The organism is Streptomyces sp. NPDC059649, from assembly GCF_042734445.1.
GTDB lineage: Bacteria > Actinomycetota > Actinomycetes > Streptomycetales > Streptomycetaceae > Streptomyces.
The window spans coordinates 525,198-582,868 of record NZ_JBHWDV010000001.1; the positions used below are offsets into that span (position 1 = coordinate 525,198).

At 69.0% G+C, this 57,671-nt stretch carries 44 protein-coding genes and 7 pseudogenes (2 of these 51 cut by a window edge); 33 read left to right on the forward strand and 18 right to left on the reverse strand.

Annotation, left to right across the window (positions count from 1 at the left end; genetic code table 11):
- Window positions 1–2,516, forward strand: the 3' portion of a protein-coding gene (locus tag ACFV1J_RS02285; RefSeq protein ID WP_385855292.1) for a BTAD domain-containing putative transcriptional regulator. It extends 406 nt beyond the left edge of the window; the window shows 2,516 of its 2,922 coding nt (coding positions 407–2,922); its start codon lies off the left edge, out of view; its stop codon occupies window positions 2,514–2,516.
- A 21-nt stretch (window positions 2,517–2,537) separates the two neighbouring features.
- Here ACFV1J_RS02285 and ACFV1J_RS02290 read toward each other — a convergent pair whose 3' ends face one another.
- On the reverse strand, window positions 2,538–2,684 hold the full coding sequence (locus ACFV1J_RS02290; RefSeq protein WP_385855293.1) for a hypothetical protein: 147 nt from the start codon (window positions 2,682–2,684) through the stop codon (window positions 2,538–2,540).
- A 420-nt stretch (window positions 2,685–3,104) separates the two neighbouring features.
- On the opposite strand from ACFV1J_RS02290, the gene ACFV1J_RS02295 reads away from it, so the two are divergent.
- The 10 genes from ACFV1J_RS02295 to ACFV1J_RS02340 all read left to right on the forward strand — a co-directional run bounded on the left by ACFV1J_RS02295 (window position 3,105) and on the right by ACFV1J_RS02340 (window position 12,938).
- Window positions 3,105–3,887, forward strand: a complete 783-nt coding sequence (locus ACFV1J_RS02295; RefSeq protein WP_385855294.1) for a class I SAM-dependent methyltransferase — start codon at window positions 3,105–3,107, stop codon at window positions 3,885–3,887.
- 13 nt (window positions 3,888–3,900) lie between these two features.
- The gene (locus ACFV1J_RS02300) at window positions 3,901–4,614 is read left to right on the forward strand and encodes a 7-carboxy-7-deazaguanine synthase QueE (RefSeq protein WP_385855295.1); all 714 of its coding nucleotides are present in this window, start codon (window positions 3,901–3,903) and stop codon (window positions 4,612–4,614) included.
- Window positions 4,615–4,652: 38 nt separating this feature from the next.
- Window positions 4,653–5,015, forward strand: a complete 363-nt coding sequence (locus ACFV1J_RS02305; RefSeq protein ID WP_385855433.1) for a 6-pyruvoyl tetrahydropterin synthase family protein — start codon at window positions 4,653–4,655, stop codon at window positions 5,013–5,015.
- A gap of 37 nt (window positions 5,016–5,052) precedes the next feature.
- On the forward strand, window positions 5,053–5,643 hold the full coding sequence (gene folE / locus ACFV1J_RS02310) for a GTP cyclohydrolase I (protein WP_385855296.1): 591 nt from the start codon (window positions 5,053–5,055) through the stop codon (window positions 5,641–5,643).
- A 145-nt stretch (window positions 5,644–5,788) separates the two neighbouring features.
- Window positions 5,789–6,769, forward strand: a complete 981-nt coding sequence (locus ACFV1J_RS02315) for an aspartyl/asparaginyl beta-hydroxylase domain-containing protein (protein ID WP_385855297.1) — start codon at window positions 5,789–5,791, stop codon at window positions 6,767–6,769.
- A 102-nt stretch (window positions 6,770–6,871) separates the two neighbouring features.
- Entirely contained in the window at window positions 6,872–7,561 is a 690-nt protein-coding gene (gene queC / locus ACFV1J_RS02320) for a 7-cyano-7-deazaguanine synthase QueC (protein WP_385855298.1), read from the forward strand.
- Window positions 7,558–8,583, forward strand: coding sequence for an isopenicillin N synthase family dioxygenase (locus ACFV1J_RS02325; protein WP_385855299.1), 1,026 nt, complete (start codon window positions 7,558–7,560; stop codon window positions 8,581–8,583). Before queC ends, ACFV1J_RS02325 begins: the two co-directional genes overlap by 4 nt.
- A gap of 111 nt (window positions 8,584–8,694) precedes the next feature.
- Window positions 8,695–10,527: a BTAD domain-containing putative transcriptional regulator gene (locus tag ACFV1J_RS02330; protein ID WP_385855300.1), complete on the forward strand. Its 1,833-nt coding sequence runs from the start codon at window positions 8,695–8,697 to the stop codon at window positions 10,525–10,527.
- 192 nt (window positions 10,528–10,719) lie between these two features.
- On the forward strand, window positions 10,720–11,988 hold the full coding sequence (locus ACFV1J_RS02335; RefSeq protein WP_385855301.1) for an ATP-grasp domain-containing protein: 1,269 nt from the start codon (window positions 10,720–10,722) through the stop codon (window positions 11,986–11,988).
- A 203-nt stretch (window positions 11,989–12,191) separates the two neighbouring features.
- Window positions 12,192–12,938, forward strand: coding sequence for a 2OG-Fe dioxygenase family protein (locus ACFV1J_RS02340; protein WP_385855302.1), 747 nt, complete (start codon window positions 12,192–12,194; stop codon window positions 12,936–12,938).
- A 230-nt stretch (window positions 12,939–13,168) separates the two neighbouring features.
- Here the strand turns inward: ACFV1J_RS02340 and ACFV1J_RS02345 are convergent, their stop codons facing one another.
- On the reverse strand, window positions 13,169–14,317 hold the full coding sequence (locus tag ACFV1J_RS02345) for a GNAT family N-acetyltransferase (protein WP_385855303.1): 1,149 nt from the start codon (window positions 14,315–14,317) through the stop codon (window positions 13,169–13,171).
- A 391-nt stretch (window positions 14,318–14,708) separates the two neighbouring features.
- Here ACFV1J_RS02345 and ACFV1J_RS02350 point away from each other — a divergent pair, with 391 nt between their 5' ends.
- Entirely contained in the window at window positions 14,709–16,112 is a 1,404-nt protein-coding gene (locus tag ACFV1J_RS02350) for a hypothetical protein (protein WP_385855304.1), read from the forward strand.
- Window positions 16,113–16,121: 9 nt separating this feature from the next.
- A complete protein-coding gene (locus ACFV1J_RS02355) occupies window positions 16,122–17,501 on the forward strand; it encodes an MFS transporter (protein ID WP_385855305.1) in 1,380 nt (459 codons plus the stop codon).
- Between the two features lie 464 nt (window positions 17,502–17,965).
- Here ACFV1J_RS02355 and ACFV1J_RS02360 read toward each other — a convergent pair whose 3' ends face one another.
- From ACFV1J_RS02360 to wecB, 10 genes and pseudogenes are all read right to left on the reverse strand, one after another.
- A complete protein-coding gene (locus tag ACFV1J_RS02360) occupies window positions 17,966–22,900 on the reverse strand; it encodes an amino acid adenylation domain-containing protein (RefSeq protein ID WP_385855306.1) in 4,935 nt (1,644 codons plus the stop codon).
- A gap of 13 nt (window positions 22,901–22,913) precedes the next feature.
- Complete coding sequence (locus ACFV1J_RS02365; RefSeq protein ID WP_385855307.1) at window positions 22,914–23,651, reverse strand: thioesterase II family protein; 738 nt, start codon at window positions 23,649–23,651, stop codon at window positions 22,914–22,916.
- Window positions 23,648–23,857, reverse strand: a complete 210-nt coding sequence (locus tag ACFV1J_RS02370) for an MbtH family protein (protein ID WP_385855308.1) — start codon at window positions 23,855–23,857, stop codon at window positions 23,648–23,650. Before ACFV1J_RS02370 ends, ACFV1J_RS02365 begins: the two co-directional genes overlap by 4 nt.
- 3 nt (window positions 23,858–23,860) lie before the next feature.
- Window positions 23,861–24,856 (reverse strand): 2,3-diaminopropionate biosynthesis protein SbnB, encoded by a 996-nt coding sequence (sbnB, locus tag ACFV1J_RS02375; RefSeq protein WP_385855434.1) that lies wholly within the window; start codon window positions 24,854–24,856, stop codon window positions 23,861–23,863.
- Between the two features lie 38 nt (window positions 24,857–24,894).
- Entirely contained in the window at window positions 24,895–25,911 is a 1,017-nt protein-coding gene (gene sbnA / locus ACFV1J_RS02380; RefSeq protein WP_385855309.1) for a 2,3-diaminopropionate biosynthesis protein SbnA, read from the reverse strand.
- Between the two features lie 45 nt (window positions 25,912–25,956).
- Window positions 25,957–27,455 (reverse strand): annotated as a pseudogene (locus ACFV1J_RS02385) (MFS transporter).
- 652 nt (window positions 27,456–28,107) lie between these two features.
- Window positions 28,108–28,298, reverse strand: a pseudogene (locus ACFV1J_RS02390) (IS5/IS1182 family transposase); the annotation flags it as partial.
- A gap of 111 nt (window positions 28,299–28,409) precedes the next feature.
- Window positions 28,410–28,478 (reverse strand): annotated as a pseudogene (locus tag ACFV1J_RS02395) (hypothetical protein); the annotation flags it as partial.
- Window positions 28,460–29,398: an alpha/beta fold hydrolase gene (locus ACFV1J_RS02400; RefSeq protein WP_385855310.1), complete on the reverse strand. Its 939-nt coding sequence runs from the start codon at window positions 29,396–29,398 to the stop codon at window positions 28,460–28,462. The pseudogene ACFV1J_RS02395 and the gene ACFV1J_RS02400, both read right to left, overlap by 19 nt.
- Window positions 29,399–29,534: 136 nt before the next feature.
- Window positions 29,535–30,677, reverse strand: coding sequence for a non-hydrolyzing UDP-N-acetylglucosamine 2-epimerase (wecB, locus tag ACFV1J_RS02405; protein ID WP_385855311.1), 1,143 nt, complete (start codon window positions 30,675–30,677; stop codon window positions 29,535–29,537).
- A gap of 1,419 nt (window positions 30,678–32,096) precedes the next feature.
- Between wecB and ACFV1J_RS02410 the strand changes: the two genes are divergently transcribed.
- A complete protein-coding gene (locus ACFV1J_RS02410) occupies window positions 32,097–34,400 on the forward strand; it encodes an ATP-binding protein (RefSeq protein WP_385855312.1) in 2,304 nt (767 codons plus the stop codon).
- Window positions 34,401–34,721: 321 nt separating this feature from the next.
- Here the strand turns inward: ACFV1J_RS02410 and ACFV1J_RS02415 are convergent.
- Window positions 34,722–34,816, reverse strand: a pseudogene (locus ACFV1J_RS02415) (IS5/IS1182 family transposase); the annotation flags it as partial.
- Between the two features lie 194 nt (window positions 34,817–35,010).
- On the opposite strand from ACFV1J_RS02415, the gene ACFV1J_RS02420 reads away from it, so the two are divergent.
- Complete coding sequence (locus tag ACFV1J_RS02420) at window positions 35,011–36,246, forward strand: serine hydrolase domain-containing protein (protein ID WP_385855313.1); 1,236 nt, start codon at window positions 35,011–35,013, stop codon at window positions 36,244–36,246.
- A 691-nt stretch (window positions 36,247–36,937) separates the two neighbouring features.
- Window positions 36,938–37,417: a VOC family protein gene (locus tag ACFV1J_RS02425; protein ID WP_385855314.1), complete on the forward strand. Its 480-nt coding sequence runs from the start codon at window positions 36,938–36,940 to the stop codon at window positions 37,415–37,417.
- A 181-nt stretch (window positions 37,418–37,598) separates the two neighbouring features.
- Here ACFV1J_RS02425 and ACFV1J_RS02430 read toward each other — a convergent pair whose 3' ends face one another.
- Complete coding sequence (locus ACFV1J_RS02430) at window positions 37,599–38,534, reverse strand: DUF5996 family protein (protein WP_385855435.1); 936 nt, start codon at window positions 38,532–38,534, stop codon at window positions 37,599–37,601.
- A 318-nt stretch (window positions 38,535–38,852) separates the two neighbouring features.
- On the opposite strand from ACFV1J_RS02430, the gene ACFV1J_RS02435 reads away from it, so the two are divergent.
- Together ACFV1J_RS02435 and ACFV1J_RS02440 are read left to right on the forward strand one after the other, a co-directional pair.
- Window positions 38,853–39,620 (forward strand): AAA family ATPase, encoded by a 768-nt coding sequence (locus tag ACFV1J_RS02435; protein WP_385855315.1) that lies wholly within the window; start codon window positions 38,853–38,855, stop codon window positions 39,618–39,620.
- The gene (locus ACFV1J_RS02440; protein ID WP_385855316.1) at window positions 39,617–39,907 is read left to right on the forward strand and encodes a hypothetical protein; all 291 of its coding nucleotides are present in this window, start codon (window positions 39,617–39,619) and stop codon (window positions 39,905–39,907) included. Before ACFV1J_RS02435 ends, ACFV1J_RS02440 begins: the two co-directional genes overlap by 4 nt.
- A gap of 214 nt (window positions 39,908–40,121) precedes the next feature.
- Here ACFV1J_RS02440 and ACFV1J_RS02445 read toward each other — a convergent pair whose 3' ends face one another.
- Entirely contained in the window at window positions 40,122–40,880 is a 759-nt protein-coding gene (locus ACFV1J_RS02445; RefSeq protein WP_385855317.1) for an SDR family oxidoreductase, read from the reverse strand.
- 203 nt (window positions 40,881–41,083) lie between these two features.
- On the reverse strand, window positions 41,084–42,142 hold the full coding sequence (locus ACFV1J_RS02450; RefSeq protein ID WP_385855318.1) for a zinc-dependent alcohol dehydrogenase family protein: 1,059 nt from the start codon (window positions 42,140–42,142) through the stop codon (window positions 41,084–41,086).
- Window positions 42,143–42,592: 450 nt separating this feature from the next.
- Between ACFV1J_RS02450 and ACFV1J_RS02455 the strand changes: the two are divergent.
- From ACFV1J_RS02455 to ACFV1J_RS02475, 5 genes and pseudogenes are all read left to right on the forward strand, one after another.
- A pseudogene (locus ACFV1J_RS02455) lies at window positions 42,593–43,194 on the forward strand (anion permease); the annotation flags it as partial.
- 103 nt (window positions 43,195–43,297) lie between these two features.
- Window positions 43,298–43,480, forward strand: a complete 183-nt coding sequence (locus ACFV1J_RS02460; RefSeq protein WP_385855319.1) for a hypothetical protein — start codon at window positions 43,298–43,300, stop codon at window positions 43,478–43,480.
- 109 nt (window positions 43,481–43,589) lie between these two features.
- Window positions 43,590–43,682 (forward strand): annotated as a pseudogene (locus ACFV1J_RS02465) (IS5/IS1182 family transposase); the annotation flags it as partial.
- A 286-nt stretch (window positions 43,683–43,968) separates the two neighbouring features.
- Window positions 43,969–46,260 carry an ATP-binding protein gene (locus ACFV1J_RS02470; RefSeq protein ID WP_385855320.1) on the forward strand — a complete coding sequence of 764 codons (2,292 nt, stop codon included), beginning with the start codon at window positions 43,969–43,971 and terminating at the stop codon, window positions 46,258–46,260.
- 22 nt (window positions 46,261–46,282) lie between these two features.
- Window positions 46,283–46,486 carry a hypothetical protein gene (locus ACFV1J_RS02475; RefSeq protein WP_385855321.1) on the forward strand — a complete coding sequence of 68 codons (204 nt, stop codon included), beginning with the start codon at window positions 46,283–46,285 and terminating at the stop codon, window positions 46,484–46,486.
- 173 nt (window positions 46,487–46,659) lie between these two features.
- On the opposite strand, the gene ACFV1J_RS02480 is transcribed toward ACFV1J_RS02475, so the two are convergent.
- Window positions 46,660–47,235, reverse strand: a complete 576-nt coding sequence (locus tag ACFV1J_RS02480) for a CGNR zinc finger domain-containing protein (RefSeq protein WP_385855322.1) — start codon at window positions 47,233–47,235, stop codon at window positions 46,660–46,662.
- A gap of 112 nt (window positions 47,236–47,347) precedes the next feature.
- Between ACFV1J_RS02480 and ACFV1J_RS02485 the strand changes: the two genes are divergently transcribed.
- Window positions 47,348–48,520, forward strand: a complete 1,173-nt coding sequence (locus ACFV1J_RS02485; protein ID WP_385855323.1) for an epoxide hydrolase — start codon at window positions 47,348–47,350, stop codon at window positions 48,518–48,520.
- Window positions 48,521–48,645: 125 nt separating this feature from the next.
- Here the strand turns inward: ACFV1J_RS02485 and ACFV1J_RS02490 are convergent, their stop codons facing one another.
- Window positions 48,646–50,040, reverse strand: a complete 1,395-nt coding sequence (locus tag ACFV1J_RS02490; protein WP_385855324.1) for a Mucin-2 — start codon at window positions 50,038–50,040, stop codon at window positions 48,646–48,648.
- A 115-nt stretch (window positions 50,041–50,155) separates the two neighbouring features.
- Between ACFV1J_RS02490 and ACFV1J_RS02495 the strand changes: the two are divergent.
- From ACFV1J_RS02495 to ACFV1J_RS02535, 9 genes and pseudogenes are all read left to right on the forward strand, one after another.
- A pseudogene (locus ACFV1J_RS02495) lies at window positions 50,156–50,859 on the forward strand (IS5 family transposase); the annotation flags it as partial.
- A 129-nt stretch (window positions 50,860–50,988) separates the two neighbouring features.
- Complete coding sequence (locus ACFV1J_RS02500; RefSeq protein ID WP_385855325.1) at window positions 50,989–51,801, forward strand: phytanoyl-CoA dioxygenase family protein; 813 nt, start codon at window positions 50,989–50,991, stop codon at window positions 51,799–51,801.
- A 556-nt stretch (window positions 51,802–52,357) separates the two neighbouring features.
- A complete protein-coding gene (locus ACFV1J_RS02505) occupies window positions 52,358–53,377 on the forward strand; it encodes an ArsR/SmtB family transcription factor (protein WP_385855326.1) in 1,020 nt (339 codons plus the stop codon).
- Between the two features lie 699 nt (window positions 53,378–54,076).
- The gene (locus ACFV1J_RS02510; RefSeq protein WP_385855327.1) at window positions 54,077–54,592 is read left to right on the forward strand and encodes a hypothetical protein; all 516 of its coding nucleotides are present in this window, start codon (window positions 54,077–54,079) and stop codon (window positions 54,590–54,592) included.
- A gap of 253 nt (window positions 54,593–54,845) precedes the next feature.
- The gene (locus tag ACFV1J_RS02515; RefSeq protein WP_385855328.1) at window positions 54,846–55,256 is read left to right on the forward strand and encodes a hypothetical protein; all 411 of its coding nucleotides are present in this window, start codon (window positions 54,846–54,848) and stop codon (window positions 55,254–55,256) included.
- 364 nt (window positions 55,257–55,620) lie between these two features.
- Window positions 55,621–56,013, forward strand: coding sequence for a hypothetical protein (locus ACFV1J_RS02520; RefSeq protein ID WP_385855329.1), 393 nt, complete (start codon window positions 55,621–55,623; stop codon window positions 56,011–56,013).
- Between the two features lie 168 nt (window positions 56,014–56,181).
- Entirely contained in the window at window positions 56,182–56,565 is a 384-nt protein-coding gene (locus tag ACFV1J_RS02525; protein ID WP_385855330.1) for a hypothetical protein, read from the forward strand.
- Complete coding sequence (locus ACFV1J_RS02530; RefSeq protein ID WP_385855331.1) at window positions 56,562–57,299, forward strand: VOC family protein; 738 nt, start codon at window positions 56,562–56,564, stop codon at window positions 57,297–57,299. Before ACFV1J_RS02525 ends, ACFV1J_RS02530 begins: the two co-directional genes overlap by 4 nt.
- 257 nt (window positions 57,300–57,556) lie before the next feature.
- Window positions 57,557–57,671, forward strand: partial view of a hypothetical protein gene (locus ACFV1J_RS02535; RefSeq protein ID WP_385855332.1) — the 5' end (the start) only. The gene runs 467 nt beyond the window's last position; the window shows 115 of its 582 coding nt (coding positions 1–115); its start codon is at window positions 57,557–57,559; its stop codon lies beyond the right edge, outside the window.

Genomic DNA, 57,671 nt, shown 5'->3' on the forward strand with positions numbered 1-57,671 from the left:
TGGAAACGCTGCGCTCGGCGATCGGCCTGTGGCGGGGGCGGTGCCTGGCCGGGGTACCCAGCGAAGTCCTGGCCGGTACGGCAGCGCAGTGGGACGAGAGGCGCCTGGAAGCCGTGGAGACCTGCATGCGGCTGTTGCTGGAGCTGGGCCGTCACGAGCACCTGGTCGGCGAGCTGATGCAACTTGTCGCCAGCCATCCGCTGCGTGAGCGGCTGCGCGGGCACCTCATGGTGGCGTTGTACCGTTCGGGCCGGCAGGCGGAGGCGCTGGAGGCCTACCACCAGGGTCGCGCGATTCTCACCGAAGAACTGGGCCTGGACCCAGGAAGGGAACTACGTGAGCTGGCGCAAGCAATCCTGACCGACGACGCCGACCTGGCACTGGCCGAACCTGCCGAACCGGCCGAACCGGGTTCTCTCGCGGTGTCGCCGCTCTCCGAGGCGGTGCAAGAGCGCAGTGCCGATCCCGACCCGGTCGTCACCCCCAGGCAACTTCCCGCCGACATCGGCGACCTCGTGGCCGACGACGCGATCGTTTCAGCGGTCTGCGAGGCCGTCACCGAGGGGCGGGAAAAGGGGCAACTGAACGTGGTTCAGGTGCTTGGCGGACCTGGTGTCGGCAAGAGCACGTTGGCCAGGCACGTGGCGCACCGACTCGCCACCGAGTACTTCCCGGACGGACAGCTCTACTGCGACCTCCGAGGGCCGGGCGGACAACCGGTGGACCCCGCCCAGGCGTTGGGGCGGTTCCTCCGGGCGCTGGGCGTACCGGGCCAGGCCATACCCGATGCGCTGGATGAGCGCGCGGAGATGTACCGCAGTCTGCTGGCCGGGCGCCGGATCCTGGTGGTGCTGGACGACGCGGTGAGCGAGTCGCAGGTGATGCCCCTGCTGCCCGGAACCGGCAGCAGCAGTGTGCTGGTCACCAGCCGCGGCCAGCTCACGGCGTTGCCGGGCACCCGCCGTTTCGACTTGCAGCCGCTGGGCCCGGAACAGGCCATCCAGCTCCTGGGGCGGATCATCGGAGAGCACCGTGTGGAGAGCGAGCGGGAGGCAGCGCGGGTCCTCATACGCTTGGTGGGCGGGCTGCCCCTCGCGCTGCGTATCCTCGGCGCGCGCCTGGCCGCGCGCCCGCACTGGTCTTTGACCTCCATGTGTCACCGTCTTGAGAACGAGCACCGCCGGTTGGACGAGCTGGCACACGGCGAGCTGTCCATCCGGGCAAGCCTTTCGCTCAGTTATGACGGCCTGGCGGCGGCCGACCGTCGCCTGTTGTGCCTGCTCAGCCTGGCCGAGGGGACGGAGATCCCGAGTTGGCTGGGTGCCGCCCTGGTCGGCGACCGCACGCCGCACCCCACCGACCTGCTGGAACCGCTCATCGACAGCCGGCTCCTCGACATCACCGCCATGGGCCGGGGCGGGGAGTTCCGATGCGGACTGTCGCAGATCGTCCGGATGTTCGCGCACGAACGGCTGCCCGCCGAGATCGCCGAGGCGGAACGAGCCGGAGCGGTGCGGCGTATGGTCGGTGGCTGGATGGCGCTCGCGGAGCGGGCGCACAAAGCGATCTACGGCGGTACGTACACCATCGTGGCGGGCCGGGGCGAACGGTGGCACCCGCCGGAGGAGCATGTCCAGCGGTGCCTCCGCGACCCGCTCGGGTGGCTGGAGAGCGAGCAGACCAACCTGTTGAACGCGGTCGAGCTGGCGGCCCGGTCCGGGCTGGACGAGTTGTGCTGGGAGCTGGCCACCACTCTGGTGACGCTCTTCGAGGCCCGCGGCTATCCCGAGCTCTGGGAGCGCACCCATCGGGTGGCGCTGACCGCGGTGCAGGAGGCCGGCAACGAACGGGGCCAGGCGGCGGTACTCGGCTCGTTGGGGACCCTGCACCTGTACCGGGGCGAGCACGAGGCAGCGGGCCCCTACCTCAGCGCCGCTTTGGAGATCTTCGAGAGGGTCGGTGAGGTGCGTGGTCAGGCGCTGTGCCTGCGTGACCTGGCGCGCATCGAGCGGCACCACGGCGACGACGATCGGGCACTGGCCCTCTACGAGAGCGCCGAGCGCAACTTCGTACGGGCGCAGGACGTCATCGGCCGGGCGTACGTGCTCGTCGAGATGGCACACATCACGATGCGGCGAGCGGACTTCACACGAACCCGTTCCTCTCTCGACGAAGCCCTCGGCATCTGTCGGTCGGCCGGCTTCGACCGGGGCCAAGCCCTCGCACTGCGGCGGCTGGGCCAAATGCTGATGTGCCAGCAGCGGTACGAGGCGGCGGAACGGACCCTGCTCGAGGTCCTCGCCATGGTCCGGGCGAGCGGTGACCTGGTCGGAGAGGGATATGTGCTGCACGACCTCGGCCGGGTCAATGCCCATCTGCGTCGGGTGGAACAGGCCGTCCAGCACTACTCGCGATCGGCCAGGATCCGGGAGCGGATCCTCGACCACAGCGGGGCAGCTGCCGTACGGGCCGACATCGTTGCCATCCTGGGCAGGCCGATGACGTCGGTCGGCTGATACCAGGAGCGTGCTGGTCCGTCACGTCCACGGCGTGTTGTCGGCGGGTGGTGCATCGGCCGGCGTCACGGCGACCGGGCGCTGCTCCACGCCGTGCTGACTTCCCACAGCGCCCAGGACCAGCACGACGACGGCCCCGGCGGCAGCCGTCAATCTCTTGGTTGCCATCTCGGTTCTCCTTTCTGCACAACGCGCTTCGCAATCGTCCGGGCGTTGCTGAAACCAGCGTGCACCAGGTGCCCATCGCGGCCGCATGCTCGCGCTATCACCGTCTTATCCCGGCCCCGTCGCCGCCGTGGATGCGCCGTGATGCCGGGCCGATAGGGCGGCACCGGAGATTGGGTCCTGCCGACCTCGGCGCCCCTTCAGGGGACGCCCTCAAGGAGTGGTCCGAATGACCGTATTGACCCGGGACGCGGTGACGCCCACCGCGTGCGGCGTCCCGGAAACCGCATCGCAGCGCAGCACAAAGTCCCCCGCGATGGCAGCGGTGGACCTTGTCAGGTATTTCCCACGGAAGAGGAAGGAACCGGTGCGTGCGCACCAGGGCCTCTCCTTGAGCGTGGCTCAGGGGAAGGTGCACGGCCGATGACGATGGACGCGGAGTTCTACTCCCGGGTGGCCGAGCGGTTCGGCGGCTACTTCAGCGATGCACGGAGCACCGACGTTTTCCCCGACGGCCGCCCGGACGCCGTCTTCGATGAACTGGCGACCGCACTGGGAGCACCGCGCGCCCGACTGCTGGATGTCGGCTGTGCCGACGGACGTAGTTTGTTGCGCATCGCTCCCGCGTACGGCGCCGTGACCGGGATAGATCTGTCGCCGTCGATGCTGGAATGCGCCGAGCGGTATCGAGCGGAGGCAGGTCAGCCGCACGTCACGTTCGAGCTGTGCGACGCCGCCCACACGAAACTGCCCGATGGGTACGCCGATGTGGTCACTTCCCGCCGCGGTCCGCTGATCACCCGCGAGTTCGAGCGGGTGCTGCGCCCCGGTGGGTTCGTGGTGTACATGGGGATCGGGGAGCAGGACGCGCGCGAGCTGAAGGAAACGTTCGGTCGCGGCCAGGACTTCGGCAGCTGGAACGGCCGGCCCTTGGCGGAGGGAATTGCTCAAGAACTGTCCGATGCAGGCTTCGTGGTGACAAGAAACCAGGCGTTCCGGTTCGAGGAGTTCTACCACTCGGCGGGCGATCTGGACACTTTTCTGCACCAAGTGCCGATCGTCGACAACTACGATCCGGCGGCGGACAGGGAGGCATTCGATCGATATGTCGCCGCGGTGTCCGTCGACCAGGGCATCCGGCTGAGTCGGCATTGGTTCATCGTGCAGGCGCAGAAGCCGGCGGCCGTCGAGTCGTCCTCCTCATAGGAAACGGTGCGCCATGAATCAGGATCTCGTAGTGAACGAAATCTTCGGTCCGACCGTCCAGGGCGAGGGTCGGTCCCTGGGGCGCAGGTGCGCGTTCCTGCGACTCGGCGGGTGCAACCTGTCGTGCTCGTGGTGCGATACGCCCTACACGTGGGACTGGACCGGAGCCGGTGAGAGCGGGGTCGCCCACGATCCGCGTAAGGAGCTGCACCGCCGCCCGGTCGAAGATGTCGTCGTGGAATTGCTCGGATTCGACACCGAGCTGATCGTGATCTCCGGCGGTGAGCCCCTGGGGCAGCAAGAGCGACTGATTCCTCTGGTGGCAGCACTGACCGGACGCGGCAAAGAGATCGAGATCGAGACCAACGGGACGCACGCCGCGCACCCCGAACTCATCGCCGCGGGCGTCAGGTTCAATGTCTCGCCGAAGCTGTCGCACTCGGGCGACGCCCTTGAGCGCAGGATCGTCCCGGCCGCACTCACCAGTCTTTCGGCACTGCCGGGAAGCACGTTCAAGTTCGTCTGCCAGAACACCCGCGATCTCGACGAAGTGGCCCAGCTGGTCACCGCCTTCGACCTGCCCTCGGTATGGATCATGCCGATCGGGCGTACCGCCGACGATGTCACCAAACACCTGAGTGAGTTGGCCGACGCGGTGGTGGAGCGCGGCTGGAACCTGACGACCAGACTGCACACCTTGGTGTGGGACGAAAAACGCGGCGTGTGAGCAACGACGCACGCAATGGAGAAGGGGAACTCGGATCGATGGCATTTCGCATCACGAAGAAATTTGAATTCTCGGCCAGTCATCGGCTTGCCGGCCTTGCTCCTGAGCACCAGTGTGCCCGCATGCACGGGCACAACTATGTGATCGAGTTGGAGCTTGGAGCCGACGATACGGACCTGTTGCCCGTGGGCTTCGTTCGCGACTACGGAGATTTGTCCGCCTTCAAGGCCTGGCTGGACACTCATCTTGATCACCGGCATCTGAACGATGTGATGGAAGAAAATCCGACGGCCGAGAACATGGCGGCCTGGGTCTACGGGACCTGGTCGGTGAAGTTCCCCGAGTTGACCTGCGTGCGCGTCTCAGAAACTCCCAAGACGTGGGCCGAGTACCGGCCGTGAGGTCGGCAACTCCGAAGCCCGGACGAAAGGTAACCGCATGTCGGTGACAAAACTGGACCTGAATGGTGACGCGTCAGCGTCGAGGACGACCGAGGACCCACTGGTCGAGCTCGCCCGCCAACTGTTGGAAGAGATCGGCGAGGACCCGAAGCGCGACGGACTGCGCGACACACCTGCGCGATTCGCCCGCTGGTGGCGAGAGTTCATCAACTACGACCCGGGTTCGCTGGGCACGCTGTTCGAGACCACCGGCACCAACCAGCTCGTCGTCGTCTCAGGCATTGAGGTCTGGTCGCTGTGCGAGCACCATCTCCTGCCGTTCAACTGCTCCGTGACGATCGCGTACCGCCCGACGGGGCACCTCCTCGGCCTGTCGAAGTTCGCCAGGGTCGCCCATCAGTACGCGCACCGGCTGCAGGTCCAGGAGCGCCTCGTGGACCAGATCGCGCTGGAGATCAGCACCCTGAGCGGCACCCCGGACGTCGCGGTCATAGCGAAGGGCGAGCACCTGTGCATGACGATGCGCGGCATCAAGGCTGCCGCGCAGATGACATCGACCGCGTATCGCGGGGAGTTCGGCACGGACTCCGGGCTCCGGGGTGAGCTGTTCGACCTGCTCCGGGCGTGACGAGCCATCGGATTCCGACAGTGCCGCGTCCGGGGCGGCGCTTACGGGCGTGACGCTGCTCGCGCATGCGTCCTGCTCGCCGTGCCGGCGGCCGTTCTCTTCGACACACCTGTGAATCCGGGCCGGTCGACATGAAAGGACAACGATGAACGAAAATGATTCTTCGACGCCTGCGGAAGCGGCTCGGCTGCTCCCCGTACTGGACGCCGACCGGCTGGTGGCCGACCTCATGACGGCGCGCGACCACCTGTGGGACGAGCAGAGCTCGCACGAGAACGGGCGAGTGTCCAGGTGGGCCGAACAGGACTGGCGCTGCCTCCCGGTGCGCAGCCCCGGTGGTGACAAGACCCGTACCGACCCAGGGGGCCCTGGCAGTGCGGAGTTCGCCGACACCGAGTGGCTGGACCACATGCCGTACGTGCGGGAGGTCCTGCGCTCGATTCCCGGACCCCTTTACGCAGCCCGATTCCTGGATCTCGGACCCGGCGTCGTCGGATACCGCCATTCCGATCCCAAGTTCGCCCCGGACTGGGGGTTGGCCCGGCTGCACATCCCGGTCATCACCCACGAGGAAGCCTCGCTGGACCTTGACGGAGCGATTCATCGCTGGCAGCCCGGTGAGTTCTGGTTCGGCGACTTCAGCCGCAAGCACCAGATCCAGAACCTCGGCCCCGAGCATCGGGTGCACCTCGTCGTGGACGTGCTCGTCACACCGGAGCTCGCCCAGCTCTTCCCGGCCGACTGGGCCGACTACTTCAACGGCCCCGAGGTGCTCTACAACCGTCCGGCCGTGGCCACGACCGACGGAGAGCGGGAAGCCGCCCGGTGTTCGTTCGACGCGCCGGCGCACCTGCTGGAAATAGAGGTGTTCGGGTCGCTCACCGGCCCGCAGCCGCAGGCCAGCTTCAGCATCGTCGACACCGGCACGGGCCTCGCCGTGCGATCTCCCCAGGATCACCTCTTCCCGCTGGTGGCCCTTGGCGGAAACGAGTACCGCTTGGTCGGGTGGAGCGAGGAGCGGACCGTCACCACGAGGCTGGACGGTCCGCGGCCCGAAGTCGAACTGACCTACCGCAAGGGCAACCGATCCGCCCGGCTCCTCGTCCCGGCCACGCCGGCGGCGTGACCGACGCCCGCAGGTCCGCCGCTGTTTCGGTGCACAGCACACCGCGGCCCTGATTCTTGAGCACTGATCCTCCCTCCATTCCCGTCTGCCGGAAGGCGACGCATGCCGAAAACTGTCGCAATCGTGTCCGGCGGCCTGGACTCGGTCACCATGGCCTACCACCTCCAGGCGCAAGGACACACCCTCCACCTGCTGTCCGTGAACTACGGCCAGCGTCATCTCGTCGAGCACGAGTTCGCCGCGAAGGCGGCTCGATCGCTCGGGGTGCCGCACCACGTCGTCGACCTCAGCCCCGTCGGCAAGCTCCTGAGCGGCTCCTCGCTCACCGACCCGACCGTCGACGTGCCCGATCACGAGAGCGGGTCGACCGGCGGCAGCCCGAACGTCGTACCCAACCGCAATGCCCTTCTGCTGTCCGTCGCCTTCGCGGTCGCCGTCGCCGAGCAGGCGGAAGCGGTGGCCGTCGGGGTGGTCGACGACCTGCAGGCCGCGCCCGACAGCAATGCCGCGTTCATCGATTCCTTCCTCGCCATGGAGCGGATCGCGACCCGCGGATACGCGCACCCCGACCTGACCCTGACAGCGCCGCTGGTCAGGCTGCGCAAGAGCGACGTGGTGTCGCTCGGTGAGGAACTCGGCGTCCCCTGGACCGAGACCTGGAGCTGCTTTCGCGGCGACGCGCTGCAGTGCGGACGGTGCGCGGCCTGCAGGGAGCGGCAGGAAGCGTTCCGGGACGCCGGCGTGATCGACCCGACGACCTACCAGACCAGCGATCCGAAGGAGCTGCCGTGACCGACCCCTTTCCCGTGCTCGACCTCCGTGACGCCACCGGTTCACAAGAAACCCGGGCAGAGTTCCTGAACCGGTTGCGCAAGGCCATCCACGAGATCGGCTTCTTCCAGCTCGTCGGCCACGGCATCGAGGACGCCGAGGACATGCTCGACCTGGCCCGCCGGTTCTTCGCCCTGCCCGAGGCCGATCGGCTCGCCCTGAACATCCTCGATTCGCCGCTGTTCCGCGGCTACTCCGAACTCGGCCGCGAACACACCAAGGGCATCCCCGACCAGCGCCAGCAGCTGGACATCGGGCCGGAGCAGCCCGCGAGGACGCCCGCGCCCGGCGAACCCGCCTACCGGTGCCTGATCGGCCCGAACGAGTGGCCCGAGGCGATGTCCGAGCTGCGCCCGGCCATCGAGTCATGGATCACCCGGCTGACCGCTCTGTCACATCAACTGCTACGGCTGATGCTCGAATCGCTCGACGCCCCCGCCGATTTCCTGGACGACGTGGTCGATCCGGATCCGCAGATCCACCTCAAACTCCTGCACTACCCCGGTCCCACGCGGACGAGCGAGAACGCCGGCTCCGGCCAGGGAACCGGCATCCACAACGACCTCGGGCTGCTCACCCTCCTGGTCCAGGACGGCCACGGCGGCCTCCAGGTCGCGGTCGAGGACGACCAGTTCGCCGATGTGCCGGTGATCCCGGGGGCGTTCGTGGTCAACCTGGGAGAGCTGCTGGAGGTGGCGACGAGGGGCTATGTGCGTGCCACCCTCCACCGGGTGGTCCGGCCCGCCCCGGGTGTCGACCGCTACTCCATTCCCTTCTTCTACAACCCCCGGCTGGACGCCACGATGCAGCCACTGCCCAGCCCCTATGTCGAGGGCGCCGGTGGAGTCATCGATGTCGCCGGCAACCCGTTGTTCGCCCTCTACGGCGACAACGTCATGAAAGGGCTGATCCGCTCCTTCCCCGACATCGTTGCCCGACACCACCCGCACCTGGCCGCGGTGGCCGGGGCCAGGAGTTCCTGACACCGGGCGGCCGAGCACATCCTCACCGCCCGGCCCGAGCGGTCGGGCCTGGCGGTGGCGTCGCCGGCCGGTCCGATGGGGACCGAACGAACATGAGGCAGGGGGAATTTCATGAGAATCAACCTTCTCGGGCCGCTCCAGGCCTACGGGGACGATCACCGCGTCGACATGGCGCCGGCCGCCCAGAAAGTACGTCAGACACTGGCGATGCTCGTGCTGAACGCGGGCCGGGTGGTGCCCTTCGAGCAACTCATGGACGAGCTGTGGAACGACACCCCGCCGGCCAGCGCGCACACCGCGCTGCAGACGTACGTGTACCAGCTCAGGAAGCGGTTCTCCCTCGGCAATCCGAGGAGCGGCGGCGCGGTACGGGCGGCCGGGCCGCTGCTGGGCACGGTCGACGGCGGCTACCAGCTGTCGCTGCCCGCCGACCATGTGGACGCCTTCCGGTGCGAGCCGTTGCTCGCCCGTGCCCGAGCGGAGTTCCGTGACCAGGACTTCGCCCGGGCCCGTGACACGGCCGCCGCGGCGCTGCAGCTGTGGCGGGACGACGCCCTGGTGGACGTACGCAAGGGGCCCACGCTGAAGGCCGAGGCGGTCCGCCTGAAGGAGTTGCGTACCGGCGCACACCACCTGCGGATCGAATCCGACCTGCACCTCGGCCGACACCACGAGGTGCTCGGCGAACTCACCTCGATGGCCGGGCGGGAACCGACGGACGAGCGGGCCCAGGGCAATCTGATGACGGCCCTCTACCGCATGGACCGGCGGGCCGAAGCGCTCCAGGTCTACCAGCGCGCACGCGAGCGGATCGCCACCGAGCTGGGACTCGACCCCTCACCCCAACTCCAGGCCCTGCACACGGCCGTGCTCACGTCGGACGAGGCGCTGCTGCGTCCCGCCGGGCGGCTCACGGCCGTGATCGCCACCACCCGGGCACCCTGCCATCTGCCCGCCCCGCGCGAGCCCCTGACCGGACGCGCCGGCCAGCTGGCGCGCCTCACCGCGGTGCTGGCCGGCCGGACGCGGGAGGACCGGCCGCTGGTGATCGTGGGGGGCGCCCCCGGCACGGGGAAGAGCGAGCTGTGCCTGCACGCCGCGCATCAGGTGAGCGGTCACTACCCGGACGGACGGCTCTATGCGCGTCTCCGTGACGGCGCCGGCCGGCGGGTGCGGCCCGCCGAGATCCTCCGTTCGTTCCTGCGTGGACTCGGCGCGACGGAGGAGCAGTTGCGGCTGGGCACGACCGACCTGAGCCTGCTGTTCCGTACCTGGACCGCCAACCTGCGCGTCCTCGTGGTGCTCGACGACGTCTGCGACGTGCGGGACTTGACGCCGCTGCTGCCGTCCGGCGCCGGCTGCGGCGTGGTGATCGGCAGCCGACGGCGGCTGTTCGTGTCCTCGTCGGCGGTCCACGTCGAACTGGCCGGCCTGCCCTTCGACGACTGTCTGCACCTGCTGGCATCCTCCGTGCCCGGACACCCGGTCGCCATGGACCCGGACGGGCTGCGACGGCTGGCCCGGTTGTGCCGGGGGCTGCCGGGCGCGCTCTTCGCGGTCGCTTCGCAGTTGCGCCGCCGCCCGCACTGGACGGCCCGGCAGGCCACTGCCTGGGTCCTCGCGTCCGGGGGCGCCAACAGCGATCCGCTGGGCGTACGGGCCGGATTCGACCGGACGCTCGCGACGCTGCCCACCGAGTTGCGGCCCCTGGCGTACGCGCTGTTGTCTCCCGGCGCCCCCGACCGGCTCACGCCGGCGCTTGCCGCCGCGGCCCTGGGGATCAGCGACCAGCGGGCCGAGGACCTGCTGGAGGAGCTGGCGGAGAGCTACCTGCTGCGCGCGCAGCAGCCGTGCGTGAACGGCCGGTTCTCCTACGAATGGGAGCCGGGGATACGCCCGTTCGCAGCGCGGTCGAGCAGCGCGCCGGTCATGTGCTCCGCCTGACGCCTCACGGCTCCCGTACCACCTTGCCCGTCGTCACGTGCGTCTCCGGCGCGTGGTGCGCGGCGGCCGCTTCAGCGAAACGAGGTCGAATGCCGAGCTCAGCTCCGTGATCGCCGGGATGACCTCACGCACCGTACCGGCCGGCGCGCCGTGCCCGAACCCGTCCCCACAGCCGAACCTTGGAGAACCGTCATGCCGCACCGCCCGAAACTTGTCCTCGCCGGCCAGTTGTCCGTGTTCCCCTGGGTGTTCGAGGCCGCCGAGCGTGCCGGTATCGACCTGATCCTCATCCCCAGGGGCGACGACTCGGTGGAGTCCGCCGGGCGGGCCAACGCGGTGGTCGAACTGCTGCCGCTGGACATCGACGGAAACCCGGACGGTGCGCTGTCCGCGCTCGCCGACCGCTACCGGCGGGAGCCCTTCGGCGGCATCATGTCGGGCAACGAAAGGGTCATCCCGTTCGTGGCGCGCGCCGCTCGGGAGCTGGGCCTCACCGGGCTGACCGAGGAGGCGGCGGCCGTGGTGCGCGACAAGCGCCGCATGCGCCAACGCCTGCTGGAAGCGGGTCTGGGCGTGCCCGGCTTCGTGGTCATCAAGGATCCCGACAGTTGGACCGACGCGCTGACCTTGCGGTTCCCCGTCGTGGTCAAACCAGCGAACGGCCACTCCAGTTTCGGTGTGATCCGTGCGGATGACCGGGACAGCCTTGAGCAGGCGGTGGCCCGTACCTGGGAGCTCGTCGAAACCCACCTGGGCGCCGCCTACGGATCGGACTCGGACAGCGGTGTGCTGGTCGAGGAGTACCTGGACGGGCCGGAGATCTCCGCCGAATCCCTCGTGTACCACGGGCAGGTACGGGTCTGTGCCGTCAGCTGGAAGGGACAGCTGACGGGGCCCTACTTCGAGGAGACCACGTTGCGGGCCCCCGCCCAACTGCCGGCCGAGATACTCGCTGCGATCGAGGCGGAGGTGATCGGTGCCCACCGCGCCTTCGGCGTCACGGACGGCACCACGCACACCGAACTGCGGTTGGTCGGCGGGGTGCGGCCGGTGCTGCTGGAGATGACTGCGCGCCTCGGCGGCGGGGGCAATATGCACCACCTCGCCCACGTCAGCAGCGGGATCGACCTGGCCGCCGAGGCACTGCGCATCCACCTCGGCCAGGAGCCGCTCTGCTGGCGTGAGGAGCCGGCACCGGCCGGCCACGCGGCGGCGTACCTGGTGCCGATCGGCAGCGGCGGACGGGTCAAGCGGATACGCGGCCTGGACGCGGTGCGTACCCACCCGCAGGTGGACTACGTGGTGCAGACCGCGGGCCCCGGCGCCGTGCTGCGCCCCTATCCGGACTGGTCCGGAAACCCGGCGGTCGTGCTCTCCCACCACGAGTCGGACGCGGAGGCCGAGGCTTACCTCGCCCACCTCGCCCGCACGCTGCACGTCGAGTACGAGGAGCAGGAGTGAGCACCCGCCACGACACACCACGCCTCCGGCGATCGGCACCGAACATGACTTCTCGGCACCCCGGCCGCTGCCAGTCGTGAGCACAGCCGGGAGCTGGGCGCGCGACGTCACTCCGTCTTGTCGAAGATCCGCGACATCAACCGCACCCGGCCCGGCCGGAAACGCCGGCCCCGCCGGGACACCCGTGCAGAGAGGAAGCACCAATGAGCAACAGCACCAGCAACACGCTGACCACCGGACCGCAGCTCCGTGACGGCGTGCCCACCTTCTCGGAGCAGGTCCGCCACACCGGCTTCGTCATCATGCGCAAGCAGGAGCTCGCCGGGTTGATCAGCGACGACGACCTCGAGGAACTCCGCGGCGCCTGGGAGAACCTGCCGGTCGACACCCAGGTCGACGGCGTCGGCGTCTACCGTGAGCGCCGCTACGGCCGGCTGCGCGTCGACGTCGACGGCGACAGCGTCACCTTCGAGGTCCTGCCCAACGCCGTCTTCCGCCAGGACGCCATCCCGCTCTGGAAGGGCAAGGACCGGGTCTTCGAGCCGATAGCCGAGGACGTGCTGCTCAGCGCCGGTATGCGCGCCCTGGTCAGTTTCGACGCCCGGATGGCGACCGCGGTCAACGGCAATACCTCGTGGACGGTCGGGGTTCACCTGGTCCGCGTCGTCGCCCGCGCCGGCGCCGATGGCCTGCCCACCCCCGAGGGCCGCCACCGCGACGGTCATTCCTGCGTCGGCTTGCACCTGATGCGCCGCGAGGGCGTCACCGGCGGCCTGTCCACCGTCCACCCCAACGATGGCAGCGACAGCGTGCGGACCACCCTGCTCCAGCCGCTCGACTCCATGTTCTTCGACGACAACATGATCACCCACGAGGTCTCGCCGACCGTCTCCGAGGGCACCTCGGGCGTGCGCGACATGCTCCAGGTCGACTTCAACCCGGTGGCCTGAGCCCATGGACCGGCCGCACGAGGCGGAGCTGCTGCCCGCTTGGCTTCAGGCGGGCGTTGCTGACGCTGGTGGGCGCACGAGCTGTACCACACAGCCGGCCGAGTGAAGTCGGCCAGGCATGAAGGCCTAGAAGCAGCCACAGACCCGGGCCGGCTCTTCCGTGGATTCCCATAGGAGCCGGCCGGGTCTTCGGCGTGGAAGAACTCCCTTTACTGCGACGGCAGTTGGCCTCAGCAGTACGGCTCCCAGAGCTCGTCCATCAGGGCGTCGGAAATCGCGGGGGAGGAGTCGCGCAGGCGGGCGAGCAGGGCGCGGTTGTGCTCGCGGATCTCCTCGTCGTACCCGGCCAGCGGGCTGTCCTCGGACAGGTCCAGCAGCCACAGCGGCCGGAGTTTCGCGCCGCGCAGTGCCTTTGCTTCCGCGGTCTCGGTGCCCGCGTGGATCCAGCGCACTCCCGGGAGCCGCGCCGCCATGTAGTAGGTGAGGTTGAAGTACTCGGCGGCCGAGGCGAGTTGGTCGTGGTCGAGGCCGAGCCCCCGCAGGTACACGGTGTCGCCCCAACGGTAGTACAGGCAGAAGCCGACGGGCGGTTCGCCGGGGCGCGAGCACAGCACCACTTCGGCGCGCGGACCGGCGAGTTCACCCTGCTTGCGGAAGGACTCGGCCATCGGGGCCACGTCGACGGTTCTGCCGTAGCGCAGCAGCGAACGGGCCAGCAGCCGGGCGACGTCCTGCCAGGACTCGGCGAGCGTCCGGTGCTCCATCTCGTATCCGGCCTTCTCGAACTTCCGTATCTCACTGCGGATACGGCGCGCCCGGTGCGCCGACAGCGATTCCAGCCAGGCGGGGTAGCCGCCGGGCGGGATCTCGATCCAGGCGTCGGTCTTCAGCGCGACCGGGGCGGTCCGCACCCCCGCCGCACGCAGCGCCCCCACGTCCTCGGTGGTCAGGTACATCGCCACGCGGGCGATCTTCGACTCCTCGTGGAGGGGCGAGCGCAGCGCGCGGACCGCGTCGAGCACTCCGGCGGCGGCCTCGGTCCGATCGGTTCCCTCGCCGGTGAGCAGGTGCGCCAGGTATCCCCGGCGCTGGCCGATGAGCAGGCCACCCGGCTCGGGCGCCGGCAGACCGCGCGCGGCAAGCATGTCGTGCCACCGCAGGTCCGGGGTGGGCTCATCGGTCACCGCCGCCACGGGGATCGCGGCCCGGCCGCCGCCCGGGGTCTCCACGTGTAGTCCGCCGGAGACCGGCCCGGGGTCGATGGCGCACACCCGCAGCCACAGCGCCGACGAGTAGAACCTGTCGCCGGCGAGCCGGTCCCACTCGGTGTCCCCGAGCCCGCCGATGGCGTCGGCGAAAGTGTCCGTCGTGGCGGTCATGGCGCCTCCCATAGTCTCGGCCTGACCGTGCCCGCGGGTTCGCTGCGCGATCGGACGCTGAGTGTGCGGAACATCTTGCGTAGGTGATAATTGGCCGTGTGGGACCAGCGGTTGATGCGGGTGAGGATCACCGATCGATCTCCCGCCAGGCCGGCCGGCCGGAACAGCGGCTGGGTGAAGACCAGCCGGCAACGACAAACGTTCCCCCGTGGCTGCGGAACTGTCCTTTTACGGGTGTTGAAGCACTCTAGTCATAACACGGATGCTCGGTGTCCAGAGGGGCCGTGGGCCGAGAATTGAGCCGCAATTGAGTGGCACCGGAAGTCGGCGTGAAACAGTGACCCCTGCGGGCCGAGGAGCCCCGTCACCATCGAGCAGGAGCGGAGAATTCATGTCGGCGGAGCGGGTAACGGCCCAGTACAACGAGGAGTTCCGCACACCGGGCAGCGCATTGCCCACGGTCGCCCAGCACGTCAAGGAATTCTCCACGCTCGCGCCCTGGCATGGCGAGTATTTGGCCAGGCCCCTCTTCGTCGCCGAGCGGGAGATCCACGATTTCGCCGACGACCTGCAGCACCTCGTCGAAACACTCTTTTCCTTGCCGGACCGGATGTTCGGCGGCGATCTGGAGGCATTCCGGTCGGCACTCGGCATCAGCGACGGCCACTGGGAAGTGATACGGCGGTTCGGTGACCTCTTGCCGCCCTCTTTCGGCCGTGCCGACATGTATCACGACGGCACCTCGTTCAAACTCCTCGAGACCAATCTGGGAAGCGAGTCCGGTGGTTGGGGCCTCGCGAGTGAAATGTCCCAGGCGGCGATGGAGGTCGACGCCTTCGCGGACTTCGCGCGCCGGAACCGGCTCGGTTACGTGCACCCCGTTCGCGCCGTGGTGGAGACGCTGCGCCGCTTCGGCGCCCCGGTGGCACCCGGCCGCGAGCCGGTGGTGGCCATGCTGGAATGGCGTGGCGGTATGACGGACTACGGCGAGCTCTGGCGCAACTTCCAGTCCGCACTGCGCTCGGCGGGCTTCGACATCCTGCTGGCCGAGGTCTCCGACGTGCACGAACGTGGTGAGGCGCTCTACCTCGGGGACACGAAGATCGACGTGATCTACCGCGCCTTCGTCCCGGACCAGATCGCCGATGAACCCGACGGCTGGGACCTGGTCGCACCCCTGCTGCGTGCGCACCGGGCGGGCGGGACGCTGCTGTGGACCCCGCTCTCCAGCAATATGTTCGCCAACAAGGCCTGTATGGCGCTGCTTTCGGACCCCGCACGGCGGCGCAATCTCAGCGAGGACGAGTGCCGGCTCATCGACCGGGTGCTGCCCTGGACCCGACTGATCAACACAGACGCGCTCAAGACGGACACCGACCTCGTCGACGAATGCCTGGAGCGGCGCGAGCAGTTGATCCTGAAGGTCAACGCGCGCGGCGGCGGAGTCGGCGTCGTGGTGGGCTGGGAAACGGACGACGCGACGTGGCGGCGGGCTCTGGAGAACTCCGCAGCCGAAGGATGTGTCGTACAACAGAGAGTGATCCCGCGGCCGGAGCTGGTGGTCGACCCGGTATCCGGGGAAACCGAGGAATGGCATGCGGCCTATGGCATGTTCTACACGCCGGATGGTTGTGCAGGAACGTATGCCAAGGTGGTGCCGGCCGGTTCGGGCAGCATCATCTCCATCGCGGCGCATGCCAAGGCGCGCAGCGCAGCCGTCTTCCATCAGAGCGAGCGGCCCGTCTGGGGCGAAGTGCCTGCCGTGGGTGAATTGCCGGCCGATGCAGCGAAGTAAAGAGAAGTGATGATGCCGCAGCAGCACCCCGCGCCTTCGGCATGGCGGCGGATTCGGACGGCCTGGGGTCTGCCGGACCTCGCGGGGAAAGGCCGATTCGTCACGGCCAATCTGATCGACAGCCTGGGAAACGGGTTGGCGGTGGCGTTCACCGTCGTCTTCTTCGTGAAGACGACGACGCTGTCACTGGTCGCCATCGGCACCGCGCTGACCGTCGGCCAGCTGCTCGTCCTGCCCGTTCCGCTCTTCGTCGGGCGCCTGTTGGACGCATACGGTCCGCGCACCGTGGTCGCTGTGGGCAACTGGATCTCGGCGGCCGGATTCATCGGATTCCTGTTCTCGCAGACGGCCTGGCAGATCGTGCTGTGGCAGTTCGTGGTGCAACTGGGGTCCACAGCCTTCTGGATGGGCAACAGTCCGCTCACCGTGCTGGTCGCCCGGGGCGTCGAGCGGGCCCGCTGGTTCGGCTTCGTGCGTGCTCTGCGCAATGTCGGCGTCGGCTTCGGCGGCGCCGCGTCCGCGGTGGCCCTGAGCATCGGAACCGTCACCGGGCTGCGGGCGGTCGTGGTGATCAACGTGGTCACCTTCGCCGTCGCAGGCTGGCTCGTGATCACCTTGCGGGGCGCGGACACGAGCGAGACGGCCGGCGCCGGGCCCGCGGAGCCGAAGCCCTTGCCTCCGCAACCCGTCGAGCCGGAGCAGGCGGCGGGCGAAACCACCGCACAATCCTCGGGCGGCTACCGCACCGTGCTGAAGGACACCCGGTATCTGCGGCTGGTCGCGGCGAACATCTCCTTCGTCTTCGCCTCCACGGTGATCACGGTGCTGCTCGCCGTCTACGCGGTGGACCACCTCGATGTCGGCGCCTGGATCGTCGGCGTGTTCGTCGTGCTGAACGCCGCCATGGTCGCGCTGCTCCAGACGCTCGCCAGCCGGTGGATCGAGGCCCGCAGACCGGTGACGGTGCTGGTGCTGGCCCTGCTGTTCAACGCGGCGGCGTTCGTCGTCTTCGGCACGCTGCTCGTGCTGCCCGGCCGGGCGGTGATCGCCGGGCTGCTGATCGCGATGGTGCTCTACACCGTGGCCGAGATCCTCAGCTCGCCGCCGACCAGCGAACTGAGCGTGGTGCTGGCCCCCGAGCATCTGCGGGGCCGCTATCTGGCCGTCTACCAGCTGTCCTGGTCGATCGGCGGTGCGGTGGCCCCGGCGCTGCTCACCGCGCTGTTGGAGGGCGGTGCGGCGCTGCCCTGGGTGTTCCTCACCGCGATCAGCGTGCTGGCCGTACCGCTCGTGATCGGGGTCGACCGGCGGCCAGCCACCACGAGCAAGGCCGCACCGGCCGGGGACGTCGCCGCCGTGGAGCACCTCGACGGCGACCCCGTCGGCTGAGCCTGCCCGCGCCTGTCGAGCGAGCACCGCGCTCACCGCCGACCGCCGCCCGGCAGGACACCGGGCGGCGGTCGGCGTTCCCTGCGTTGGCCATTCGCCAGCTCGCGGCCCTACGGCCCCACGCTGTCCCGACCGGCACCCGCGCGCCGCCCGCGAGGCCGAGCGCGCCGAGCCGTTCGCCGCAGCGGTGGCGCACATGCAACGGCGGGGTGCCCGCCATCGGCCGGGCAGCCACTGGAGGCGATCGGCTCCTCGCCGGGCAGCAGAGGCAACAGCCGCCCGGCCGAGCCCCTGAGCCACGGCTGGCCGCAGACGCCGATGCGACCACCGCGGACCCTTCGGAGGTGTCTTCGCCGTGCGCGGTACGCGGACGACGGCGCAGCCGCGGAACATCAACGCCTACGCCGGCGCGTGACTCGACGGAGAGGCATCGAGCAGTACGACGCGTGTGCCGTTGGTGCCGCTCATCGCTGTGTGGCCGCCTCCAGGGCCTCGGCGAGGCCCGCGACGGTGGGGTGGGTGAAGACCAGGGCCGGCGAGACCCGGCGCCCGAGTCGCTCGCCGAGCCGGCCCGCGACCGTGGTGATGGTCAACGACGTGCCGCCGACGTCGAAGAAGTCGTCCTGCGGCCCGAAGTCGTCCTCGACGCCCAGGCACTCCCGCCACACTTCGGCGACGAGGAGCTGCTGCTTGGTGACGGCCCGGCGGGTGGCGGGGGCCGGGGCGGACGCCGGACGTGGGTCGGGCAGTGCGCCCCGGTCGACCTTGCCGTTCGGCGTGAGGGGGATCGCGTCGATCACGGTGTAGCTCTGCGGCAGCATGTACGGCGGCAGTTGCTCCGCCAGGTGGGCGCGCAATTCCGCCGGGTCCGGGGCGGACCGGTCGGGGTGCTCGGGGATCAGGTAGGCCGCCAGCTGGTCCACATCGGCGCGGGTGCGGCGCACGGCCACCACGCAGTCGGACAAGGCGGGGTGGCTCTGCAGTGCGGACTCGATCTCGCCGAGCTCGATGCGGAAGCCGCGCACCTTGACCTGGTGGTCGTTGCGGCCGAGGAAGACCAGGTTTCCGTCGGGCAGCAGCCGGACCACGTCGCCCGTGGCGTACATACGGGCGCCGGGCTCCGCGGCGTACGGGTCGGGCAGGTACGCCGCGGCCGTGCGGGCCGGCCTGCCGAGATAGCCGCGGCCGACCGCGCTGCCGCCGACGTACAGCTCGCCGCGACAGCCCGGGGCGACCGGGCGCAGCTGCGGGTCCAGCACGTAGAGGTGCGCGTTGTCGGTCGCCCGGCCGAACGGGACGCTCGGGAGGTGGCCGTGCCGGTCGAGCAGCTCCTCGGTGATCGGGCAGAACGCCGAGGTGACGGTCGCTTCGGTGGGCCCGTACTCGTTGAAGACCTGGCATCCCGGCGCGGTGGAGGACAGGATTCGGCGGGCCACCTCGTGCGGCACCGCCTCGGCGCCGGTGAACACCAGGCGCACGGAGGCGAGTCGCGGAGCGGGATCCGTCCCGGACTCCAGCAGGATCCGCATCTGCGAGGGCGTCGCGTTGAGCGTGGTGATGCCGCGCTCGGCGACCTCTCGCAGGAACTCCTCGGGGTCGTAGGCGGCGGTGGGGCTCGCCAGGTGCAGTTCGGCGCCGGACACCAGGCACTGGAAGATCTCCCAGACCGAGTTGTCGAACGCCACCGAGTGGTTGAGCAGGGCCCGGTCCCGCCCGGTGAGCCGGCACAGCCGCTGGTTCCACGCCAGGAACCCGGTGATGTTGGCGTGGGTGATCGCGACGCCCTTGGGGTTGCCGGTCGAGCCTGACGTGTAGATCACGTAGGCGAGGTGGTGCGGTTGTGCCTCCTCGGCCGGCCCGGGGTCCGGCCCGGGTTCCTGGTCCACCGCCACGAGCCGCACGCCGTCGCCGAACAGGGCCGAGGCGGGGTGCCCCGGGTCGGCGACGACCAGGCGTACGCCCGAGTCGGCCAGCAGGTACTGCAGCCGGTCCGTCGGGTAGCCGGGGTCGAGCGGGACGTAGGCGCCGCCCGCCTTCAGCACGCCCAGCAGGGCGACCACCAGCTCCACCGAGCGTTCCAGGCAGACGCCGACCAGGCTTTCGGGGCGCACGCCCCCGGCCCGCAGCTCCCGGGCCAGGGCCGAGGCCCGCGCGTCGATCTCGGCGAACGTCAGCGACCGGCCGTCGCCCACCACGCAGACCGCGTCCGGGGTGGTCCGCACCTGGCGGTCCCACAGGTGGACCAGGGTGGTCGGCTCGGGCAGCGGCTCGGCGCGGTTGCCGAGGGAGAGGGCACGCAGCTCCTCGGCCGGGACGAGCTCCAGCTCGGACAGTCGGGCCGTGGCGTCGGTCACCATCTGCTCGATCACCCGCAGGAAGTGCCGGCCGAGGCCCCGGACGAAGTCGCCGTCGAACAGGTCGGTGGCGTACTCGACGGAGATGCTGAGGTCACCGGCTCCGGTGGCGTGGTCCGTCACGTCCAGGGCGAGGTCGAAGCGGGCGGTGCCGAGCCGTCCCTCCAGATCCTTGCGGTCGTACAGCTCGGTGAGGTGACCGGCCCTCGGCTCCTCGTGCAGGGCAAACAGCACCTGGAAGAGCGGGTTGCGGCTCAGGTCGCGCTCCGGGCTCAGCTCCGCCACCAGCTTCTCGAAGGGCAGCTCCTGGTGCGCGTACGCCTGCCGCGCGACCTCGCGGACCCGGCCCAGCAGCTCGCGCCAGGTCGGGTCGCCGGACAGGTCGGTCCGCAGGACGAGGGTGTTGACGAAGTAGCCGACCACCTCGTCCAGTTCGGGGCGCGGCCGGCCGCCTGCCAGGGTGCCGACGGCGACATCGCTCTCGTCGGCGTACCGGCCGAGCAGCACCTGCAACGGGGCCAGCAGGCCCATGAACAAGGTGACGCCCTCGGACCGGCACAGCGTGCGCAGCCGGTGCGCCAAGTCGGCGGGGACGCGGAGCAGTTCACGGCGGCCGCGGTGGCTCGCGACGGCCGGCCGCGGGCGGCTGGTCGGCAGCTCCAGGGCGGGCACGCCGGACAGCCGGGTGCGCCAGTGGTCGAGCAGCCGCTCCAGCTCGGTGCCGGTGAGTCGTTCGCGCTGCCAGGCCGCGTAGTCGGCGTACGTCACGGGCAGCGGTGCCGGGGCGGGGCGGCGGCCGGCGGCGAGCTCCGTGTAGATCTCGCCCAGTTCCCGCACCATCAGGTCGACCGATGTGCCGTCGCAGGCGAGGTGATGGATCGTCAGCAGCGTGAGGTCACGGCTCGGGGTGCGCAGCACGTCCGCGCGCAGCAGTGGTGCGTGGTCGAGGGCGAAGGGGGCGCGGATCCGCTCGGTCAGCAGCGCGTCCAGGTCCTCCTCGGCGACCTCGGTGCGGCGCAGCGGCACCGGTCCCGGCTCGCGCAGTTCGGGGCGGCACCGGCCGGCGACGGCGACGAGGGCCGTGCGCAGCGCCGGGTGCCGTCGCACCAGCGCGGACAGGCAGTCCTGCAACAGCGTCAGGTCGACGCGCCCGCCGGGCACGCCCAGGGCGACCGGCAGGTGGTAGGCGGGCACGGAGTCGTTGAGCTGCTCGAAGAACCAGATCCGCTCCTGGCCGAAGGAGAGTTCGGCGGTCGCGGCCGTGGGGATCGGCTCGTCGTCCGAGGGCGCCACGCCGTCCAGGGCTGCGGCCAGCGTGGCGGGTGTCGGATGGGCGAAGACCGACCGGGCGTCGACCGGCACGCCGAGCTCCGCACGCAGCCGGGCCACGGCCCGTACCGCGGTGAGCGACTGGCCGCCCAGGCCGAAGAAGTCGTCGTACGGGGACACGTCGTCGAGCCCGAGCACCTCGGCCCAGACCCGGCGCACCGCCGCGGTGTGCGACGGCAGCGGGGCGTCGTCGGGCAGCGGCCCGCTGGCCCGGACCGGGCCGTGCGGGATGCGTCGCACGGCGTCGCGGTCGGCCTTGCCGGCAGGGGTGCGGGGCAGGGCGTCGAGCACTGCGTAGCCCTGGGGCACCATGTGGGCGGGCAGCCGCCGCGCGAGGTGGTCACGGACCTGACGGGGCAGGTCCTCGGAGAGGTTCCGCGCGTCGTGCGCGGGCACGAGGTAGGCCACCAACTGGTCGCCGCCGGCCGCCTCGCGGTCGACGACCACCACCGCGTCCGTGACGCGGGGGTGGCTGCGCACACCGGCCTCGATCTCGCCGAGCTCGATGCGGAAGCCGCGCACCTTGACCTGATGGTCGTTACGTCCCAGCACCTCCAGCATGCCGTCGGCGGACCACCGGGCGAGGTCGCCGGTCCGGTACAGGCGTCCGGAGGCGTCCCCGAACGGGTCGGGCACGAAGCGGTCGGCGGTCAGCGCGGGCCGGTTGAGGTAGCCGCGCGCCACGCCCGCGCCGCCGATCCACAGCTCGCCGGTGACTCCTGGGCCGGCCTCCCGCCCCTCCTCGTCGACGACGTACAGCCGGGTGTGGGACAGGGCCGTGCCGACCGTGACGCGGTCGGCCACGGCGTCGATCCGGGCGGCGGTGGCCCACACCGTCGCCTCGGTCGGCCCGTACAGGTTCCACAGGGTGCCGCCGGTGGCGAGCAGGTCGCGGGCCAGCTGCTGATCGAGCGGCTCACCGCCCGACAGCAGTACCCGGCCGTGCCCGTCCGTCCAGCCGGACGCCAGCAGCATCCGCCAGGTGGTGGGGGTCGCCTGGACGACGCTCACACCCGCCTCGGCGATGGTGGCGGCCAGCAGCTCGGGGTCGGTGTTGGCGGCCCGCGGCGCCATCACCACCGTCGCTCCCCGGGTCAGCGGCAGGAACAGCTCCAGTATCGAGATGTCGAACGACAGCGGGGTGAGCGCGAGGACCCGGTCGTCCGCCCCGAGGCCGGGGCGTTCGGCGACACTCCGCAGGAACGCGGCGACCGCCGCGTGGTCGACGGCCACCCCCTTGGGCAGGCCGGTCGAACCGGAGGTGTAGATGACGTACGCCAGATGGTGCGGGTGGATCACCGGGGCCACCGGTGCGGGAGGTTCCGCGGGGAGGTCCTCGACCAGCAGGACGTCGGCCACGCCCCACGCGAGGGCCTGCGCGTGGTGGTCCGCGTCGCACAGCCACAGCCCGGCCCTCGCGTCGGTGGTCATGTGCCGCAGCCGGTCGGCCGGATAGCTCGGGTCGAGGGGCAGGTACGCGGCACCCGACTTCAGGATGCCGAGCAGGGCCACGACCATCTCGACCGAGCGGCCGAGGCAGACGCCGACCAGGTCCTCCGGCCCGATGCCGCGTGCCCGCAGCTCGGCGGCGAGTGCCGTGGCCCGGCGGTCCACGTCGGCGTAGGTGGCGCGGTGTGCTCCCGCGACGACGGCGACCGCGTCGGGTGTCCGGGCGGCCTGCTGCTCCCACAGTGCGACCAGGGTGGTCGGCGCCATGAACGGTCCTTTCTCAGCCCCGTGCGGGGAACGTGCGCGTGATCGTCTCCGCCAGCTGTCGTTCCGCGCCACGGACATACAGGTGGGGGGCGCCCGGGAACAGGTGCAGTGCGAAGTCGGCCGAGGTGTGCTTGCGCCAGTCGGCGAGCTCCGTCGCGTCGACGCTGTCGTCGTCCGAGCCGGCAAGCACGGTCAGAGGGCAGGGCAGGGGTGCCTCGGCCCGGTGCGTGTACGTCTCGCAGAGCGTCAGGTCCGCGCGCAGCAGCGGCAGCAACAGCTCCTGCAACTCGGCGTCCACGCCGTCGAATTCGGCGGTGGCGAGCAGCTTGTCGTCGGGCAGCGTGTGCCGCGGGTCGCGGTCCGGCAGGCCGGGGGCGCGCATGCCCGACAGGAACAGTCGGTCAGGTAGGCACATGCCGAGCGCACGGAGCCGCCGGGCCGTCTCGAAGGCGATCAGGGAGCCCATGCTGTGCCCGAAGAAGGCGTACGGCAGGTCCGTGTGGTCCGCGATGAGCGGCGCGAGTGCGGCCACGGCCTCGTCCAGGGACGTCAGGGCCGGTTCGGCGAACCGGGTCTCCCGGCCGGGCAACTGGACCGTACAGACTTCGACGGTGTCCGGCAGGTAGGCCGCGAGCCGGTAGGCGGAGGCGCCGGCTCCGGCGTGCGGGAAGACGAACAGGCGCCGCTCCGCGGTGAGGTCACGGCTGCCGAGCCCGCGCAGCCAGACCGCTGCGAGGCCAGCGGCCGTCATCGGGACGCTCGCACGGAGCGCGGGGTCAGGTCGGTCCACACCTGCTCGATGTGGTCCAGGCACTCCTGGCGGCTGCCCTGCGCGCCGGTGGCGGTCCAGCCGGCGGGCAGGGCACGGTCGGCGAACCAGACCGAGTACTGCTCCTCGTGGTTCACCACGACGACGTACCGGTCCCCGGCGGGGCGCGGGGCGGGTGAGGCGCTCATGCGTCAGACCCCCACCCCGGTGAAGAAGTCGCTCTCGCGGCGGCCCCGGCCCGCGGCGACGACCCGGTCGTGCACCCACTTGCCGACGGCGAGGTCGAGCACGCCGAGTCCGAAGGGCGAGAAGATCACCGGGCGGCCGTGGTCCCGGCGCAGCCGCCCGCGCAGCAGGTCGCCGAGGGTGCCGTCGATGAAGTCCCGGTTGCCGGTGCGCTGTTCGGTCAGGTGCAGCGAGGTGCGCTCGCGTACGGCGTGGTCGACGTCGTCGGTGAAGTTCTGGGCGGCGAGGATCATCTCGGGGGCGAGGTCGCGCAGGGACAGGTGCAGGACCACCGGGTTGTGGGCCAGCAGCCGGGGGTCGTGCAGGTGCGGTTCGCCGGCCACGGTGGTCAGCACCACCAGGTCGCAGTCGGTGAACGCGTCCTCCACCGCGTCGGCGACCACGATCTCGGCCCCGGTGTGCTCGGCCATGACGGCGCCGAAGCGGCCCGCCGCCGCCGGGTCGAGGTCGAAGAGCCGGAAGCCGTCGATCTCCCAGTCGAGATCCCGCAGGAACCGCCATACGTGCTGGGCGATCAGACCCGTGCCCACGATGCCGACCCGGCGGGCACGGCGCGCGCCGAGCAGCGTCTGCGCGCCGAGCACCGCGGAGGCCGCGGTCCGCGTCGCCGAGACGATCGAGGACTCCATGCAGGCGAACGGGTAGCCGGTGACGCAGTCGTTGAGGATCAGCGTGGCCGAGGCGCGGGGGATTCCGTGCTGTGTGTTGTCCGGAAAGCTGGCGATCCACTTGTTGCCGGCGACCTCGAACTCGCCGCCCAGATAGGCGGGCAGGGAGATGATGCGCGACCGGTTCTGGTGCGGGAAGCGCAGGAACGAGCTGTGCGGGTTCGAGCTCTGTCCGGCGTCGTGCGCGAGGTAGGCGGCACGGACGACCTCGATGAGCTGCGGACGGTGACGGTCCGTCTCGGCGGCGACGTCGCCCGCGCCGATCACGGTCATCGGCGGCGGGGCCAGGGTGGACACGTGCTGGTTCTCCTTCAGTTGACGGCCAGGGCTTCGACGCCGGCGGGCTGTACCGCTTCCGCGCGCAGCTGCTGTGCCCACGTGGGGTCGTAGACGGTCCGGGCGTAGGCATGGCCGCGGTCGGCGGCGATGAAGGCGACCCGGGGACGGTGTGCGCCGGGACGGTGACGGGCGAAGTAGTCCTGGACGGCGGCATAGGTACTGCCGGTCGAACCACCCGCGTACAAGCCGTACTTGGTGACCAGCGCGCCGCAGGCTTCGACGGCGCGCGCTTCGGAGACGATCTCGACCTGGTCGATCAGCGCCTGACCGCACAGCGGCGGCACGATGCTGGAGCCGATGCCGGGGATCCGCCGCTTCTTCGGCGGGCCTCCGAAGATCACCGAGCCTTCGGTGTCGACAGCGACGACCACGCAGCCCGGGTACGTTTCCTTGATCCGGTGGGAGAGCCCGGCGATCGTGCCGCCCGTGCCCACGCCGACGAAGAGGTAGTCGAGCGGGCCGGCCTGCGCGATCAATTCGCCCCCGGTGAAGCGGTAATGCGCGTCGCGGGCATCCGGATTGGCGTACTGATTGGGCCAATAGGCCGAGTCGAGTTCGACCAGCAGTTCCTGCACCCGGGACAGCCGGGTCTTCAGGTAGCTGCCCGCCGAATCACGGATGGATACCTTCTCCACCCGCCCGCACAGCAGCCGGAGTTGGGCCTCGGTGGCCTCGTTGCAGTGCGGATCGATGACCGGAAAGAACGAGATGCCGAGCAGATGGCAGTAGAAAGCCAGGGCCAGCGCGAAATTGCCGGACGACGACTCGACCACGGTGGTGTCGTGCGCTATCTCCCCGCGACCGATTGCCTGTTCCAGAATCCACAGTGCCGAACGGTCCTTGGTACTTCCGGCGGGATTGCAGAATTCCAGCTTGGCGACGATGTCGCACTGCTCGTCCGCCAGGGGAATCAGCGGGGTCCCCGTGAGGCCCCTGCGAATTTGCTTTGTCCGTTCGATCAGCGATTGATCAGCACGCCTGTGGAGCATGGGCCGAGTGTGGCACGGGGCCGGTCGAGGCGGCTCAACCGCGACTCAAGCCTCCTTCCTGGTTTGTCGTGCGGTGCGGGTCGTGGTCAGCGGTGCGGTGAGGCACGCGGCGGCGACGAGGATGCCGAAGGCGACTTCCAGGGCAGTGGTGTAGCCGTGGACGGATGCCGCACCCGGCGTGGCGTGAGGTGCTGACGCCAGGTATGAAGCCGTGGCGCCGGCCGCGAGGGTGTTGAGCAGTGCGGTGCCGAGTGCGGCTCCTAGTTGCTAGGAGGCGTTGTAGGCGGCCGATGCGGCTCCGATGTCCTGTCCGTCCATGTCCGCGGTGGCCAGGCTGGCGGTCGGGGGCATGACGCAGCCGAGACCGAGCCCGGTGAGTACCAGGGCGGGCGCCAGGTACAGCGGCAGGACGTGCGTGCTCTGCGGTGTCAAGCGGGTCAGGATGAGCATCCCGGCGGCCGCGGCGAGCAGGCCCGGCAGGACCAGCACCGCGGGCGCGACCCGTCCGTGCGGTTTCCCGGCGATGAGGGTGGAGCCGAGCAAGGCGGCCAGGGCGTTGATGAGCAGGGTCAGGCCCGCCTGGACCGGTGAGTAGCCCAGGACGGTCTGTGTGTAGTAGCTCATGAACAGGTAGAAGCCGAACATCGCGACGAACATCAGGCTGATCGAGAGGAGCGCACCGGCACGGAGACGGTGCACAAGTACGCGCATCGGCAGCAGCGGGCGGGGAGCGCGCACCTCGACGGCGGCGAACGCGGCCAGCAGCAGGACACCACCGGCCAGCAGTGTCAGCACCTTCGGTGAACCCCAGCCGAGCGGTTCGGCTTCGTTGAAGGCATACACCACAGCGGCGAAGCCCGTCGCGCTGAGCAGTGCGCCCGCAGCGTCGAGCCTTCCGTCGCCGGGGACGGGGCGGTCCGATGGCACCAATGTCGTGCCGAGCACGGCGAGCAGGGCGACCGGGACGTTGATGAACAGGCACCACCGCCAGCTGGCGTACTCGGTCAAAAGCCCCCTGCGACCAGGCCGAGGGCCGATCCGGTGGCGCCGACCGCGGCGAACACCCCGAACGCCCGACCGCGTTCGTGCGGTTCGGTGAACGTGGTACTCAACAGCGACAACCCGGCAGGCGCGAGCGCGGCGGCGAAGACACCTTGCAGGGCCCGGGACCCGAAGAGCATCTCGGGGTTCACGGCGGCCCCGCCCAGCGCGGACGCGGCGGAGAAGCCGACCAGGCCGATGAGAAACGTGCGCCGATGGCCGAGTACGCCGCTGACCCTGCCGCCGATCAGCAGCAGTCCACCGAAAGCCAGGGCATACGCGGTGATCGCCCATTGCCGACTTGCGTCGGACATGCCGAGCGCGCTCTGCGCGGAGGGCAGCGAGACATTCACGATCGTCCCGTCCAGGACCACGAGGAGCTGGGCCGCGCTCACCGCCAACAGCGTCCCCCACCGCCGTTGCGCAGCGGCAGTTCCTCCCTCTTCGTCGCAGCTCTTGAAGGCAGACTCCGCCCTGGGCGGTTCGATGTTTCGGGCATTCATGACTTCAAGTGTTTCGTTGAACCGATCCCGGAGACTTTTCCCCACTTCTGATCGCCGGACCAGGGCCGACGGGCGGACAACCTTCAAACCCGCCTTGAACCTTGACGGGGGCCTCCCCAACTCGCACTCGTGAACAGCACACATCCATGAATCCGGGTGCCTGCCTCCCAACCCCGTGAACAACCGCTGTCATGAGCCGAGATACGCGCCCGGCCTCCGGCCACCGCCGCCCCGTCGCCTGGCCCCGTCGCCCCGTCGCCCCGTCGCCTGGCGCCACCGGAGTTATAGCGCGGCCCCGCCGTCGTAGGACCTGGCCGTCAGCTCCGCCTGGTCCCGCCCGAACCGCAGAATCCGGAGCCAGCGATCGGCAAGCAACAACCCGCCGCAGGACCACACTCCCCGAGAACGAGTCCTGGCCCGGCGGCCCCGCGGGCATTCCCGAGGGTCAGTCGAGCAGCTGCAGCTGCAGCTGCAGTTCGCGGTCCGGGCGGCAAAGCGCACAGGGCACGATCCCGCTCGAAAGGGCCTCGATGCAGGTGGTCGCGGATCGCGCGGGAGGAATACGCCGTGTCGGCCAGAACCACATCCGGCCGAGTCCGCGGCCTCCCGCGGCGGCGAGAACGTGCAGGCAGGCCATCACATCCGTGAAAGCGGGTACGTCACCGGCCTGCCCGGCGGTGAGCACGAGGGCGAGGGGCCGGCAGCAGGCGTCCGCAGCGAGGTGGATCTTCGTGCTCAGTCCGCCGCGGGACCGGCCGATGGCGTGATCGGCCGGCTCTTTGGCCGAGGCCTCTTTTTGCGGCCCCCGGCCGCATGCTGGTGGGCCCGCACAACGCCAGCGTCTCCCCGCTTCGGCGTCCGGTCCGGCAGCAAGGGCTCGATCCGCGCCCAGGGCGCCCCGAACTTCTGCTCATACCGGAGATGCACACGGGTCTCGTTGCGGATCTCCATCTCGGCCGGCAGACCGGTGAACACTTCCTGCCCCGCCTTGATCACGGCGTCCTCTACCTCCCAAGAGAGGCCGACGCCGTCGAAATGAAAGGTGTTGTAGTCCTTGAAGCCGTTGTTCGGGGGCCTGCCGGTTCAGCCCACGATTTCTGACCGGAGTAGTAGCCGACAGCGCCGCACTTGCTTTCCTGCCCTTCTAGTGCCTTACGCACAGCGGCCCTCAATGCAGCTGAAAATGGCTCAGGTTGGTCATGAAAAATATGACCTCCAGGGAAAATAGCCGTTTCGCAGGAAAATTTTTCGGCCAGTAGGGGTACCGTTCGCGCAAACCCATAACCGCCGGCGCGGCTCACCTCTCCAACCGCCATCATCAAAGGGACTCCGCTCGCACGAATAGCCTCATAATCCGGAACGAATTCAGCCATTGGCATTACTTCATTGCGAAAGGAACTGTCGCCAGATCTTTCAGTCAGAGCTCGAAATGCCGGTGTTATTTCCAGGTCGTGGCGCTCCATGAACATACGCATTGCTGGCACGGGTCCTTCTTCAGAATTAGTCTCACGGAGCCGCCTGAAAAATGCAATCTGCTCTGCAGCGTCAGGCAGTACACTGAGGGTGAGTGGCTCATGTACTACCAATGCATCCACTGATGAGGGGAATCGCGAGACCAGATCGAACGCTATGGATGCCCCACCGCAACTCGCGAAAATAACCGAAGATGACACTCCGGCGGCACGCTGGACAGCTATAATATCTGTACTCTGCTCCGCCATTTTCAAACTGCGGTCGCGGGCGCCTGTACTCCGGTATGTTCCGCGGCGATCGTACGTGATGAATTTGAACTCCTCGCTGATCAGCGGTGCAATTGTGCTGAATGTGGACACCCCCGCACCAACTCCACCGATACTCAGGATCGCCTGTCCAACCCCATGGCTTTCGTAATAAATCTCAGCACCATCTCCGGTTGATGCCACGTGGGATGATGGGGTACTCACTCTTGAGTCCTTCCGGGTGGGAAAACCTTGCTGAGCATCTGACGGTTAGTCAAGTAAGATGCGTTCTGCTCGGGTCATGGCCAGCCAAGCGCCGGCCCGCGCCCTGATGGAGCGCACATCAAGAACGCTATGAATTTCACGCCCCGATTCTCTCGGTGAGTATGTCGGCTATGCGTTTGGAGGCCTGCCCGTCCCCGAACAGGTTTCGTGCGACGACGGGAATCGCGTCAGACGCCGGGGTCTTTTTGATGATCTCATCGACCATTGAAGATATGTGCTCGATATCGGTCCCGACGATCCATGTCGAGCCCTCGCTCATCGCCTCGGGCCTTTCAGTCGTCCGATTCAGCACGAGTACGGGTTTGCCCAGGGTGGCGGCCTCTTCCTGCAATCCACCAGAATCAGTCAGGACCATGGTGCAAGACTCGAGCAGGCTGATAAAGTCAGGGTAATTCATGGGATCGCACATGATCACCCCCGGCACTTCAGACAGTGTCCCGAGCAGTGTCTCCCTTACCGCCGGGTTGAGGTGCAGGGGTAGAACGACTTCTATATCTCCCCGCGCGGCAATGCGTCGAATCGCCGCCGCAATGTTGTGCAGTGTGAGCCCATGATTCTCGCGGCGATGCACCGTGACCAGGGCTCGGTAAGGTCGCTCGCGGGATACGCTTGGGAGATCACTACCCCTGCCACGTGCCCAGTTCAGGGAATCGATCACAGTATTACCTGTGACAAAGATCCCCTTTTCGGAGATCCCTTCGCGAAGTAGATTCCGTCGGTTTCCATCAGTGGAGCAGAAGTGAATGTCTGCGACCATGTCGATGAATCGACGATGCGCTTCTTCGGGGAATGGGCTACCTATACTTCCGGAGCGTAGCCCTGCCTCAATGTGTACGATCGGCTTCTGTGCATAGAACGCCGCAAGCGCACCACAGAATGCCGTTGCGGTGTCTCCGTGTACGGCTACGAGATCCGCTCCGCATGCTTGTATTTCTTTTCCGAGCCGGTGCACCATCTTGCTGGTCAGTTCTGTAAGCGACTGCCCATTACGCATTGCAGAGACATCGACATTCGGTGCGATCTCAAAGCATCTCAACATCTGATCCAGCATTTCCTTGTGCTGGCCGGTTGAGATAATGACCTCTTGTAGTTCGTTTCGTTTGGAGATCTCCCAGATCACTGGTGCAAGCTTAATGGCGTCGGATCGGGTTCCGAGTACGATGGCAATACGTGTCACTTGAGGGGAATCTCCGTTGTTGATTAATGATCGACAATCCACCAGTAATGATGATCGACGTCAAGGTCGTCGTCCTCGATAAGTCCTGCCAAATCCCTGACGCCGTAATGGTCATAGCCGATGTGATCGTGGGCCCTAGGCCGCGACGCGGACTCCGGGGGGCCGCTGAGCCAGTGCTGCAAGAGCCGCCCTGCCGCCCCGCCGCCCTGCCGGTCAATCGCAGGCCCCGCGGCCTGAGCCGGTCATCAACTGGTCACTCAACTACTGGTCAGCTGCAACCGGTCACTCTGCGGAGAAAGAGCATGGCCGCGCCAGAGGTGCTGGTCCGCGTCGAGACTGGACGGTATTGAGAGTTGGCTTGGCACGGGGCCGGGGAGCAGGCATTAGCGCCGATCCGCTCGCGGGTCCAATTCGACAGCGGGATGCCAGCCAGCTTCGCCTTGGGGAACCAGGAGGGCGGGAGCCACTTGGCGTGCCGCACTCGGCTAAGACGTGGTCTGTAGTCCATGGCTTTCTTCCTGGCTGTGAAAACGGTTCGCGGCACGGCAGGGACGCTGGCGCGGAACGTTCGAGGAGCGATCGCGTGCTTGACATCGCGTTCATCCAAGCTGGCGGGTAGCGGTGACCACATCCGTAATTCACGCAGAGCTGGGTGGGGGAGTGGCGCCCCCTTGCAGGTTTGTGCAGTCTGGGGAGAAGCGCCTCTTGCCGCTTTGTGCAGTCGGTATGCCGAGCGGACGTCATCGGTCCGCGCACTCTCTGACGCGGCCGGGGCAGTGCGGTTGAACTTGGCCGGTCGTCAGGCCACGTTGATGCGGCGCTCGATGGGCTTGAGCTACCGGGGGGACCTCGGGGGCGGGGCCGAGGACCTCGTGGTGGGTGCCGTGGGTGCGGGCCCGTGGCTGCGGTGGCCAGGTCATGAACGCGGCCTGCGGCTGAAGACAGCTGGCCCTACGTTCTGCGGGTTGTGCAGGCAGTGTGCGTCGCTCCTGACGTCGGCAGTTTGGGGTGATAGATCAATCACCCCAAAAGCGTCGACGTCGGTGCTGTGTCGAGGACGGGCGGTTACCTGTCGCGGTAGACCGTCCGGCATGCGATATGCGGAGGGGGAGGGTGGACAGGGGAGGGCTGACGGCGAAGGCACGTCAGCGCCGCGAGGCAGTACGTCGGGAGGCTGCCGGCCTGTTCGCCGAGGGGTCGGACCCGCGGAGGTCGCTCGGCGGCTGAGGGCGCGCCGCATGTCGGGCATCGACGGCATCGGCGCCCCTGGCGTCGAGAAGTGAGTGGGTGACCGACCGTCCCTTGAACTGGCCGTCCGGGGGGCCGTGTTGGGCGTCGCACCGTCTCAGCTGGTGGCGGCGTTCGCCGTGGAGTACGGCCGCCGACATAGGGTGTGAGCGCGGGCGGAGTCCGACGGCGTGGGAGTAATAAGTGGGGGATACGGGGGCGACGGCGGCCACTGTGAGGCTGGATCGGTTCGTCGGGCGGGAGCGCGAACTGGCGGACCTGGCCCAGTCCGTGGCCGCGCACCGGCTGGTGACCGTGCTGGGGCCGGGCGGTTCAGGCAAGACCCGGCTGGTTCTGGAACTGCGCGAGGAGCTCGACGCCCGCTTCCCCGATGGCGTGTACCTGGTCGAGCTCGCCGCGCTCACGCCGCAGGCTGACCCCCTCGACCAGGTGGCGACCGCGTTGGACCTGGCCGACGATGACGGACGGCCGCTGGTCGAGTCGGTGCCCGCGCGGCTGGCGGACCGCAACGTCCTGCTGCTTATGGACAATTGTGAGCACCTGGCCGCGGCCTGCGCCCGGCTGGCGGTGGACCTGCTGGCCCGCTGCCCTCAGCTGCGCATGGTGGCGACCAGTCGCGAGGCCCTCGCGGTACCGGGCGAGGTGCTTTACCCACTGCAGGGCCTGTCCCTGCCCGTGGCCGGTGAGCAGGACGGGGGAGTAGCGGAACCGGGCGCGGCAGCGGCGGGTACGCAGTCGGAGGCGGTGCGCCTGTTCGCCGAGCGCGCCGCTGAGAGCGATCCGGGCTTCGCGCTTACGGCGGTCAATTGCCCGATCGTGCAGGAGATCTGCGTCCGGTTGGACGGCCTGCCGCTGGCCATCGAGCTCGCGGCGCGCCGGGTGCGCATGCTGCCGGTGGAGGAGATCCGCGATCGCCTGGTCGACCGGTTCGCCCTGCTGACCTCGGCTCCACGCACCGCATCGGACCGGCAGCGCAGCCTGCGGGCGACGGTCGAGTGGAGCTACCGCCTGCTGGAGGAACGGGAGCAGGCGGCACTGCGCCGGCTGGCGGTCCTGCCGGCGACCTTCGACCTGGACACCGCTGCGGCCGTGTGCGCAGGCCCCGGTCTGCCGGAGGGGGAGGCGTTGGATGTGGTCTCCGCGCTCTTCGCCAAGTCGCTGATCAGCCGTGAGCGTACCGCCGGCTCCGGCGCGCCTGGGGCCGCCGGTGGTGTGGCCGGGAGGCTGCGGCTGTTGGAAAGCATTCGCCTTTACGCTCTTGAGCAGTTGAGGGCGGCAGGCGCGGAGGACATGGCGTATGACCGGCTCACCGACTGGGCCTGTGGCTTGACCGCGCACCTCGCGCAGCACATGAACTGGGTCACGTTGGTGCGCGAGCGCCTGCATGCCGACCATGCCAACGTCACCGCCGCCCTGGACTGGGCCCGCGACCGGCTCGACCCCCGCACGACCGTGCTGACCGCACTCTTGGCTTCCTACTGGAACTGGCGCGGCTTCCAGGGACGGCGGATCGAGCTGCTGGCCGCCCACCCCGACACATTGGACAGCGACATCATTCACCGGGCGTGCCTGTTGCGTTCCCGTGCCTTGCTGGCGTGCGACCAGGGGGACTATCGGCTGTCGGAGGAGCTGGCGGGACAGGCGCTGGAGTTGGCCCTGGTGGCCGAGGCACCCGGACAGGTGCTGGAAGCCTACCGACAGCGCTCCCAGGCCCGGCAGGGCCTGGGCGAGTTCGAGGGGGCGCACCTGGATCTGGTCAAGGGCATGGAGGTGGCCCGCGCGCGGGGCTTTCGCGGTGAAGCTGCGGGTTTTGAGGCGGAGTTGGCCTGGTTCGCGCTCAGTCGCGGCGATCTGGCTACGGCGGTGGAACGTATCGAGTCCGCGCTGCCGGTCCTGCGCGCCGGGGGGCCCACGATGGCCTCCAACGCGGCTTCCGCCCAGCACACAGCCGCCGTCACCGCCCTGCTGACCGGTCGGTTGGACCGCGCACAAGAACTGCTGCGCGAGCTGTGCGCACTGGAGTTGTCCATCGAGCAGTCCGGCATGCTGGCCGAGACGTTCGCCCTGCTGGCCCACCGACGCGGCCGACCCGAGCGGGCCGTCACGCTGGCCGCGGCGGCACGCAACGCGCGGGACCGGGTCGGAAATCTGGCCGACCCCTGGTGGACTGCGCACCTGGACGCTGCAGTGGGGCAGGCCCAGACCGCGCTCGGACCGGAGCGCGCCAAGGCGGCCGGGGCCGAGGGGGCAGCCGTGCCGGTCGAGGAAATCGGCGCCTACCTTGCGGCCGAGTGCCCGAACGGGCACGGAAGCCCGACAGGGGCGCCGACTGCGGCCTCGGTGCTCACCGACCGGGAGCGGGCCGTTGCCCGCCTGGTCGCCCAGGGCCTGACGAACCGTGAGATCGCCACCGAGTTGCACCTGAGTGTCCGGACCGTGGCCACCCACATCGGCCACATCCGCACGAAGGCAGGCTTGCGGTCACGGGCGCAGATCGTCGCCCTGGCCACCGACTGACTGTGCGGATGACCTGCGGGTCGCGCAGGTGCGCAGCTCACCGGCAGGAGGTCTGCACCCAGCACCGATGCCCTCTGGATCAACCGGTACGCCGCGCACTTCGTGTCCGCCTCCCAGCGATGTTGTGCATCGACGCAGGCGGCAGCAGCGTGCAGGCGATGCTGGTGAGTGCGAGGACTTGCTCGGCCTTTCGCTCCTTAACGTCGGTGCAGGCGCCAGCAGTCGGCGAGCCACGCCATGGTCCGTTTTGGATGCTCCAACGGTGACGCCCCAGCCGCTGCGAGGTCTCGATTCCTTTGCGTGCGATGCGGTAGGTGGTGCCGCAGTGGTCACGAACACGATTGCCGCCAGCGCCTCCCGGTCACCGTGCCGGCGCCGCCCACCCCCTGAGGCCGCGACGGCGCCTCCGGCACCACCTGCTGGGATCTCGGGTTTACCCCACCCCGGCGGTGGCGTTGACTGCATGCCCGGTCTGGGTGTGGGCACCATGGGCCGGACTGGCCAGGTCGTGGATGAATGATCTTGGGGCGCGGCTCCGGCGGGACAACTCCCGCCGGAGCCCCGGCCATTGTGCGCCCCGGATCGTACCCATCGACGTAAGGCCCTCAGCATGACGCGCATACGTACCTCCGCTCCCGCCGCCCGCCCCCGCTCCGGCGCTCCGCGCCGGGGCGTCGCCCTGGGCACCGTGACGGTGGCCGTCCTCACAGCGGCTCTGGCGGCGCCGGGTGCTGCGGCCTGGGCCCAGCCCCAGCCCCAGTCGCAGCGTCCGGCCGGTGGCTCCGAGCGGGCCGTGACCCAGAAGGCACTCGACGAGATCGTCCGCACCGAAGGTGTGGTGGGCGCCCAGGCCACACTGGTGGACGGGAAGCAGCGGACCTCCCTGAGCAGCGGCACCGCCGAGCGCGGCACCGACCGGCCGATGCCGGAGCAGGGCTACTTCCGGATGGGCAGCAACACCAGGACGTTTGTCTCGACCGTCGTGCTCCAGCTCGTCGGTGAGGGGCGGATGCGACTGGACGACACCGTCGAGGAGCACCTGCCGGGCCTGGTGCGGGGCAACGGCAACGATGGTCGGAAGATCACCGTTCGGCAGTTGCTCCAGCACACCAGCGGGCTTCCCGACTACATCCCCCACCTGCCGGTCCTCTCCGGCGAGGAGCAGTTCCAGGAGCACCGCTTCGACCGGTACACGCAGCGCCAGCTGGTCGCCATGGCCCTGCAGGACCGTCCGGTCGGCGAGCCAGGCCGCAGCTTCTCCTACTCCAACACCGGCTACATCCTCGCCGGCATGATCATCGAGAAGGTGACCGGACGGCCGTGGAGCGAGGAGGTCCACGACCGGATCATCGAGCCGCTCCAGCTGCGGCACACCTTCTCCCCGGGTGACGACCCCCGCCTGCCCCAGCCGCACGCCAATGCCTACATGCAGTACAAGCCGGCCGGGGCGCTGGTCGAAGCCACCGAGGTGAACATGTCCTGGGGCAGGTCGGCCGGAGACCTCATCACCACCTCGAACGATCTGGCGCGCTTCTGGCAGGCGCTGCTCGGAGGGGAGTTGCTGAAGCGGGACCAACTGGCGGAGATGCAGCGCACGGTCCCCGTCCCTGCCGGTGCGTCGGGGACGAAGGAGCGGGCGGGGCTCGGGATCTTCTGGCGTGAGCTGAGCTGCGGCGGCGGCTACTGGGGCCACGGCGGAACCACCCTGGGCCACCTCAACGTCAACGGCTTCACCGACAAGGGCAAGCGGGGCGCGATCGTTCTGCGCTCCACGAACCTCGCCCTGGAGGACCGCGACGGGCGTACGGAGCGGCTCATCGACCAGGCTCTCTGCGCGAAGAAGTGAGACCCGAGAGCGGGGGCGACAGGCGAGCCACTCCCAGGCCGGGGCCAGCGGCGCTCCCCGCAGCAGACCGCTTCGGTCCCGGCCCGTCTCCCGCCCACCAGCCAGCCGTGCAGGCGCGGCCACTGGCGGATCAGCGCCTGGTGTGCCAGATCAATGATCTGTTCCCCCTGGGGGCTATGCCTGACGATCCCAGGCGGGTGTCGGCAACCAGGCGCAGGAGGACCGGCCACACCTCGCTGTCCAGCGAGCTCGCGGATGCCGTACGCCTGGCGAATACCCCGGGTCGTCGGGGCGGGCCAGCTGGGTGAAGGCACGCCGCCTGCCCGAGAGGTAGGCGGACAGGAGGCGGACAGGAGGGTTCAGACTCGGGCGAGAGTGTGACGACGCGGATCTGGTCGCCGTCGCGGTAGGCCACGCTGCCTGGGGCGCGCGGGTCTCCTCCGCTGCTATCACTTCTTGCCGTTCGGCCACGGCTCAGGTACGGCAGCAGGCTCGACCCGCAAAGCCCTACTGGCCTCCGGTTTTCGCGCGGCTCGGTGTCCAGTACGTGATCAGCCATCAGGAAGTGCTCTGACCAGCGAGGATGAGGATTGCGAGGTCCTTGTTCCCGTAACGGCCGGAGGCACTTCCCAGGTGAAGTCGCGCACCGGCTGAGAATGCCGCACGGCCATGCGCGCCATACGCTCGACATATGTCCGACGTCACGTCTGCCGGTGCCCCAGCCGACGACCTTCCTGCACCGGCCGAGGGCCTGGTGCTCACGCACTTCCTCACGGTCAGCGATGTCCCTCGCTCGCGGGCGTTCTACGCCGACGTACTGGGTGGAAGGGTGGTGCTGGCTGAGAACCCCTGCATCGTCAAGGTCGCCAACAGCTGGATCATCATGAACCCAGGCGGCGGGCTCACCGACGACAAACCCGATGTCGTCCTGCGCACACCGGAGGACCCCCACACGGTCTCCAGCTTCCTGAACGTACGGGTGGCGGACATCCACGGGTTCTACGCGGCGGCCCGCGCCAAGGGAGTCGAGTTCCTCACCCCGCCCATCGACCGCCGTGCCGAGCTGCGCTGCTATATGCGCGATCCGGACGGCTACCTCATCGAGGTGGGCCAGGCCACGGGGCTGCTCAAAGGCATCCTGGCGCGCACCGGCACCGGCACCGGCACCTGACGACGGCGCCTCGTCAGGGAGGCATCCCTCATGCCACACGACCCGATCCCAGGTATCGATCCGACCGTCACTCCCAGCGGAGAAGGCTGCGTTTGTGTGGAGTGCATGGCGGGCGATGGACCGAATCGTTGGACTTTCCGTCGTTTCCGTCGTTTCCGTCGTTGGGCTTTTTGGTCCGGGATCAGATCTGCCGGACCGGGTCCGTGATGCCTCCGGGGCACGCGAGCGCCGCGATGTCCCATCCGGCGCGTCCGGCCCCGGCCCGGTAGGCGCTTTCGTAGAAGGTGAGGACCGCGGCACGGGGATCGGTCTCGACGCGGGCCGCGTCGTAGCGCAGCACTGCCAGGTGGCTCTTGCCGCGCGGGACCCATTGGGCGGACGCGGGGCTGAGCGGCTCGGCGACCAGGTCGGCGGGCTCAGGGGCGGTGTAGGAGTAGAAGGCGGGCTCGGTGAAGGTGTCGTCGCCGAACCAGAAGCCGAAGCTGATCACTTCCTGGGAGTACGCCTCCCGGGTGACGGGGTCGGCCTCCCGGGGCTGGTCGACCTGTCGCCCGGAGAACCGGCTGTGAGCGATGTCGAAGGTATGCCAGAAGTGGTGCACCGGACTGCTCTTTCCCGAGTAGCCCGCCGCGAACTCCTCCAGCACGGACGCCACCTGGCTCAGGACCCGCCAGTAGCGGTTGGCGGCCACGGGATCGTAGGTCGCGTGCTCGGTGTCCTGAGCGAACGGCCGGCCGGCGTCGGGTAGGTCGAAGGGCCTGGGAATGGCGATGTTCACGCGGACGCCCAGCGCGGCCAGAGCGGCCAGGGTCGCGTCGTGGAAGGACGCGACGGACTGGCCCAGCAGTGGGAAGGACCGCTTTTCGCCGTCCAGCGTCGCGACGATGAGCCGGTGGTCGACGAAGTCGAAGTCGATCGTGAAGATCGGGTTCCCGTCGACCATACCCATCGGACGCGTGGTGATGCCACGCCCCGTGACATGGAACGGGACGTTCCACCAGTGGTTGCGCCGGGCGCTCGCCGCCAGACGGATCTTGCCGACGATCTGCGCGAAGCGGTGCAGCGTCTCCTTGGTATCCCGCCACTCCATCAGCGGCATCGGTGGGAACAGCTCCATCACGTTCCCATGATGCCCCCGTGGGCGGCGTCCGGCACCCGCGCCGGGGGCCGGAGGGAGGGTTCAGTCCTCGTCCACCAGAGCCGGCGTGGACGCGTGCAGCACCCTCGCTGCGCCGGGCTGCGGCGCACTGGGTGAACGCGGCGAAGACCGTGTCCACCTTCCTTCGTGTCTCGGTGAGGGGCTGGTTCCAGATACCGAGTCGTGCTCGCTGGCAATCCCGTCTGGCTCGCCATCCCGGACTGAGACGGAGCCATCTGATGGCGTCCGCGGCGTCTGCAATCATTCCGACGAGATACCGCCGACGAGATACCACCGGTGGTGCACGTGGTCGGCCGCGACCGCCACGGGGCGTCCGACGTTCGTTTCTCACTGCTTGCGGGTGAACCACGAAGCCACGCCCTCGCGCCGACCGAGAAGGAGCGATTGTGCCCCTTATTGTCGGTTCTTGTGTCGTTGAGCTGTGCTTTTGTGAACCTCAAGCCGGGCGTCGGGAAGACGACGAGTGCGGTGTGGCTGGCCCACGCGCTGCATGAGTCGGGACTGTCGCCGCTACTGGTCGACGGTGACCCGGCCGCCTCCGCGCTGCGCTGGAGCGAGCTGGCCGGTGGCTTTCCGTTTCCGGTGATCGCCCTGCCGGTGGGGGACGTCCACCGCCGCGTGAACGATTTCCTCGGCAACCGGCAGGCCGTCGTGCTCGATGCGCCTCAGCTGGAGGACCATCCCCGCATCGCCCGCAGCATCATGAGGTACGCCGGTGAGTGGATCGTGCCCGTGACCCCGGCCCCCATCGAACTGGACCGGATGGCGCCCATCCTCGGCGAGATGGCGGACGTGCAGTCCCTGCGTGCCGAGCCGGCTCGCACGGCGGTCCTGCTCAATCGCACCAACCGACCCGATGCCACGCGCACCGGGCCCGATGCGGACGCTCGCGAGGCACTCACCGAGCGGGGTTTCGAGGTGCTGGACACCCAGATCGCTCGGCTCGACCTGTACGCCCAGTCCTTCGGGAACCCGGTCCAGGCCAAGGGCTCGGCATACATGGACTTCGCAGAGGAACTGATCAAGCGTCAGGATGAGGTATGAGCCAGCGCAAGGAGAGCTACCGTGCTGCGTTGCGGCGCGGGCAGGACGACTCGTCACCCCGGTCCGCCAATGTCACCACGCTGCAGAGCAGATACATCCGGGTGACCGTCGAGGTCGATCCCGAGCTGCGAGGCGATCTGACGCGATGGCTGGGACGGCCGGTCTCCTCGGTCGTGTTCGCCGGCACGACCGTCCTGCGCACCCTGGCCGTCACCGTCGGCTGTGTCTCTCGGCCCGGAGACCGGGCTGCGTCCGTCCCGCGTGAGGATACGAATTCGGGTCGCTGACGCAGTGGCTCGCACGGTAGGGCAGCCCTGTCTGAGGTAGCCACGCGTGGGAGGACGTTGGAGTCAACGTGCTTCTCCGGGAAGTGGGCCACGCACGAGCAGGAAGGCCGGAGCACACGACCCCGGCCGGCCGCGACGCTCGGCAAATGCCGGCTGCGACGCTCGGCAAATGCCGGCCGCGACGCTCGGCAAATGATCGCCATCGATGTGTGGCTCAGGCGACGAGTTGCTGGCCTCCGTCGATGTCGTAGGTCGCACCCGTGAGTGCGGTGTTGGTCATGATGTGCACCGCGAGCGCCGCCACGTCGTCGGGTACGACTACCCGGCCGATCGGCAGCGCGGCGCGCAGCTCCTCGCGACGGGCGTCGAGCGCGTCGCCGAGCAGCCGGGCCGACAACGGCGTGTCCACGAAGCCGGCGGCGATCAGGTTCACCCGGACCGGCGCGAGCTCGAGTGCGAGACTGGCCGTGAACGCGGGCATAGCGGCGGTGACCGCGGGGGCGACACCCAGAGCGGCCCGGACCCGGCGGGCTCCCGTGCCGCCCAGGAGCAGCAGCGTGCCGCCCGGCCGTACGGCGTCGGCACAGTGGCGCGCGACCTCCAGTGCGAGCACCATGTGGTCGCTGATCGCCCGGCGTGCCTGCTCGGCGTCCATGTCCAGAAGGCGGCCGTAGGACGGGCCTCCCGCGGTGACCATCACGTGGTCGATCGGCCCTGGCAACTGCTGGAAGAACCGCTCCAGCTGCGGCGCATCGTGGGCGTCGAAGGCCGCGGTGCTGAGCGCGTCGGCTTCCTCGGCCGCGGTGCGCAGACGTTCCGGGTCCCGTCCGGTGAGGACCACGGAGGCGCCCTGTTTACGGGCGAGCCGTGCGGTCGCCAGCCCGATGCCCGCGCTCCCGCCGATGACGACGAGGGTCTGCCCGAGCAGCGGCAGGCCGCCGGCGCTGTGCCCCCCAGGCGGTTCAGAAGTCATGACTCCTCCTGTGCTGTGGCGTCGCGGTCCCGTCCGGGCTTCTTCTGACTGTGGGAATGGTTGCGGCAGGACATGCACCAGTGCGGGCGCTGACCGGGCCGAACGACGGGGCTTCATCGGGCTTGGCCACGTTCGCCCGGTGGCCCTGGCACGAGCCACCGGGGCCCGCGGCCGCATCGCCGACGCACCGACAGGGCCGCTTCCTACCCGTCACGTTCGTCCCGGCCGTCTTCGAAGACGAAGAGTGGTTTGGTGCCGTGTGCGGGTGCTTCGGCGAGCGAGACGGCTTCAGTGAAGCGTTCGAGCGGGAACGGCTGGCCCTGGGGGATGGTCAGCACACCACCGGTGACGAGACCGCGAACCTGGGACAGCGCGCGCAGCGCGTCCTCGGGTGAGGCGGTGCCGAACCAGCGGTTCAGCCAGAAGCCTCGGACTGCTTTGGTCTCGTAGATGACCGAGCGTGCCTGCAGTGGGATCGTCAGCGCTGCCGGGTCGGTCTGCCGATGGGTGGAGAGCGCGCCGTAGACGACGACCTCCCCTCCCGGAGCCAATGCCTGGGATACCTGGGCACCCACGGGGCCCGCGACACAGTCGATGGCCTTTCGTACGCCGACCGGCCCCGCTATTTCGGCCACACGCGGCAACAGGTCCTCGTCCTCAGTGCAAATGACCTCGTCGCCACCCAGCGCCTTGATCTCCTCGACGGCATCGCGGCGCCGTACGACATTGATCGTGTGAATACCCAGATGCCTGGACAGCTGAATGACGAGCCGGCCGACGGTGGAGCCCGCGGCCGTTTGCAACAGCCATTCGCCCGGCTGTACGTCGAGTTCGTGCGTCACGAGGAGCAGAGCGGTCAACGGATTGACGGCGAGTTGGCAGGCGCTGGAGTCGCTCAGATCGTCGGGGACGGGCAGGAGCCTTCGCGTGTCGGCAATGAGGTATTCCTGCCAGGTGCCGGCCACTGGAGGCCCGGGTACCGCCGGGACCGCGGCGGCCACAACACGCTGGCCGACCTTCAGTCCCTCGGTGTCCGGGCCCAGGGCCGTGATATGGCCCACGCATTCCATGTGGCCCCCGACAGCGGGAAATTCGAGGGAGAAACCGTAGCGGCCGCGTAGCACGTGCAGATCACTGGCGTGAATCGGAGTCGCCTTCACACGGATCAGCGCCTCACCGGTTTTCGGTGTGGGGACAGGCCGGGATTCCAGCCGAAGGACATCGGTGGGCTCGCCGGCCTCTACGGCGACGAGCGCGCGCATCGATCGAGGCATGAGTGGCCTTTCGTCTCTCAGCACCCGGGGGATTGGGCGGGTGCCCCGGACAAAAGCGAGGCTGGTGCCGGCATCCTCGCCGGCGTTCAGGCTGTGATCGGCGTCGTCGGGCCCCCTCCAAGCCATCGCCTACTCACTTAGGTGATCACCTCAGTGCGGCTGGGTTCGTGCGCCTCGTAGGGACCGTGATCAGACCGCTCGCCGCAGCGCACCCCTCTCAGTTCAGATCTGGATCCACTGGATCCGTCACTCCACGCTACGCCTGGCCCCGGGAAGATTCCCGGCGGCCGTCATGCGCCCCCGGTGACCGACCCACACCGTCGCATTGGCGGCGGTCCGGAGCCGCACTTAGCGTGGAGATGAACTGCCCTTCGCACGCTTGGTCCGCATGGCCCGGTGGGCCCGCGCGGCCGGTCCGCCGCGACCTGGAGGACCGGGATGGCATCTGTCTCCTTCCTGCTCCTGGCCGTGATGGACGCCCAGAAGACGATGGGCGTCAGCACGCTCGCGCTCATCGCGGGCGGGGTACTCGACCACGGCGCGGGGCCGCCGTGGTGGGTGGTGCTGAGCGCGGGCCTGGGATCCCCCTGGGGACGTACGCGGGCGGCTGGCGCATCATCCGGACCATGGGCAAGGGGCTGACCGACATCCAGGCCCCGCAGGGCTTCGCCGCCGAGACCAGCGCCACCGCGGTGATCCTCGCCTCGTCGCACATGGGGTTCGCACTGTCGACCACCCAGGTGTGCACGGGCAGCATCCTCGGCGCCGGCCTGGGCCGCAAGCTGGCACAGGTGCGCTGGGGAGTCGCCGGCCGGATCGCGGTGTCGTGGCTGCTCACCCTGCCGGCCGCAGCCGTCGTGGGAGGCGTGGCGGCATGGGTGGCAGGCCGGGGCGCCCTGGGTGTGGCCCTGGTGGCCGGCGTCGCCCTGGCCGCCGCCGCGGGCTTCTACGTGCTCTCGCGCCGCCGTCCGGTGAGCCCCGAGAACGTCAACGAGGTCCCGGCGAGCGCTGCGGAGTTCACCGTCAGGTCAGCCGCCTGAGCCGGCCCGACCAGGCGGGCCGTCGTCGAGGAAGGGGACGCGGGATGGACATCGACGGGGGCGCTCTGGCCGGGGTCTTCGGTGTCAGCCTCGGGATCTTACCGTGGTGGTCGTCGTGATGTTCGCGCTCGGCCTGGCCGCGTGGGCCCGCGCAGGACACGAGGAGCCCGCCCCCGACGTATCCCGGGGCGGACACCAGAAGGTGGCGGTTGTTACGGCCGTGCTGTGCTTCGCCGCGTGCCTCGCGGTCGCGGACTACGGGATCGACCTGATCGTTCCCGGCTGAACCGCCGTGTCCCCGCCGCACACCGGCCAGCGGATTGCTGTGCTCTCCCTGGGCGCAGTGATCGGCACCGGCGTGTTCCCGGCCACCGTCGCGGGACATCGCGAACTGCCTGCTGTGGAAGCGGGGCATCAAGCCGGTGATCGCCGGCCGAGGTGTGCTGGACGGCCCCGGGCTGGGGGCCGTGTGGTGGGTCGTCGAGCGGAGATGCTCAGGCAGTAGGGCTCGTCCTCGTCGTGTTCTCGTCGTGGAAGAAATCCCACGACACGTCTGCCAGGCGGACCCTGTGTTCCCGCACCCATTGGTCAATCCGCCTCCCGAAGTGCCCTCGGGGGTGAGGGTGCCGCCCATCGCCTCGGCGTGGAGCCGGGGGAGTGCGAGCCCACGTCCCAGGCCGATGGCTGACGAGCGAGGACAGACCATCAACTCCGAGCTCAGTCACTTCAGTCCCTCTAGTATCGGCGCGTGGATCTGAAGAGAGGCTGGCAAAGGTGAGCGAGGAGTTGACGGGGTTGCTGAGGCAGCTTCGTGACCTGGCCGGACGGAGTCTGCGCGAGCTCGCCCGGGACGTCCATGTCAGCAGTTCTTCGTTGTCGCGGTACTTCTCCGGTCAGGCCGTTCCGCCGTGGCCGACGGTGGTGGCGCTGTCCAAGGCAGCTGGTCGTGACCCCAGGGCACTGCGTGAGGTGTGGGAGCGGGCCAAGGACAGGCCCCAGGCAAGCCGGACGAGTGTGGCTGCCGCTCCGTCGGTGCGCAATGACCTGCCGCATGACATCACCGCTTTCACCGGGCGCCGGGCGGAGTTGGACGCTCTCCTCGGTGCCGCGCGGAACGCGTCGGTGGTGGCGATCGACGGTATGGGTGGGGTGGGTAAGTCCGCGCTGGCCGTGCATGCCGCGCATCTGCTGACCGCTGAATTCCCGGGTGGCCAGTTGTATGTGGACCTGCACGGGTTCACTCCGGGCCGGGAGCGGGTCGAGCCCGCGGAGGCTCTACGGGTGCTGCTGGCTGCGTTGGGGTTGCCGCCCGGCAGGATTCCCGACCAGGTTGCCGAGCGGGCCGCGCTGTGGCGGTCGGAGTTGGCGATGCGCCGCGCGATCGTGGTGTTGGACAACGCTGCCGATGCGGAGCATGTGCGTGATCTGCTGCCCGGTGCTGGTCAGAGTTTCGTGGTGATCACCAGTCGTCGGCGGATGGTGGAGTTGGACGGGGTCCAGCCGATCTCGCTGGACGTTCTGCCGACCCAGGAGGCGGCGGAGCTGTTCGTGTCCTCTGCGGGCGGGGACCGGCCCGGTGATGTCGGCGAGGTGCTGCGCCGGTGCGGGAATCTGCCGTTGGCCATCCGGGTGGCTGCCGCGCGGTTGCGGCACCGGCCCGCGTGGACGCTCGACACCTTGGTGGAGCGGCTGCGGGAGGGGGAGTTGGCGGTGTCGGACGTGTTCGAGATGTCGCTGCGGCAGCTCGATCCCGCCCAGCGACGGATGTTCGGGCTGCTCGGCCTGGTACCGGGCGACGACATCGACGCGTACGGCGCGGCCGCCCTGGCCGGGATCCCGCTGGCCAACGCCCGTTCCCTGCTGGAGGACTTGGTGGACGTCCACCTGGTGCAGGAGCCGGCGGCGGGTCGCTACCGGATGCACGACCTGCTGCGGCAGGCCGCCCGCTCCGACGACCCCGCGGCCGACCCGGTACCGGCGATCGCCCGGCTGGGCGACTACTACCTGAGCGGCATGCTGGCCGTGAAAAGGCTGGTCGAGGTCCTCATCCCGCTGCCGGTCGTCGTCACCCAGCCGCCCCCCGCGCTTCCCGACCTGTCCGTCTATGACACGGCCGTGGACTGGATGGACACCGAGTGGGTCAACCTCACCGCGGTTTTCTCGCTCGCCGTGGAGCTGGGCATCGACGCGCCGGCGGTCGGGCTCGGGCAGCTCGCCCTGCTCTCCGAAGCGCGGCGCGGCGGAGTGGCGCGGCTGGTCCGGGGGCTCGAGGCCAGCATGCCCGCCGCCGAAAGGCTCGGCGAGCGCCGCATGCTCGCCTCGCACCGGTACCTGCTGGGCGCCGCGCTGATGCGCGTCGGCCTCATGCAGGATGCGGCGCCGCGACTCGAGGCGGCCCGCGTGCTGATGGCCGCGGAGGGCGACCTTGATGGCGAGGCGCTTTCCCTGATGAAGCTGGGGGAGGTCCGGATGTATACCGGCGACGCTGAGGGTGGCATCGCCGTCATGCGCGAGGCCGCCGCACTGCCGCTGGCCCCCGGGTCCGCCGTTCGCCTGCGTGTGTATACCGCCATCGGAACCGCTCTGGTGCAGCTGGGGAAATACCACGAGGCCCACGAGATCGCCGCGGAGAGGATCGAGGCCGCCCGTGGGCTGGACCGGCAGACGGAGCGCATGTGCCTGGACGTGCTCGGCTGGGCGGCACTCGGCCTGGGCGACGCCGAGGCCGCCCTGGACTTCGCCGAGCAGTCCGCCGAGATCAATCGGACGACCCGTCACGCCGTGTTCGAGGCGATCAGCCTGACGGACGTCGCCGTCGCTCTGCGCCACCTCGGCCGCGTCGAGGAGGCGGCCGCCAGGCACGCCGAGGCCGTACGGATCCTCGAACGCGTCGGTGAGCCGCACTGGAGGGCGCGCAGCCACCTCTCCTACGCGGAGTCCTGCCTGACCACGGGCCACCGTGACGCCGCGGCGCGGCACTTGCGGACGGCGTTGGAGATCGCCACCGTGAACGGCATCGACTACCTGGTGCCGGAGACGCGTTCAACCCTGGCCCGGGTGACCTGAGCCTGTCCCGGGTGTGGCGCGGGTGTCCCGTGCCGTCCCGACCCTCGGGCAACAGGAGTCCGCTGGTGTACTGGACGCGCTGCCCTTCCGAGGGGAAGTGGCCGGGACACTCACCGCGCTCGTTGATGCGGTCGCCGCGCTCTTGCTCGCCGTCGTCGAGGGGCGGGTGGGCGATGACCACTTGCTGGTGCTGGCCAGGGCTTCAGCGGCACGACAGGGGGCGTAGACCGTCTCATGGGACATGACGACAGGTTGGACCCGACTCGGAAGGGTTGGATCCTTCGCTCTCGGGGCTGGGGCCCTCGTCAGACGTCAACGTCGGAACGAATGGCCTCGGTGCACCCCACGCGACAGAGGTGTCGCAGGCGTGGGGCCCACTTGGCTGTACCGAGGTAATGATCACTCCGCTGATCTGGGGTTTTTGCGCTGGTTGGCATGGAAGCGCGCCTTCTTCTGGCGATTCCCGCACGTGTTCATGTCACACCACTTACGGGTGCGACTTTGGCTGGTGTCGAAGAAGGCGGCTTGGCAGGTCGGTGAGGCGCACAAGGCCAACTTTCCGTCTCGTTCGCCTGCGAGGATGCTGATCGCGTCGGCGGCGATCACGCTGAGGGCATCTTCCACGCAGGAAGCCGAGCTGAGCCGCCATTGCCGCTTGCCCTCGGGCGTCAGGATCGCTGCGGCCCGACCCTGAGCGCTGCAGTCATTGATGACTTGGACGGCAGATGAAGGCAGAGCGTTCTGGATCGCGGCCGCTGTCGCGGCGGCGTGAATCGACTCCCTCAGTCGCCGAGCGAGGTCGAGCTGGGCAGTGGTGCAGGAGTCCACGGCGAGGCCGTTCACTGCCAGCCAGTCGATGAGCCGCTGTGGCGTGGGGATGCGCTCCACGGCGTCGCCATGACGCTCCGTCAGAGTCGCCGTGAAGCTGGTCGCCAGCACTTTACCGAGGCGGAAGTCAGGGAACGCAGCGCGCATGGAACCACCTTAGCTGGTTGCAGCGTGGCTCGGAGAACTGCTAGAACCGTCTTAGCCGGTTCGCGACAGGTCGTAGCCGGTTCCGTCGGTTCCGCGATGGCCAGGAGGTCTCATGCCCCTTCCAAGCAGCGACGTGCAAGCGTTTGAAGCCCACGCAACTGACGCCGACCTCGACGATCTGCGCGCGAGACTGGCCGCGGCGCGACTGCCGGAGGCCGAGACGGTCCATCGCGCCGCGCCCGGCCCTCACCGATGGGAACAGGGCGTTCCTCTCGCCGACCTCGTCGAGGTCGTGAACTACTGGCGCACCGGGTACAACTGGCGGTCGTTCGAAGAGCGCCTCAACCGGATCGGTCAGTTCCGCACGACCATCGATGATCTGGGGATCCACTTCCTGCACCGCCGATCCGCGCGCGCGGATGTCACTCCTCTGCTCCTGACGCACGGCTGGCCAGACAGCATTGCCCGGTTCATCGATGTGGTGGACGAGCTGGCAGATCCGAACGATGCGGACGCGCCGGCGTTCCACGTCGTGGTCCCGTCGCTACCTGGCTTCGGTTACAGCGACAAGCCGGCCACCACCGGGTGGGGAACCGAAAAGATCGCGGCCGCCTGGGTGGAGTTGATGGGAAGGCTCGGCTACCGCAAGTTCGCGGCCCACGGCGGTGACTGGGGAGGGAATATCACCACGGTTCTCGCCGGCAGGTTCCCGGCGCACGTTCTCGGCATCCACACCACGTTCGCGGAGGGACCGCCCGGGTTGACGACGGACGGGCTGACGGCGGACGAGCGCAAGTGGACCGAGGAAACCCGCGACTTCTGGCGCCACCGCGCGGCGTACGCGAAGCAGCAGGCGACCCGACCGCAGACCATCGGCTACTCGCTCGTCGACTCACCGGTCGGGCTTCTGGCCTGGATCCTCGACAAGTTCGCCGAGTGGTCGGACACCGAAGACAGCCCGTTCGAGACGATTTCCAGAGACCGCATTCTCGACAACGTCACCCTGTATTGGCTGACGCGGACCGGCGCATCGGCGGCCCGCATCTACTACGAAAGCCACAACTCGCTGGACCCTGCACTTCGGGTCGACGTCCCGTCGGCGATCACGATGTATCCCCGCGACGTCGAGAAGTGTCCGCGCCCCTGGGCACAGGAGCGATACCGGCAGATCGTCCGATGGGAGTCGCCCGAGACCGGGGGACATTTCCCATCGCTGGAGGTTCCCGAGTACTTCGTCAAGGACCTGCAAGAGGGCCTGGCGGCAGTGCTGGCCGCCAATCGGTGAACGCGGCCGGGTGCTGCCGGCACTCGATCACCGCCCGATCCGGCTCAAGGCATGGCCCGACGGCTTCCGGACCGAGTTCATCGAGACGGTAGAACGTGGGGCCGCTTTGCTCCAGGCGCCCTTCGTCATGCGGGCACCCCGGCCTCGTCCATGACCACGGCCATCTCACCTGGGGGAAGGGCCGGGTTGGCGCCCGCGCTGCAGGCCAGCTCGGGCAGGGTGAGAGCCTCGAGGAGCCGCGGGAGCGGGAGGCGCGGGTCGCAGGCCGCCGCCTGCCGCGTCCGGACGTCCGGGTCGTGGCTGAGCCGCTCGATCAGATCGGGGCCGGCGGCGGGGTCGCGGACGGCCAGCTGTCGGTAGATCCCGTTCGGATGGTCCGCGTAGCGGGCGGCGAGCCCCTCGCGGGGAAAGCGGGGGTGGCCGGTCGCCATCCAGGCGGAGAACGTCCCGCCGAGCCGTGCGTACACGCTCATCAAGACCTCCTCCGGGGTGCCGGGGTGGTACACGGCCAGGTGGGTGCGCACGAGGTCGTCTGCGTCCTGGGCCAGAAGTCGCAGGAGATCGGGGGGTAGATGGGGGCTGCGGGCCGCGGCGCGGCGCAGCAGAGGATGGGCGGAGGTCGCGGCCCGGTGCAGCACGTCCTGGTCGGCGATGCCGGCCGCCACCCAGTCCACGTCCTCCCGTGCGTAGGGGGCCACGGTGAAGTCGATCGCGGCGCGTCGGGCCTCGGTCAGCTCGGGCCGGAGGGAGACGGCTAGCCGCACCTCGTCGTCGTGGTCGACGGCGAGACGGTCCACGAGGTCGGCCGGCAGGGACGGATTAGTGGCGAGTTCGACCAGGTGGCTGCCCTCGGTGAGGAACCGCTCGGCGTCCGTGCGGTCGAGAAGCCCCCGGCGCAGCGCCTCGGGCAGGGCGGCGGGGTCGCGGAGCAGCGCCGCCGTGAGCCCGGCGTCGTCAGGACACGCGCACAGCGCGGCCGACCGCCGTACCTCAGGGTCGGGGTCGTCGAGCAGCGTGGCGCGCCCGTCCGGGGCCAGTTCGTCCCAGACGCGCAGGGCGGCATGTCGTGCGGCCGGATCGGGATGCCGGACCAGGGAGGCGAGGAAGGACGGCGCCAAGTGGCGCGAGTTCAACAGTGCGCTGCGTACGGAGGCTTCGGGGTCTTCGAGGAGACGCCTGCACACAGCGTCCGGCAGCGGACGGACCTTCGCCCGGTGATCGTGGCTCCACTCGGGCCCGTGCGCGACGGCGGCCCGTACCCTGGGCGAGGCGTCGTCCGCGAGCCGGGCCCGCTGCTCGGGCTCCGCCTGGCCGCTCAACGCGAACTCGACTCGCGCATCCAGGACCGGGTGGGCAAGGACAGCCGCCACGGCCGGCTCGGGCAGCCCTGGCCGGTGGAGGGCTTGGAAGGGCGGGCCGTGGCCCCCGCCGTCGAAAGCGATCAACCGCAGCAGCAGCGGTGTGGGAAGAGCCGGGTTGGCGGCGACTCCGTCCAGCGCGGAGGAGTAGAAGGCGACCATTTCTCAACTCCCCGGACCCGTCGCTTTGCACGCAGCCCCTTCGGATGGCCACAACGGCATCGGCCCTTCGGGCCAATACGCCGCCATCCTGCCATGGACCAGGCTGCCTCCGCGCATGATCACCAAGCCCCTGCAGCACGTCAGGTGCTCTTACTTCGCACTTCTGCCAGCCTGGCCAGCCCGACGCCGGGTCACCCCGGACGAACGCCGGTATCGGACGGCGCCGCACCGGCCGGCATCGTCTACGTGGTGCGCAAAGGAGTGGCCTGGCTCGATGTGCCCCTCCAGGTCATTGGCTGTTCAGGGGTGGCCGCCTGGCGCCGGCTCCGGGACTGGACCGAGGCTGGCGTCTGGCCCCGCTTCCACGAGGTACTGCTGGCAGAGCTGGCAGAGGCTGGCCTGCTGGACAGGGACGACGCTGCGATTGACGGTTCCCACGTCAGGGCGTTGAAAGGGGGGGCTCACGTCGGCCCTTCGCCGGTCGATCAGGGCCGGCCGGGCAGCAAGCACCACCTGATCGTCGACCCGCACGGCACCCCGTTCGCCGTCACGCTGACCGGCGGCAACCGCCACGACGTCACCCAGCTCATGCCGCTACTGGACGCCATTCCACCGATCCGTGGCCGGCGCGGCAGACCTCACCGACGTCCCCGTCGGCTCTTCGCCGACCGCGGCTACAACTACGACAAGTACCGCCGCATCCTCCGCCGCCGCGGCATCACCCCGAGGATCGCCCGCCGCGGCGCCGCCCACGGCTCCGGACCAGGCAAGACCCGCTGGGTGGTCGAGCGGACCGTCGCCTGGCTCCACCAGTTCAAGCACGGAGTTGTGTCCCAGGTCTGGTGGGGGAGCGGTAGTGGCCATACAGCGGAGGCTGCTGCGGCGCCCGACAAAGGCGGTGCGGAGAATGTCGGGTGAGCGGGACCGGCGTCGCCGCACGATGGGGGCATGGATGACACGACCTTGGTATCCCGCTTCCTCCGCGACGGCTTCGTGAAGTTGGAGGGTGCTGTTGCGCCGCGTGTGGCGGCGGATTGCGCGCGGTTGTTGTGGCGGGAGACGGGCTGCGACCCCGAGGATCCGGCGACGTGGACGCAGCCTGTGCATTGGGTGGCCGGCATGGCGCAGGGGCCGTTCGCTGCCGCCCCCAACTCTCCGTTGCTGCAGCGCGCGTACGACCTGCTGGTCGGGGCGGGGCGTTGGGAGCCGCGCTACTCGTTGGGCACGTTTCCGCTGCGTTTCCCGCACGAGGAGGAGCCGGACGACGCGGGTTGGCATATCGAGGGGAGCTATCTGCCGGAGGGTGAGAGCTGGTATTTCACCAATCTGCGCTCCCGGGGCCGGGCGTTGTTGATGTTGTTCCTGTTCAGTGAGGTCGGCAAGGAGGATGCCCCGACCCGGATCCGGGTCGGTTCACACCTCGATGTGCCGAAGGTGTTGGAGAAGTACGGGGAGGACGGGGCGAGCGGGCTGGCCCTCGCGCCCGATCTGGTGGCGGCGTCCGACCATCGGCCGCTCGCCCTTGCCACCGGGTCCCCGGGGGACGTCTTCTTGTGCCATCCGTTTCTGGTGCACGCGGCGCAGCCGCACCATGGGATGCGGCCGCGCTTCATGGCCCAGCCGCCGCTGATGCCGGCCGCGCCGTACGAACTGGAGCGGGCCGACGGCGCGTACTCACCCGTGGAGATCGCGATCCGTCGAGGCCTGGGGCAGGACACCCCTGGTCCGGACGGGGACGGCGTCGACTGCAGCGCCGGGTAGACGTTCTTCGTCCGTTCTGGGCGGAGAACCAGTGCCCGGGGGGCGGCATGTAGTCACGGCCGGTCTGCTGCATGGCCGATGGCCGACATACCGGCGTCGGCCATGCGCCAGGGCCGACGGTGGCCGGTCAGTCATGGCGGTGCAGTGTGCGGCTCACGGCGGGGAGCCCGCTGCCCGCGCTGTTGTCTGCGCCATCGTGCGCACCCCAACTGACTCGTTGCCGGCCGGCAGCGCGTCGATGTCGGCCGCGCGGTGGAGCGCTACGTCGAGGGCCTGGCGCGGGAGGCACCGAAGCGTATCTCGGCTGATCATGCTGTTCCTGGACCCACCCATCGCAATTGCTGCGGCTGCTCTTTATTTAGGTCAGATAGGCGATGTGATCGGGTGGCACACGGCTCTCCCGGCCACGGTATGGGGCGGCGCCCGCGCCGTCGTCATCGCCCGTGGAACTCATTCCTTGGCGCCGGTGACGGTCGTGCCGGCGCCCGGAATGCGGAGGCAAACCGGTGGACGAGCCCTGGGAGAAGCTGATTCGATCGGTTTCGAAGATCGTGACATGGAAGGCACCAACCCTGTGATCACCCTCCCCCTGAGCGCGGACGCGCTGGCGGCCACACGGTTCGCGGTCTCGCCTCTGATGCACGTCGGTGCGGTGCTGCACCCGTGTCGGACGAACGCGGTGCCCCACGGCTCCTTACCGAGCCGCGAAGTCACCGACGTACTACAGGACAAGCGGCTGCATCTGCTTGCCGCGGTACGAAAAGTGGTGCACGCCTTCGCTCCGGTTTTCTACGCTCCGGTCTTCCTGACGCCCCCGCCGCCCGCGGGCCGCCCCCCGGATCCGCACGAGGATCTCCACCGCGTCGCCACCGCCCCCAGCCACCTCGTGGCTCGGCAGATCAGCCGACTGCTCGGCGCGGAGCCGCAGCGGACTCCCGCCGCCTCGGCCGCGCTGCGCATCCTGCGGGACGCCGTGGACCGCGGCGAGCGGGACTTCGCCGACCAACTGGCCCGCGAAATGGACGCGTTCTGGGACGGGCACCTCGCCCGGCAGTGGTCGGCCGTCGCCGCCCACGCCGAGGAGGACATCACTCTGCGGACCAGGCTCCTCGCGGACTACGGCATGGGCAGCGCACTGGAATCGTTGCACGAGGCATTCTGCTACGGCGACGGTTCCCTCCGCCTGCTCGACCGGCTCACCGCCGAGGTGCCCGGGAGCACACACCTTGTCCTCTTCCCCTCGCCTCTGGCGCACAACTGGCTGCTCAGCGTCGACCCCCGCGGGGAACGCCCCATCTACCTCATCTACCCCACACACCCCAAAGCCGCGTCAGCCCGACCGAACCCAGAAGCAGAACAGGCGCTCAGCGAGGTGGTCGGCCCCACCCGCTGCGCCCTGCTGGCCGACCTCGATGTGCCGCGGACGACCACCCAGCTCGCCGCACTCCACCACCTGAGCCCCTCGACCGTCTCCTACCACCTCGCCCGGCTCCATCGGGCCGGCCTGGTCACACGCGCCCGGATCCGCAATTCCGTGTACTACCAGCGCAGCCACGAGCCCTCCGGGACCTTGTAGGAGACGCCGGTCCTTCAGGTAGCCGCCGTCGGCCTAGACCTTCCCCCCGCTCCGGTGCGAGTCGGCGACGTCGCCGAGGAACTGCTGGCCGCGGCGGAACCTGCACGGAGGCGGCGGTGACGATCACGGCCAGCAGGAGGCCGACCATGCCGGTTGCCAGATGGCATGGCGCTTAGCCCTTGAACTCCTCGCCGCATCGACGCCCGCCCTGCTCGGTCTCCGCGATGTTGCTGGAGGCCCTTCAGGCTCTGCGCGTCCACCACGGCCACCCGACGGGACCGTGGCACAGCCCCGTGCCCGGAGGTGTGCACCCAGGCGCAATCTGACCAGCTCCAACCCCCCCTCCGCATCGCGGGTCCTCCGGGTCATCGCCGCATATCGCGTCTCTCACTGATCATTCGAATCTCCTCGAATCACCTTTTTCCTCGCTGTACCGAGGGCTTGAATCATCGTGGTGCACGGGCCGCACTCCCCCACCTCGGGGCATGGGCGGACCGGTCAGCACTCGACCAACATCACGTGCATCACATCCCTATCCGTCACATAGCCGAAGCAGCGGGCCCCCGGCGGCCGGTGAGTGAACAGTCTGAGGCGTCGCGTCCCACAGCTCATCGCCCTGGCCGCCACCAGGGCGCGCCCGTACCTCGGACCTGCGTACACAGAACAGTGGCGCAGGGCTTATCGAACGGAGAGTCTCACATGCGAATGCGTACGTTCGGCCTTGCCTTGACCACGGGCATCGTGACTTGCGTTGGCGTACTCGGTACCGGTGCAGCGCAAGCGAACAACAATCCTCCGGCGGAGGCAGTCAACGCGAGCAGCGTGGGAACGGCGGCAGACGCCCATCACACTGCTTCCTCCACGCAAGGCCTCCCGCACAGCACCAAGTTCGGGAAGAAGATCTACATCGTCGGGAAGTCCCCAGGCTGTCGCATCATGGCCTTTGTCGGAGCGAACAAGGATCGTGCCTCGGGGTTTTTGAAGGTCACCTGTGACCAGAAGACGAAGTCCACTATCGCCGGTGCCGTGTCCCTCAACAACCAGAAGTTCAAGGACGTCCGGATGCGGGCCAACGGTAAGACGATGACCACCAAGTGGGTCAGCCTCAAAAACCCCAAGGGCACCCAGAAGTTCTGCATGATGGGATGGTGGATGCACCCCCTGTACCCGGAGCCCCAGAACCGCAGTGAAGCCAAGGCCTGCGTTAAGTACTGACTCGGCTGCCCAGGGCTGTCCGGTCGGTCATCGGTGCATCACCGGCCGGACATGCCTTGGCGCTGAGACCAAACTCCTGCAGCCATCGCTGGTGTGGTGGCGGTGACGGCTTTCATTTTGATGCGCGGGCGACGCCTGCACTGTCACTACGGCTGAAAGTTGGGCCATTTCCACGTTGCTGCAGCGCAGCGAATCCAATGAAGTGAGAGCAACGGGAGGGAAGTTGATGAATCGAAGGGGATACAGCTTGGGCATGCTCCAGGCATCTCGTGCACTCGTGGTGGGTGCCGTCACCGTGAGCGTTCTCGGCACGGCAGGCATCGCCACCAACACAGCCATGGCCGCGGACCAGGGCCCCACCGTAAAGAAGAAGACCTGCAAGGTCTCCGCGTACACCGACCGCGTCGACCGGAAGACCGACAAGTTCGGCAGCGGCGCGATCACATGCAACTTCAAGCCGGCCTACACCAAGCTCACCGTCACCCTCTACAAGGGCAAGAAGAGGATGGCGGGGGCAGAGTGCAGTAACCACGCGAGAGCCTGCTACGTCGCCACCAAGGCGGTCAAGGACGATGCGAAGGTTCAGAAGTGGATCACCAAAGTCACCGGCTCGTGGGGCAAGGGAAAGAGCACGATGGTGTGGAGCAAGCCGCTCTCCGGCTGAGACGGCCCAAGACCCTATGACCACCCACGGCTGAGTGCGGCCGAACCCTTGATCCAGGCCCATTCTTTCCGGGTGGTGCTGTCCTTGCAGATCAGCACCACCCGGCCTGATAGCGAGTAATGGGCATTCTTCGCCAAGACTCTGTGGCTGGGGTCTCCCGCCGCGGCTCCCACGCCAGCCGCTCCCGGCCCCGCCTCAGGTCTGCCCCCTTTGCCTCCCTGGGCCCCGGCCCGCCAACGGCACCGTTGGCCGGGTTGTTTGTCGCTCGTCACCTGAGTTCTCGGACAACTCCATACCTCCCGCAAAGTCGTTCATGCCGGCGCCGGCCTGGCGACGGCACCGTGACAACCCAAGGACGGATCACATGAAGCGCAAACTCGCCCTCACCACAGCCACCGCGGTCCTCAGCGCAGGAAGCCTGGCCGGTGCGGCTCTGACCACCACTGCCGCGCCCGCTGCCGCCGCCACTACTGCGGCCACGGCGAAGAAGACCTGCCACGCGGGACCGGGAACCTGCGTCCTGAAGAAGAGCCACCCCCACAAGGGGACCGTGACGGTAAAGGTAGACGTCTTCGGAAAGAAGAAGCCCGGCCCGCTCTACGGTTGGGATCTGCGCAAGGGCGACAAGATTCTCTGCACAGGGGAAGTGCGAGAGTACTGGAAGACGAAGACCAAGAAGTGCAAGAACATCCCCCAAGGAACAATCACGCTGAACGTGCCGCACCGCAAGGGCGCGGCGGTAAGCATGTCCTGGTGACCCAAAGGATAGCTCCTACCCATCAACCAGGTCTGCGGAAGCCCTGGCAGATACATCCCGCCAGGGCCTAGCCGCCAAACTGGACCCCGGGCCTTTAGTGGGCCCGGGGCAGATTTGGATCGGGACGCGGTCAATGCTGACCGGTGGCCGGCGCCGACTGTCGGCGTCATGCCTGCTGACCTGTCACGCACGATGTGCCAGTTCACCGCTCGCGGATTTCGTTTGTCGACCACCACCACCATCACCACCACCGTCACCGTCGCCGAAGACAACTTCCCCTTACTGCCCTACTACGGCTCGATGGGCTGGAACACCCTGCACCCCCGGCGAGGCCTCGGCCTCCTCGATCCTGCCGCCGGTCCCAGTGCACTCCCCATCCGGCCACGCGTATCACCGCTGATACATGAGCGGCCGACGCTGCGTTCCAGCGCCGTCACGGGCCGGGGTCTGCAGCTTGCAGGCTGTGTGCTCGCTGATCCTCACTCTCCGCGCAGAGGCTTCTTGGATTTCGCACGTCTGCACGATGGTGATCACCTATGGTGTGCGGCATGACGCTGCAACTTGTTCAGGTGAACTTCAAGGCCCGGGACGATTCGGCACTCGGCCGGTTCTGGGCGGAGGTTCTCGGTTGGGGTGTTTCCAGCGAAGGGCCTGGCGTCACCAACCTGGAACCCATGGGCTTCGACTGGCCGGATCCGTCCGCCGTCTGCATCGATCTCGTCCGCGTCCCGGACCCGGAGACGGTGAAGTACCGCGTGCATATCGAGCTCGCCACCACTTCCGAGGCCCATCAGGCGGAGTTGGTCGCACGTGTGAAGGAGCTCGGGGCGACGCCCGCCGACGTGGGCCAGGGCGACGTGCCGTGGACGGTGATGGCCGACCCGGAAGGCAACGTGTTCAGCATCCTGGAGCCGCGGGAGCTCTACCGGGACACCGGGCCGATAGCCGCCGTGGTCGTCGGCTGCGCAGACCCACGGGCCATGGTCCGGTTCTGGGGCGAGGCGATCGACTGGACCGTCCACGAGCTGACCGACGACCGCGCCCTGCTGCGCTCGGTCAAGGGCGTGGGCCCGTACCTGGAGTTCCGCCGCACGCCCGACGACGAGGTCGTAGGGAACCGCATCCATCTCGACCTGATGTCCGATCCCGTCGAGGATCAGGCGAGGGAGATCGCCCGGCTCGAAGGCCTCGGCGCGATACGGGCCGATGTGGGTCAGGGTGACGTCTCCTGGGTCGTCCTGGCCGACCCGGCGGGCAACGAGTTCTGCGTCCTCGGCCGGGGCTGACGCGGAATTTTGTCCGCGCGCTGATGGCGGTGCGGTGCGGTGAGGTGCAGGGAGGTGTGGCAGTGCGCGGCGGCGCGCCCGCCGTCTCCGGCGCCAAGTCACGGCAGGCTGACTGGCGTTGGTCACGAGGTTCGACAGCATCAGCAAGGGGGGATTCGGCAGCGCCGGCAAGGGGCAACTCGGTCCGGTTCCGAGTTGTGGCGTACCTTCGGGCACGGGCCTGTGACGCGCACCCTGAAATCCCGGCTGGTTGCCCAGTGAGCGGCTGGTGGGCCTATCTGGAGGAACGGACATGCCGGGAGGTCGACGCCGACGTGTTGCAGGATCGTCGGCTGTCGGCCATCAGGTCCGTCTGGGAGGCGCTGCGTCCGT

Excerpts from the sequence above, each read along its gene's own strand:
- ACFV1J_RS02290 (WP_385855293.1), bottom strand. The coding sequence starts at position 2,684 with ATGGCAACCAAGAGATTGACGGCTGCCGCCGGGGCCGTCGTCGTGCTG.
- ACFV1J_RS02295 (WP_385855294.1), top strand. The coding sequence starts at position 3,105 with ATGACGATGGACGCGGAGTTCTACTCCCGGGTGGCCGAGCGGTTCGGC.
- ACFV1J_RS02300 (WP_385855295.1), top strand. The coding sequence starts at position 3,901 with ATGAATCAGGATCTCGTAGTGAACGAAATCTTCGGTCCGACCGTCCAG.
- ACFV1J_RS02305 (WP_385855433.1), top strand. The coding sequence starts at position 4,653 with ATGGCATTTCGCATCACGAAGAAATTTGAATTCTCGGCCAGTCATCGG.
- folE (WP_385855296.1), top strand. The coding sequence starts at position 5,053 with ATGTCGGTGACAAAACTGGACCTGAATGGTGACGCGTCAGCGTCGAGG.
- ACFV1J_RS02315 (WP_385855297.1), top strand. The coding sequence starts at position 5,789 with ATGAACGAAAATGATTCTTCGACGCCTGCGGAAGCGGCTCGGCTGCTC.
- queC (WP_385855298.1), top strand. The coding sequence starts at position 6,872 with ATGCCGAAAACTGTCGCAATCGTGTCCGGCGGCCTGGACTCGGTCACC.
- ACFV1J_RS02330 (WP_385855300.1), top strand. The coding sequence starts at position 8,695 with ATGAGAATCAACCTTCTCGGGCCGCTCCAGGCCTACGGGGACGATCAC.
- ACFV1J_RS02335 (WP_385855301.1), top strand. The coding sequence starts at position 10,720 with ATGCCGCACCGCCCGAAACTTGTCCTCGCCGGCCAGTTGTCCGTGTTC.
- ACFV1J_RS02340 (WP_385855302.1), top strand. The coding sequence starts at position 12,192 with ATGAGCAACAGCACCAGCAACACGCTGACCACCGGACCGCAGCTCCGT.
- ACFV1J_RS02345 (WP_385855303.1), bottom strand. The coding sequence starts at position 14,317 with ATGACCGCCACGACGGACACTTTCGCCGACGCCATCGGCGGGCTCGGG.
- ACFV1J_RS02350 (WP_385855304.1), top strand. The coding sequence starts at position 14,709 with ATGTCGGCGGAGCGGGTAACGGCCCAGTACAACGAGGAGTTCCGCACA.
- ACFV1J_RS02355 (WP_385855305.1), top strand. The coding sequence starts at position 16,122 with ATGATGCCGCAGCAGCACCCCGCGCCTTCGGCATGGCGGCGGATTCGG.
- ACFV1J_RS02360 (WP_385855306.1), bottom strand. The coding sequence starts at position 22,900 with ATGGCGCCGACCACCCTGGTCGCACTGTGGGAGCAGCAGGCCGCCCGG.
- ACFV1J_RS02365 (WP_385855307.1), bottom strand. The coding sequence starts at position 23,651 with ATGACGGCCGCTGGCCTCGCAGCGGTCTGGCTGCGCGGGCTCGGCAGC.
- ACFV1J_RS02370 (WP_385855308.1), bottom strand. The coding sequence starts at position 23,857 with ATGAGCGCCTCACCCGCCCCGCGCCCCGCCGGGGACCGGTACGTCGTC.
- sbnB (WP_385855434.1), bottom strand. The coding sequence starts at position 24,856 with ATGACCGTGATCGGCGCGGGCGACGTCGCCGCCGAGACGGACCGTCAC.
- sbnA (WP_385855309.1), bottom strand. The coding sequence starts at position 25,911 with ATGCTCCACAGGCGTGCTGATCAATCGCTGATCGAACGGACAAAGCAA.
- ACFV1J_RS02420 (WP_385855313.1), top strand. The coding sequence starts at position 35,011 with ATGACGCGCATACGTACCTCCGCTCCCGCCGCCCGCCCCCGCTCCGGC.
- ACFV1J_RS02425 (WP_385855314.1), top strand. The coding sequence starts at position 36,938 with ATGTCCGACGTCACGTCTGCCGGTGCCCCAGCCGACGACCTTCCTGCA.
- ACFV1J_RS02430 (WP_385855435.1), bottom strand. The coding sequence starts at position 38,534 with ATGGAGCTGTTCCCACCGATGCCGCTGATGGAGTGGCGGGATACCAAG.
- ACFV1J_RS02440 (WP_385855316.1), top strand. The coding sequence starts at position 39,617 with ATGAGCCAGCGCAAGGAGAGCTACCGTGCTGCGTTGCGGCGCGGGCAG.
- ACFV1J_RS02445 (WP_385855317.1), bottom strand. The coding sequence starts at position 40,880 with ATGACTTCTGAACCGCCTGGGGGGCACAGCGCCGGCGGCCTGCCGCTG.
- ACFV1J_RS02450 (WP_385855318.1), bottom strand. The coding sequence starts at position 42,142 with ATGCGCGCGCTCGTCGCCGTAGAGGCCGGCGAGCCCACCGATGTCCTT.
- ACFV1J_RS02480 (WP_385855322.1), bottom strand. The coding sequence starts at position 47,235 with ATGCGCGCTGCGTTCCCTGACTTCCGCCTCGGTAAAGTGCTGGCGACC.
- ACFV1J_RS02485 (WP_385855323.1), top strand. The coding sequence starts at position 47,348 with ATGCCCCTTCCAAGCAGCGACGTGCAAGCGTTTGAAGCCCACGCAACT.
- ACFV1J_RS02490 (WP_385855324.1), bottom strand. The coding sequence starts at position 50,040 with ATGGTCGCCTTCTACTCCTCCGCGCTGGACGGAGTCGCCGCCAACCCG.
- ACFV1J_RS02500 (WP_385855325.1), top strand. The coding sequence starts at position 50,989 with ATGGATGACACGACCTTGGTATCCCGCTTCCTCCGCGACGGCTTCGTG.
- ACFV1J_RS02505 (WP_385855326.1), top strand. The coding sequence starts at position 52,358 with ATGGAAGGCACCAACCCTGTGATCACCCTCCCCCTGAGCGCGGACGCG.
- ACFV1J_RS02510 (WP_385855327.1), top strand. The coding sequence starts at position 54,077 with ATGCGAATGCGTACGTTCGGCCTTGCCTTGACCACGGGCATCGTGACT.
- ACFV1J_RS02515 (WP_385855328.1), top strand. The coding sequence starts at position 54,846 with ATGCTCCAGGCATCTCGTGCACTCGTGGTGGGTGCCGTCACCGTGAGC.
- ACFV1J_RS02520 (WP_385855329.1), top strand. The coding sequence starts at position 55,621 with ATGAAGCGCAAACTCGCCCTCACCACAGCCACCGCGGTCCTCAGCGCA.
- ACFV1J_RS02525 (WP_385855330.1), top strand. The coding sequence starts at position 56,182 with ATGCCTGCTGACCTGTCACGCACGATGTGCCAGTTCACCGCTCGCGGA.
- ACFV1J_RS02530 (WP_385855331.1), top strand. The coding sequence starts at position 56,562 with ATGACGCTGCAACTTGTTCAGGTGAACTTCAAGGCCCGGGACGATTCG.